59 protein-coding genes and 3 pseudogenes (1 of these 62 running past the window's edge) are annotated in these 55104 nt (G+C 58.1%); 35 read left to right on the top strand and 27 right to left on the bottom strand.

Annotated elements, in window-relative coordinates; translation table 11 throughout:
• The 9 genes from AB4N98_RS27625 to AB4N98_RS27585 form a co-directional block, all read left to right on the top strand.
• Positions 1-537, top strand: partial view of a LysR family transcriptional regulator gene (locus tag AB4N98_RS27625; protein ID WP_460149130.1) — the 3' portion only. The gene continues 354 nt to the left of window position 1, outside the view; 537 of the gene's 891 nt are visible here — the last part of the coding sequence; its start codon lies off the left edge, out of view; the stop codon is at positions 535-537.
• Positions 538-643: 106 nt separating this feature from the next.
• Positions 644-874: a hypothetical protein gene (locus tag AB4N98_RS27620; protein WP_065879122.1), complete on the top strand. Its 231-nt coding sequence runs from the start codon at positions 644-646 to the stop codon at positions 872-874.
• A 187-nt stretch (positions 875-1061) separates the two neighbouring features.
• A complete protein-coding gene (locus AB4N98_RS27615; RefSeq protein WP_017529059.1) occupies positions 1062-2594 on the top strand; it encodes a sensor domain-containing diguanylate cyclase in 1533 nt (510 codons plus the stop codon).
• A gap of 226 nt (positions 2595-2820) precedes the next feature.
• The gene (locus AB4N98_RS27610; RefSeq protein ID WP_135196291.1) at positions 2821-3492 is read left to right on the top strand and encodes a GntR family transcriptional regulator; all 672 of its coding nucleotides are present in this window, start codon (positions 2821-2823) and stop codon (positions 3490-3492) included.
• A gap of 63 nt (positions 3493-3555) precedes the next feature.
• Entirely contained in the window at positions 3556-4365 is an 810-nt protein-coding gene (locus AB4N98_RS27605) for an ABC transporter substrate-binding protein (RefSeq protein ID WP_017529061.1), read from the top strand.
• Positions 4366-4377: 12 nt separating this feature from the next.
• Complete coding sequence (locus AB4N98_RS27600; protein ID WP_017529062.1) at positions 4378-5154, top strand: amino acid ABC transporter permease; 777 nt, start codon at positions 4378-4380, stop codon at positions 5152-5154.
• A gap of 2 nt (positions 5155-5156) precedes the next feature.
• The gene (locus AB4N98_RS27595; RefSeq protein ID WP_017529063.1) at positions 5157-5936 is read left to right on the top strand and encodes an amino acid ABC transporter ATP-binding protein; all 780 of its coding nucleotides are present in this window, start codon (positions 5157-5159) and stop codon (positions 5934-5936) included.
• Positions 5937-5958: 22 nt separating this feature from the next.
• Positions 5959-7569 (top strand): gamma-glutamyltransferase family protein, encoded by a 1611-nt coding sequence (locus tag AB4N98_RS27590; RefSeq protein WP_135196290.1) that lies wholly within the window; start codon positions 5959-5961, stop codon positions 7567-7569.
• Positions 7570-7684: 115 nt separating this feature from the next.
• Positions 7685-8671, top strand: coding sequence for an SDR family oxidoreductase (locus AB4N98_RS27585; RefSeq protein ID WP_135196289.1), 987 nt, complete (start codon positions 7685-7687; stop codon positions 8669-8671).
• Here AB4N98_RS27585 and AB4N98_RS27580 read toward each other — a convergent pair.
• Together AB4N98_RS27580 and AB4N98_RS27575 are read right to left on the bottom strand one after the other, a co-directional pair.
• Positions 8621-8818, bottom strand: coding sequence for a hypothetical protein (locus AB4N98_RS27580; RefSeq protein WP_065879120.1), 198 nt, complete (start codon positions 8816-8818; stop codon positions 8621-8623). The two genes, AB4N98_RS27585 and AB4N98_RS27580, sit on opposite strands and share 51 nt — an antisense overlap.
• Positions 8819-8946: 128 nt before the next feature.
• Positions 8947-9699: an OBAP family protein gene (locus AB4N98_RS27575; protein WP_460149129.1), complete on the bottom strand. Its 753-nt coding sequence runs from the start codon at positions 9697-9699 to the stop codon at positions 8947-8949.
• A gap of 286 nt (positions 9700-9985) precedes the next feature.
• On the opposite strand from AB4N98_RS27575, the gene AB4N98_RS27570 reads away from it, so the two are divergent.
• Together AB4N98_RS27570 and AB4N98_RS27565 are read left to right on the top strand one after the other, a co-directional pair.
• Positions 9986-10870 carry a manganese catalase family protein gene (locus tag AB4N98_RS27570; RefSeq protein ID WP_135196288.1) on the top strand — a complete coding sequence of 295 codons (885 nt, stop codon included), beginning with the start codon at positions 9986-9988 and terminating at the stop codon, positions 10868-10870.
• Positions 10871-10934: 64 nt separating this feature from the next.
• A complete protein-coding gene (locus AB4N98_RS27565; protein WP_065879118.1) occupies positions 10935-11444 on the top strand; it encodes a ferritin-like domain-containing protein in 510 nt (169 codons plus the stop codon).
• A gap of 7 nt (positions 11445-11451) precedes the next feature.
• Here the strand turns inward: AB4N98_RS27565 and cyoE are convergent, their stop codons facing one another.
• The 5 genes from cyoE to cyoA are packed head-to-tail and all read right to left on the bottom strand — an operon-like array spanning position 11452 to position 16217.
• Positions 11452-12330, bottom strand: coding sequence for a heme o synthase (gene cyoE / locus AB4N98_RS27560; RefSeq protein WP_263290895.1), 879 nt, complete (start codon positions 12328-12330; stop codon positions 11452-11454).
• A gap of 35 nt (positions 12331-12365) precedes the next feature.
• A complete protein-coding gene (cyoD, locus tag AB4N98_RS27555) occupies positions 12366-12704 on the bottom strand; it encodes a cytochrome o ubiquinol oxidase subunit IV (protein WP_460149128.1) in 339 nt (112 codons plus the stop codon).
• 1 nt (position 12705) lies between these two features.
• Complete coding sequence (gene cyoC / locus AB4N98_RS27550) at positions 12706-13320, bottom strand: cytochrome o ubiquinol oxidase subunit III (RefSeq protein WP_068931820.1); 615 nt, start codon at positions 13318-13320, stop codon at positions 12706-12708.
• A 3-nt stretch (positions 13321-13323) separates the two neighbouring features.
• Positions 13324-15297, bottom strand: coding sequence for a cytochrome o ubiquinol oxidase subunit I (gene cyoB / locus AB4N98_RS27545; RefSeq protein ID WP_135196286.1), 1974 nt, complete (start codon positions 15295-15297; stop codon positions 13324-13326).
• Between the two features lie 2 nt (positions 15298-15299).
• On the bottom strand, positions 15300-16217 hold the full coding sequence (gene cyoA, locus AB4N98_RS27540; RefSeq protein WP_017529076.1) for a ubiquinol oxidase subunit II: 918 nt from the start codon (positions 16215-16217) through the stop codon (positions 15300-15302).
• A gap of 297 nt (positions 16218-16514) precedes the next feature.
• Here cyoA and AB4N98_RS27535 point away from each other — a divergent pair, with 297 nt between their 5' ends.
• Positions 16515-16829 (top strand): hypothetical protein, encoded by a 315-nt coding sequence (locus tag AB4N98_RS27535; protein WP_068931822.1) that lies wholly within the window; start codon positions 16515-16517, stop codon positions 16827-16829.
• A 188-nt stretch (positions 16830-17017) separates the two neighbouring features.
• Here AB4N98_RS27535 and AB4N98_RS27530 read toward each other — a convergent pair whose 3' ends face one another.
• From AB4N98_RS27530 to AB4N98_RS27520, 3 genes are all read right to left on the bottom strand, one after another.
• A complete protein-coding gene (locus tag AB4N98_RS27530; RefSeq protein ID WP_065879113.1) occupies positions 17018-17569 on the bottom strand; it encodes an ATP-dependent Clp protease proteolytic subunit in 552 nt (183 codons plus the stop codon).
• A 53-nt stretch (positions 17570-17622) separates the two neighbouring features.
• Entirely contained in the window at positions 17623-17841 is a 219-nt protein-coding gene (locus AB4N98_RS27525) for a con-10 family general stress protein (RefSeq protein WP_116078836.1), read from the bottom strand.
• 317 nt (positions 17842-18158) lie between these two features.
• Positions 18159-18338 (bottom strand): con-10 family general stress protein, encoded by a 180-nt coding sequence (locus AB4N98_RS27520; protein ID WP_017529080.1) that lies wholly within the window; start codon positions 18336-18338, stop codon positions 18159-18161.
• 495 nt (positions 18339-18833) lie between these two features.
• Between AB4N98_RS27520 and AB4N98_RS27515 the strand changes: the two genes are divergently transcribed.
• The gene (locus AB4N98_RS27515; protein WP_223271428.1) at positions 18834-19655 is read left to right on the top strand and encodes a ZIP family metal transporter; all 822 of its coding nucleotides are present in this window, start codon (positions 18834-18836) and stop codon (positions 19653-19655) included.
• Between the two features lie 346 nt (positions 19656-20001).
• Here the strand turns inward: AB4N98_RS27515 and AB4N98_RS27510 are convergent.
• A pseudogene (locus AB4N98_RS27510) lies at positions 20002-20500 on the bottom strand (pectate lyase); the annotation flags it as partial.
• A 245-nt stretch (positions 20501-20745) separates the two neighbouring features.
• Positions 20746-21348, bottom strand: coding sequence for a glutathione S-transferase (locus AB4N98_RS27505; protein WP_460149127.1), 603 nt, complete (start codon positions 21346-21348; stop codon positions 20746-20748).
• A gap of 204 nt (positions 21349-21552) precedes the next feature.
• Here AB4N98_RS27505 and AB4N98_RS27500 point away from each other — a divergent pair, with 204 nt between their 5' ends.
• Positions 21553-22452 (top strand): LysR substrate-binding domain-containing protein, encoded by a 900-nt coding sequence (locus AB4N98_RS27500; RefSeq protein ID WP_068931823.1) that lies wholly within the window; start codon positions 21553-21555, stop codon positions 22450-22452.
• A 255-nt stretch (positions 22453-22707) separates the two neighbouring features.
• Positions 22708-23262, top strand: coding sequence for a DcrB/PsbP domain-containing protein (locus AB4N98_RS27495; RefSeq protein WP_017529085.1), 555 nt, complete (start codon positions 22708-22710; stop codon positions 23260-23262).
• Between the two features lie 642 nt (positions 23263-23904).
• On the opposite strand, the gene AB4N98_RS27490 is transcribed toward AB4N98_RS27495, so the two are convergent.
• The 4 genes from AB4N98_RS27490 to AB4N98_RS27475 form a co-directional block, all read right to left on the bottom strand.
• Positions 23905-24261, bottom strand: a complete 357-nt coding sequence (locus AB4N98_RS27490; RefSeq protein ID WP_058426049.1) for a type II toxin-antitoxin system RelE/ParE family toxin — start codon at positions 24259-24261, stop codon at positions 23905-23907.
• Between the two features lie 2 nt (positions 24262-24263).
• A complete protein-coding gene (locus tag AB4N98_RS27485) occupies positions 24264-24554 on the bottom strand; it encodes a type II toxin-antitoxin system ParD family antitoxin (RefSeq protein ID WP_027605753.1) in 291 nt (96 codons plus the stop codon).
• 201 nt (positions 24555-24755) lie between these two features.
• On the bottom strand, positions 24756-24971 hold the full coding sequence (locus AB4N98_RS27480; protein WP_137220386.1) for a hypothetical protein: 216 nt from the start codon (positions 24969-24971) through the stop codon (positions 24756-24758).
• 199 nt (positions 24972-25170) lie between these two features.
• Positions 25171-25965, bottom strand: coding sequence for an AraC family transcriptional regulator (locus AB4N98_RS27475; RefSeq protein ID WP_460149126.1), 795 nt, complete (start codon positions 25963-25965; stop codon positions 25171-25173).
• An 88-nt stretch (positions 25966-26053) separates the two neighbouring features.
• Here AB4N98_RS27475 and AB4N98_RS27470 point away from each other — a divergent pair, with 88 nt between their 5' ends.
• On the top strand, positions 26054-27301 hold the full coding sequence (locus AB4N98_RS27470) for an MFS transporter (protein ID WP_122811446.1): 1248 nt from the start codon (positions 26054-26056) through the stop codon (positions 27299-27301).
• Here AB4N98_RS27470 and AB4N98_RS27465 read toward each other — a convergent pair.
• Positions 27214-28125, bottom strand: coding sequence for a LysR family transcriptional regulator (locus AB4N98_RS27465; RefSeq protein ID WP_015371104.1), 912 nt, complete (start codon positions 28123-28125; stop codon positions 27214-27216). The genes AB4N98_RS27470 and AB4N98_RS27465 overlap by 88 nt on opposite strands.
• 145 nt (positions 28126-28270) lie before the next feature.
• Here AB4N98_RS27465 and AB4N98_RS27460 point away from each other — a divergent pair, with 145 nt between their 5' ends.
• The 12 genes from AB4N98_RS27460 to AB4N98_RS27405 all read left to right on the top strand — a co-directional run bounded on the left by AB4N98_RS27460 (position 28271) and on the right by AB4N98_RS27405 (position 35955).
• The gene (locus AB4N98_RS27460) at positions 28271-29668 is read left to right on the top strand and encodes an amidohydrolase family protein (protein WP_053139078.1); all 1398 of its coding nucleotides are present in this window, start codon (positions 28271-28273) and stop codon (positions 29666-29668) included.
• Between the two features lie 11 nt (positions 29669-29679).
• The gene (locus AB4N98_RS27455) at positions 29680-30153 is read left to right on the top strand and encodes a DMT family transporter (protein WP_015371102.1); all 474 of its coding nucleotides are present in this window, start codon (positions 29680-29682) and stop codon (positions 30151-30153) included.
• Positions 30154-30192: 39 nt separating this feature from the next.
• Positions 30193-31053 carry an SMP-30/gluconolactonase/LRE family protein gene (locus tag AB4N98_RS27450; protein ID WP_065883888.1) on the top strand — a complete coding sequence of 287 codons (861 nt, stop codon included), beginning with the start codon at positions 30193-30195 and terminating at the stop codon, positions 31051-31053.
• A gap of 237 nt (positions 31054-31290) precedes the next feature.
• Positions 31291-31893, top strand: coding sequence for a hypothetical protein (locus AB4N98_RS27445; protein WP_015371108.1), 603 nt, complete (start codon positions 31291-31293; stop codon positions 31891-31893).
• Positions 31894-31922: 29 nt separating this feature from the next.
• On the top strand, positions 31923-32237 hold the full coding sequence (locus AB4N98_RS27440; protein WP_015371109.1) for a hypothetical protein: 315 nt from the start codon (positions 31923-31925) through the stop codon (positions 32235-32237).
• 99 nt (positions 32238-32336) lie between these two features.
• A complete protein-coding gene (locus tag AB4N98_RS27435; RefSeq protein ID WP_460149124.1) occupies positions 32337-32543 on the top strand; it encodes a hypothetical protein in 207 nt (68 codons plus the stop codon).
• A gap of 413 nt (positions 32544-32956) precedes the next feature.
• Positions 32957-33412, top strand: a complete 456-nt coding sequence (locus tag AB4N98_RS27430) for a hypothetical protein (protein ID WP_174556999.1) — start codon at positions 32957-32959, stop codon at positions 33410-33412.
• A gap of 144 nt (positions 33413-33556) precedes the next feature.
• The gene (locus AB4N98_RS27425; RefSeq protein ID WP_017530034.1) at positions 33557-33943 is read left to right on the top strand and encodes a hypothetical protein; all 387 of its coding nucleotides are present in this window, start codon (positions 33557-33559) and stop codon (positions 33941-33943) included.
• Positions 33944-34395: 452 nt separating this feature from the next.
• Positions 34396-34926, top strand: coding sequence for a hypothetical protein (locus AB4N98_RS27420; RefSeq protein ID WP_103451589.1), 531 nt, complete (start codon positions 34396-34398; stop codon positions 34924-34926).
• Between the two features lie 34 nt (positions 34927-34960).
• Positions 34961-35251, top strand: a complete 291-nt coding sequence (locus AB4N98_RS27415; protein WP_137220385.1) for a hypothetical protein — start codon at positions 34961-34963, stop codon at positions 35249-35251.
• Positions 35252-35296: 45 nt separating this feature from the next.
• The gene (locus AB4N98_RS27410; protein ID WP_103451591.1) at positions 35297-35509 is read left to right on the top strand and encodes a hypothetical protein; all 213 of its coding nucleotides are present in this window, start codon (positions 35297-35299) and stop codon (positions 35507-35509) included.
• A 233-nt stretch (positions 35510-35742) separates the two neighbouring features.
• The gene (locus tag AB4N98_RS27405; protein WP_460149121.1) at positions 35743-35955 is read left to right on the top strand and encodes a hypothetical protein; all 213 of its coding nucleotides are present in this window, start codon (positions 35743-35745) and stop codon (positions 35953-35955) included.
• Between the two features lie 109 nt (positions 35956-36064).
• Here AB4N98_RS27405 and AB4N98_RS27400 read toward each other — a convergent pair whose 3' ends face one another.
• Together AB4N98_RS27400 and AB4N98_RS27395 are read right to left on the bottom strand one after the other, a co-directional pair.
• The gene (locus AB4N98_RS27400; protein ID WP_460149120.1) at positions 36065-37180 is read right to left on the bottom strand and encodes an HD-GYP domain-containing protein; all 1116 of its coding nucleotides are present in this window, start codon (positions 37178-37180) and stop codon (positions 36065-36067) included.
• A complete protein-coding gene (locus tag AB4N98_RS27395; RefSeq protein WP_460149556.1) occupies positions 37173-41120 on the bottom strand; it encodes a response regulator in 3948 nt (1315 codons plus the stop codon). The genes AB4N98_RS27400 and AB4N98_RS27395 overlap by 8 nt, the downstream gene beginning before the upstream one ends.
• A 374-nt stretch (positions 41121-41494) precedes the next feature.
• Here AB4N98_RS27395 and AB4N98_RS27390 point away from each other — a divergent pair, with 374 nt between their 5' ends.
• Entirely contained in the window at positions 41495-43150 is a 1656-nt protein-coding gene (locus AB4N98_RS27390; protein ID WP_223271420.1) for a GGDEF domain-containing protein, read from the top strand.
• Between the two features lie 434 nt (positions 43151-43584).
• Here the strand turns inward: AB4N98_RS27390 and AB4N98_RS27385 are convergent, their stop codons facing one another.
• The 5 genes and pseudogenes from AB4N98_RS27385 to AB4N98_RS27365 all read right to left on the bottom strand — a co-directional run bounded on the left by AB4N98_RS27385 (position 43585) and on the right by AB4N98_RS27365 (position 46674).
• Positions 43585-44226, bottom strand: coding sequence for a hypothetical protein (locus tag AB4N98_RS27385; protein ID WP_065873175.1), 642 nt, complete (start codon positions 44224-44226; stop codon positions 43585-43587).
• A gap of 148 nt (positions 44227-44374) precedes the next feature.
• The gene (locus AB4N98_RS27380) at positions 44375-44722 is read right to left on the bottom strand and encodes a chorismate mutase (RefSeq protein WP_058426038.1); all 348 of its coding nucleotides are present in this window, start codon (positions 44720-44722) and stop codon (positions 44375-44377) included.
• An 88-nt stretch (positions 44723-44810) separates the two neighbouring features.
• Complete coding sequence (locus AB4N98_RS27375) at positions 44811-45893, bottom strand: alpha/beta hydrolase (protein ID WP_460149118.1); 1083 nt, start codon at positions 45891-45893, stop codon at positions 44811-44813.
• Between the two features lie 15 nt (positions 45894-45908).
• Positions 45909-45986, bottom strand: a pseudogene (locus AB4N98_RS27370) (hypothetical protein); the annotation flags it as partial.
• A 13-nt stretch (positions 45987-45999) separates the two neighbouring features.
• Positions 46000-46674 carry an NAD(P)-dependent oxidoreductase gene (locus tag AB4N98_RS27365; RefSeq protein WP_460149117.1) on the bottom strand — a complete coding sequence of 225 codons (675 nt, stop codon included), beginning with the start codon at positions 46672-46674 and terminating at the stop codon, positions 46000-46002.
• 119 nt (positions 46675-46793) lie between these two features.
• On the opposite strand from AB4N98_RS27365, the gene AB4N98_RS27360 reads away from it, so the two are divergent.
• Positions 46794-47654, top strand: a complete 861-nt coding sequence (locus AB4N98_RS27360) for a LysR family transcriptional regulator (protein WP_056859940.1) — start codon at positions 46794-46796, stop codon at positions 47652-47654.
• Between the two features lies 1 nt (position 47655).
• On the opposite strand, the gene AB4N98_RS27355 is transcribed toward AB4N98_RS27360, so the two are convergent.
• A complete protein-coding gene (locus AB4N98_RS27355; protein WP_223271418.1) occupies positions 47656-49068 on the bottom strand; it encodes an MFS transporter in 1413 nt (470 codons plus the stop codon).
• Positions 49069-49236: 168 nt separating this feature from the next.
• On the opposite strand from AB4N98_RS27355, the pseudogene AB4N98_RS27350 reads away from it, so the two are divergent.
• Positions 49237-50093 (top strand): annotated as a pseudogene (locus AB4N98_RS27350) (SDR family NAD(P)-dependent oxidoreductase).
• An 85-nt stretch (positions 50094-50178) separates the two neighbouring features.
• Entirely contained in the window at positions 50179-50679 is a 501-nt protein-coding gene (locus tag AB4N98_RS27345) for a nuclear transport factor 2 family protein (protein WP_056860327.1), read from the top strand.
• A gap of 60 nt (positions 50680-50739) precedes the next feature.
• Here the strand turns inward: AB4N98_RS27345 and AB4N98_RS27340 are convergent, their stop codons facing one another.
• Positions 50740-52134 (bottom strand): heavy metal sensor histidine kinase, encoded by a 1395-nt coding sequence (locus AB4N98_RS27340; protein WP_056859942.1) that lies wholly within the window; start codon positions 52132-52134, stop codon positions 50740-50742.
• Positions 52107-52802, bottom strand: a complete 696-nt coding sequence (locus AB4N98_RS27335; protein ID WP_056859943.1) for a heavy metal response regulator transcription factor — start codon at positions 52800-52802, stop codon at positions 52107-52109. Before AB4N98_RS27335 ends, AB4N98_RS27340 begins: the two co-directional genes overlap by 28 nt.
• A gap of 215 nt (positions 52803-53017) precedes the next feature.
• Here AB4N98_RS27335 and AB4N98_RS27330 point away from each other — a divergent pair, with 215 nt between their 5' ends.
• The 3 genes from AB4N98_RS27330 to AB4N98_RS27320 all read left to right on the top strand — a co-directional run bounded on the left by AB4N98_RS27330 (position 53018) and on the right by AB4N98_RS27320 (position 55087).
• A complete protein-coding gene (locus tag AB4N98_RS27330) occupies positions 53018-53629 on the top strand; it encodes a hypothetical protein (RefSeq protein ID WP_056859944.1) in 612 nt (203 codons plus the stop codon).
• Between the two features lie 134 nt (positions 53630-53763).
• Entirely contained in the window at positions 53764-54324 is a 561-nt protein-coding gene (locus AB4N98_RS27325) for a cytochrome b/b6 domain-containing protein (protein WP_460063991.1), read from the top strand.
• Positions 54317-55087: a molybdopterin-dependent oxidoreductase gene (locus AB4N98_RS27320; RefSeq protein ID WP_056859946.1), complete on the top strand. Its 771-nt coding sequence runs from the start codon at positions 54317-54319 to the stop codon at positions 55085-55087. The genes AB4N98_RS27325 and AB4N98_RS27320 overlap by 8 nt, the downstream gene beginning before the upstream one ends.
• The last annotated feature ends 17 nt before the right edge of the window (positions 55088-55104 follow it).

The raw sequence follows: 55104 nt of genomic DNA, 5'->3' as shown, positions 1-55104 counted from the left end.
TACCCGAAAATCCGCATCCGCCTGTTGGACTTGAGCGCCAACGAGGGGCTTGAAGCGGTGCTGCGCGGGGAGGCCGATTTCGGTATCAACATGATGAGTGGCCAACACCCGGATATCGAATTCGTACCCTTGGTGATAGAGCCGTTCGTGCTGGCCTGCCGGCGTGATCATGAGTTGGCCGGGCGCACGTCGGTCACCTGGTCTGAACTGAGCGATTACCGCCTGATCGGAGTCGGGCGCCTGAGCGGCAACCGCATGCTGCTGGATCACGCCCTGTCTGGCTCGAGCTGGCGCCCGCAGTGGTTTTACGAGGTGCAACACCTCTCGACGTCGCTGGGCCTGGTGGAAGCCGGGCTGGGCGTTTCGGCGATGCCAAGCCTGGCCATGCCTTCCCACGATCACCCGACCTTGGTCAGCGTGCCGCTCATCGAACCCGTGGTGAACCGTTCGTTGGGCCTGGTTTACCGGCGCGGGGCATCACTGTCGCCGGCGGCGGAAAAATTCGTTTCGATACTGCTTGAACAATGGCCGCAATAGTCACCGGTTAAAGGCATTGCGCCCATGCCATTCGTCCTTTTCGTTGCACTTGGTCTTCAGCGGTCGCTCCAAACGGGTTCCTATCCTGTGAACTGGAGATTTTTCCATGAAACATGAGCCATCCAACCAACAGTACCGGCCCGTTGAAGAAGCTGGCACACCCAACGAAGACGGCTGCGTGATCGGTACAGCCGGCCGTGACGAAGACCCTAACGCGACAACCGATTGGGACCACCCCGAGAGCGGTCCTCCCGCGGGCGAAGACAGCGCCAAGCCTGCCAACGGCACTCCCGGGATTGACCGCGTGCCCTCGTCCGATAACGACGCAGCTGACTGAACGTCAGGCGTCGCTTGGCCTGGAGCATGCGTTGAGTCCGATCAATAAGGGGGTGCGAGCACGCACTCTGTTGCTGCGGCCGCGTCGCACTGCTTGTATGCTCGCGCCTGGGAACACGTGGCCACCGTAAAGTGCCGATGTTCAAATGATGGCTGGAATGGAAACCGGACTTCCTTAAGGTACTGATGTGAAGCGTGATACCCGCCTTGTAATGCTCTTGCTGCTGATGATTGGCTGCTCGCTGACTTCGCTGACAGTCTGGAAAATCCTGTCGTCCCGTGAGCGGGCGCTGGCCGAGGTAGACGTTCATGGCTTGAACCTGACCCAGGCACTGAACACCTACACCGAAGGCGTCGTGCGGCAAAGCTCGCTGTTGTTGCTCGGGCTGGTCGAGCGCCTGGAAACCGAAGGCGATGGCCCGGCGCAGATCCAGCGAATCAGTGCGCTGATCAACCGCAAGCTGCCCTTGATGCCGCAGCTCAGTGGCATCACGCTCTATGACAATCAGGGGCGCTGGTTGATGTCGTCCAACCGGCCGATTCCGGTGGGGGCCAACAGCCGCGACCGTGCTTATTTCATTCACCATCGCGACGATCCCAGCCGTGAGCCGTTTATTGGCCCGCCGATCCAGAGCCGTTCCAATCGGGAGTGGGTGATCACCATCAGCCGTCGCTTCAATGACGCTCAGGGGCAGTTCGCCGGGGTGGTGGCCGTGACGCTGGGGGTGGAGAATTTCTTGCGCGTGTTTGGCAAAATTGACGTCGGCCGGGACGGCGCCATTGGTTTGTCCTACACCGATGGCACCTTGTTGGTGCGCTATCCCTTCCGCGAGCAGGACATGGGCCGCAACTTTTCCAAGTCGCCGATCTATGCCAAATACCTGGTCGAGCAATCCGTAGGCACCGCCTCGTACACCTCCAGCCTGGATGGCGTGGAGCGGCTGTATGCGTATCGCAAAAGCGAAACCTTGCCACTGATCACCACCGTGGCGTTGGGCAAGGACGAAGCGCTCGCCGCATGGCGCACCGAGGCGGCGCTATCGGCGGTGGTGGTGGCGGGGCTTTTGGGGTTGACCGGGCTGATCGGCTGGCTCCTGCTGCTGGACATACGCCGACGCACCCTCGCGGAAGCGGCGTTGCACATCGCTCAGCAACAATTGCTTGAGTCGAACCGGCAACTGGAACTGTTGGCGATGAAGGATGCGCTGACCGGCCTGGCGAACCGGCGCTGTTTCGATGAAACACTGGCGGTGGAAGCACGCCGGGCACAGCGCGACGGTTTACCGCTGGCCTTGCTGATGATCGATATCGATCACTTCAAGCGGTTCAACGATGCGCTCGGCCACGTTGCCGGCGATGCCTGTCTGCAAGCGGTCGCCACGCTATTGCAAGCGTGTGTGCGACGCCCGTCTGACCTGGTCGCACGTTACGGCGGCGAGGAAATGGCAATCATCATGCCCGCGACCGGCAGCCAGGGCGCAGAGGTGGTGGCGCAATTGATACTCGACCGTCTGCACCAGGAAAACATTCCCCATCCGGGCAGCCCGTTTGCGCGCGTGAGTGTGAGCATTGGCATTGCTACGGCGACCGGCGCGCAGTTGCAGCCGGTGCTCGGGTTTGTCGAAGCCGCCGATCAGTCGCTTTACCGCGCCAAAGCGGCGGGCCGCAATCGGTTTTTCCTGCAGGGCGACACCCCAAAAGGCGACCCACTCGCGAGCTAACTGCGCTAGCCCGTCCAGCGCTCACCCGCTACTTTGCGGCACAGAAACGGGCAGTCGCTGTGCCATTAGGTAGCACGTAGCGCGCCCTTCGGTTGCCATCTCTGCTGCGAATAAACGAACGAATCCATTCAAATCAGCCGCTTAACGCGGCGCTGGGTCGGCTGGCACAGATTCTGCTTTATTGTATCCGTGGATAATTGGATACAAAAATACAGAGATCCCGCCCATGCAATTTGCTCCCGCTTACATTGACCGTCGACAGCCCCTCACTGCCGAGGAGGAGGCCTACAACTTCCTGCTCGACGCCATCTGCGGCGGCCGCTACCGCAAAGGTGATCGGCTGATCGCCGAGGACATCGCCAGCGAGATCGGCATGAGCCGCATGCCGGTGCGCGAAGCGTTTCGGCGCCTGGATGCCCAGGGCCTGGTAACCCTGCGCCCCAACCGCGGCGCGATTGTCAGTGGCCTGGATATCGAAGAACTGCACGAGGTGTTCGAGATGCGTAGCGCTCTTGAAGGCTTGGCGGTGCGGGTTGCCGTCGGGCGCATCGGTGAGCGCCAACTGGCCGCGTTGGAGCGTCTGCTGGACGAAATGGATGACTACCGCGACGAGAGCGCCGCGTGGGTCCGCTGCCACCGCGCCTTCCACGAGTACCTGTGCAGCCTCAGCGGCCGCCCGCGCCTGATGAAGCAGATATCGGCGCTGTATTCGCTGGTGGAGGCGCCCATGCGCTTGTGGCTGCAGCACAGCGAAAAACCCCTCAGCGCGCGTCAGGAACATGCCGTGATCCTTGATGCGATTCGCGCCGGCGACGCCGCTCGCGCCGAAGCCGTGGTGCGCGAGCACATCGAAGGCACGGTGCCGGCGCTGATTCAATTTCTGCAATCCGAACACTAAGAAAGCTGTCGTGTTTTGACGTTGTGTCCTGCCCCGTTATTCAACGAACTGGAGTGTCTGGTCATGCATAAACAACGCCGCGCCTTGCTGGTGGCTATCTCTCTCGCTTTCTGCAGCCAATGGGTAACTGCCGCACCGCAGGTGCCGGAGCGCCTGCAAAAAGTCGACAAACTCACCTATTGCTCGGGGATGGATTCACCGCCCCTGGTGTCCTTCGACGAAGCCCAGAAACCGCGTGGGCTTACCATTGACCTGGGCTTGGAAATCGCCAAACGCCTGGGCGACAAACAGGTGCAGTGGCGGGTGATTCCGTTCTCCGGCCTGGTGCCCGCGCTGCTCGCCCAGCAGTGCGACATGATCGTCGACCAGCTGTTCGACAAGCCCGAGCGGCGCCAGGTAATCGACATCGTCAACTACATGTATTCCAGCCAGTCAGTGGTGGTGCCCAAGGGCAACCCCAAGGGCATCAAGACCCTGGATGACCTGTCCACGCACAAAGTGGCGGTGCTCAACGGCTCCACCATCAAGACCCTGCTCGACGCCCACAACGAAAGCCTCGCCAAGGCCGGCAAGCCACCGATGAAACTGGTGGTGTACAACACCGACACCGATGCCTTCCAGGCCTTGCGCATCAGCCAGGTCGATGCCTATGGCACCACCGTGGAAACCGCCGGCTATTACGCCGCGATGGCCCCGGACCTGTTCCAGGAAGGCGTGCCCGCGTTCAGCCGCATCCTCACAGGCCTTGGCATGCGCAAGGACGACCCGCAACTGAGCGCCGCCGTGCAGCAGATCATCAGCGACATGCGCAGCGACGGCAGCTACGTGCAGTTGCTAAACAAATGGCATGTCAGCAGCGACACACTCGACTGAGGCAACCGCACGATGAATTTCAATTGGGATGTGTTCTGGCAGTACCTGCTGCAGCCCAGTGGGGTGTACCTCACCGGGCTGTGGCTGACGTGCCTGATCAGCGTGCTGGCGATGCTGCTCGGCTGCGCGCTGGGCCTGGGGGCGGCGCTGTTGCGCCTGTCGAAGAACCCGCTGCTGCACCTGCCGGTGCGCTTTTACGTGTGGCTGATGCGCGGCACGCCGTTACTGGTGCAGATCGTGTTTTTGTACACCGCGCTGGCGGCCGGCGGGATCTTCCGCTTCGAGGACATCGAGCTGTTCGGGCTGATGATCCCCGGCAATATCCAGGCGGCGATCATTGCTCTGGGCCTGAATGAAGGCGCGTACATGGCCGAGATCATCCGCGCCGGCATCGGCGCGGTGGACAAGGGCCAATACGAAGCCGGACGTTCCCTGGGCATGGGCTTTGCCAAATTGATGCGGCGCATCGTGCTGCCCCAGGCGTTCCGGGTGATCGTGCCGCCGCTGGGCAACGAGTTCAACGTGATGCTCAAAAACACCACGCTGGTCAGCGTGATCGGCGTGCAGGAATTGCTGCTCAGCACGCAGATGATCACCTCGGCGACCTTTCGCGTGTTCGAGTTGTACCTGGTGGTGGCCCTGTATTTCCTCACGCTGACCACGCTGTGGGGCTTTTTCCAGCGCTGGCTCGAACACCGCTTCGGCCAGTCCGATCGACCGTCAGCGCCACCGCCGGCCGCCAGCCGCATGTTCGGTCGCAGCACCCTCAAATTGCTGAGAGGACGTTAAGCATGGCGCACCAAAGTGAAGAGCTGATCATTGAGGCCCTGGATGTTCAGAAGGCGTTCGGCGAGTTGCAGATCCTCAAGGGCATTTCCCTACAAGTGCGGCGCGGCGAAGTGGTGGTGCTGATCGGTGCCTCCGGCTCCGGCAAGACCACCTTTATCCGTTGCATCAACCTGCTTGAAGACATTCAGGGCGGGCGCATACGCGTCAATGGCCGCGCCATGGGGTATCGCGAACGCAGCGACGGCAGCCTGGTGCGCGAGTCGGAGCGCAACATCGCCCGCCAGCGCCGCGACATCGGCATGGTGTTCCAGCGCTTCAACCTGTTCCCGCACATGACGGCGCTGGAGAACATCATCGAAGCGCCGATCCAGGTGCTCGGCGTGCCGCGCGCGGCGGCGCTGGAGCAGGCGCGTGGCTTGTTGGCGCGGGTCGGCCTGGCGGACAAGGCCGGCCATTATCCGTCGATGCTCTCCGGTGGCCAGCAGCAACGGGTGGCGATTGCCCGTGCGCTGGCGATGAAACCCCAGGCGATGCTGTTTGACGAACCCACCAGCGCCCTCGACCCGGAAACCGTCGGCGAGGTCTTGCAGGTGATGAAAGAACTGGCCGAGGAGGGCATGACCATGGTGGTGGTCACCCATGAAATGGGCTTCGCCCGTGAAGTGGCCGACCGCGTGGTGGTGCTTGATCAGGGCGAGCTGATCGAACAGGGGCCGCCGGAACAGATTTTCAGCCACCCCAGCCATCCGCGTACCCGGGCGTTTCTCAGCCGCGTGTTATGACCCTTTTTCAAGAGCCTTAGCCATGTTGAAATTCTCTGCTCACGAATACCCTTATCCGTCGCAACGCCAAAGTGTGTTTGCCAGACGCGGCATGGTCGCCGCCTCCCAACCACTGGCCGCCCAGGCCGGTATCCAGATCATGCAGAACGGCGGCAATGCCATCGACGCCGCCATTGCCACGGCGGCGGCGCTTACGGTGGTTGAACCCACCGGCTGCGGCCTGGGCGGCGACGCGTTTGCCCTGGTCTGGTGCAAGGGCCAGTTGCACGGCCTGAACGGCAACGGCCATGCGCCGGCGGCCTTGAGTATCGAGGCGGTCAAGGCGGCGGGGCACCCACAGATGCCGCTGTACGGCTGGACTCCCGTCACCGTGCCGGGCTGCCCATCGGCCTGGGCTGAGCTGTCGCAACGCTTCGGCAAGTTGCCGTTTGCCGAGTTACTGCAGCCGGCCATCAGCCTGGCGCGCGAGGGTTTCCCGTTGTCACCGGTGGTTGCCCATCAATGGCAGCTGGCCTTGAACGAATTCAGCCCCCACCGCGATGACGTGCTGGCGGCCTGGTTCGACACGTTCCTCATCAACGGCCGTGCGCCCCAGGCGGGGGAGATTTTTCGCAACCCGGCCCAGGCCCGCACCTTGGAAGAACTGGCCGCCACCCGCTGCGAAAGCCTGTATCGCGGCGCCCTGGCCGAGCGCCTGGATGCGCACTCGCGCGCCAGCGGTGGTTACCTGCGCGCCAGCGACCTCAAGGATTACCGCGCGCAGTGGGTCGCGCCGATCCACATCAATTACCGGGGCGTCGACGTTTGGGAAATCCCGCCCAGCGGCCAGGGCCTGGTCGCACTGATGGCGTTGAAGATCCTTGAAGGCTTCAGCTTCGACCACCGCGACAGCCAGCAAACCTGGCATCGTCAGTTGGAAGCGATGAAGCTCGCCTACAGCGACGGCCTGCACTACATCACAGACCCTGCGCATATGCGCGTGGCGGTGGCCGACCTGCTCAGCGACGACTACAGCACGCGCCGGCGTGGCCAGATCGGCGAACAGGCCCAGCCTCCCAAGCCCGGCGACCCCCATGCCAGCGGCACGGTGTACCTGGCCACGGCGGATGCCGAAGGTAATATGGTCTCGTTTATCCAGAGCAACTACCACGGCTTCGGTTCCGGCGTGGTGCTGCCCGACAGCGGCATCGCCCTGCAGAATCGCGGGCAGGAATTCAGCCTTGACCCCACTCATGCCAATTGCCTGGCACCCGGCAAGAAAACCTTCCACACCATCATCCCCGGCTTTCTCAGCCAGGGTGGTCAGGCGCTGGGGCCGTTCGGCGTAATGGGCGGCTATATGCAACCCCAGGGCCACGTGCAAATGGTGATGAACCTGGTGGACTTCGGCCTCAACCCTCAGGCGGCATTGGACGCGCCGCGCTGGCAATGGCTGGGCGACATGAAGGTCGGCATCGAACATGGCGCTTCCCGCGACCTGGTCAATGCGCTGGCACGGCGCGGGCACAAGGTGCAGACCGACAGCGACCTGACCGACTACGGGCGTGGGCAGATCATCCTGCGCGATCCGCTCAGCGGCGTGCTGTGCGGCGGCACCGAGCCCAGGGCCGACTCACATATCGCGGTGTGGTAAGCGGCTGCACAGGCGCTGCGCCGACCATGGCCTCCAAAAATATCGAACTGTCGGCGTTTGCCTATCGTCCATTTTGTTGAGGGCAGGCGACGTCACAAACGTGTGGGAGGTGGCAATGGATCAGCAGAACAACGGCCTGGTGGTGATCTGCGGTGCGAGCGCGGGGGTAGGGCGGGCCACGGCGCATCGTTTCGCCGCCGCCGGTTACCGCATCGGCCTGCTGGCACGCGATGAGGCCGCTCTGGCGGCAACGCGCGAAGAGCTGGCGCAGTACGGCCAGGCGGTCACGGCGATAAGTGTCGATGTGGCCGATGCGCAGGCGCTTGAAGCGGCGGCCCTTGCGCTTGAGGCGCAACTGGGCCCGCTGCAGGTGTGGGTAAATTCCGCGATGGTCACGGCGTTCTCACCCATTGAAAAACTCACCGCGCAGGAAATCCGCCGCGTCACCGACGTCACTTACCTGGGCACCGTTAATGGCACGCTGGCCGCCTTGAAATTGCTGCGCCCGCGCAATAGCGGCGTGATCATCCAGGTGGGCTCGGCGCTGGCCTATCGCGCCATTCCTTTGCAATCGGCTTATTGCGGCGCCAAGTTCGCCGTTCGCGGGTTTACCGACGCGCTGCGTTGTGAGCTGCTGCACGAGCGCAGTCGCATTCGTGTGTGCATGGTGCAGTTGCCGGCGATCAACACGCCGCAGTTCGACTGGGCGCGCAACAAACTCGACAAACGCCCGCAACCGGTGCCACCCATCCACGACCCCGACGTGGCCGCTCGGGCGATCTTCAGTGTGGTGCGGCGCACGCCGCGCGAGTTGTGGCTGGGCATGGAAAGCATCAAGGCGATTGTCGGCAGTTGCCTGATCCCGGGGCTGCTCGATCATATGCTCGCGCGGCAGTGCTATCCGGGCCAAATGAGCCAGGAAGATGAGAGCGGCGACCACGGCGACAACTTGTGCCAACCGCTGAGCGCTGAACTGCACCGCACTCGCGGCCGTTTCGTCGGCCGCTCCCGCGACAGCGCGCTGGCGCTGACCTCCACTCAGGTGTCGGCGTTATCCGCGGTGTTGGCGCTGGTCGGTGCGATGGTTTTGCTGTGGTTCTGAACCGTGGCATCGAAACCAGCGATAGCCAAAGCCGTTCAGCGTCAGCGCGGTGTTTGCGAGGCTGTCGCTGTCATGCTCCAGCGTCCGGCTTTGCGGCTGGTTGTCGTGGATGAAACTGACGATGTAGCGGGTTTTTTTATCGAACATGATTGCCATCCTTTATGCGCGATAGCGGGGCCAAATGCCCCGCGTTTTTAATGATGACGCTGCACTCGACCGGTTGTTCCCTTGGATCGACTGACGTGCCGGGCAGGCTCGGATGGCCAGCGCCGCGTTCAATGCTGATGGGCCGTTGCGGTCGGGTCGATGATCTGGATGACAGTGCCCTGGCGCCATGCGTCGGCGCCGGGTGCGATCGGCGGCGCGACGATGTCGATGCGCGCCTGCTTTTTTTCGGCGCTGTCGATGCCCATGCGCTGGTCGCGCTCGGCGACCATGCCCGGGTCGGCCTGGCCGTCGGCGGTGAACCCCATCATGAGCTGAGGGACACCCAGCGGCAGACGCTTGTTGAGGTCGGTATGCCAGGTGTGCCAAGTCTTGCCATAGGTATGCACGAGTTTTTCCATCAGGGCGTGCTCGGCCGTTTCGGGGATGCCGGGTGCGACCAACTGGCCTGATTTCACTTCATGCACGTGGCTGTGCCACAACGCTTTTTCAGCGGCCGGCAGCGTGCCGAACAATGGTTCGCTGATGATGTATTCCACGCCCATCAACTTTGCATCCTTGCGATTGCCGTCGTAGATCACGCACTGGATCACTTCTTCGTTGAGCACCGAGCAGTAATGATGGGCCTCCATTTGCACGTCGGGGTGGCCATTATAAAAGTGGAAGCCGTCCAGGTAAGCGTTCAGCGCATCGATGGGCGGGCGCGATTGGAGCAGCGCCGCCCCGGCGTCGAGAGATTGCAGGGTTGGTGATTTCGCCTTACCAGGCGCCACGACATTGGAGGCCGAGTTATTGCCGGCACAGGCTGTGAGCAGAGTAACGGCGGTAGTCAGGCAGAGTACGTGGAGTGTGGTGTGGTTCATTTCGGATACCTTCCATGGTCGATTGATCGAGGTGTGCATGGGGGGCGCTTGCCAGGTTCAGGCAGTGCAAGCATTAGAAGGTGCGGCCAAACAGGCGTTCAATCGCGATAACGCTGACGGCACTCGGCACGCCAGGGCCGCCGTTTCGCTTGGCCTGTAGCACATAACCGCTGGTCGAAATGCATCGCTTTATTTTGAAATTTCCTCTGGGTGCTCGCTTCACATAAAAGTAGGCGCGCCTTCCAAGGGGCCGTCTCCTTTTCAATAAGCCTGAGGAGATTTGTTCATGTTTCTACATAACAAGCGACTTCAATACACCGTGCGCGTGGCCGAGCCTAACCCGGGGTTGGCGAACCTTTTGCTTGAGCAGTTTGGCGGCGCTCAGGGTGAATTGGCGGCAGCGTCGCGCTATTTCACCCAAGCGCTGGCCGAGGACGATCCGGGGCGCAAAGACCTGTTGATGGACATCGCCACCGAGGAGCTCAGCCATCTGGAGGTTGTGGGATCCATCATCGTGATGCTCAACAAGGGCGCCAAGGGGCGCATGGCCGAGGGCGTGGAGGAGGAGGGCGAGTTGTATCGCGCGCTTAACGGCGCGGGCAATGACTCGCATATCACCAGCCTGCTGTATGGCGCCGGTTCGCCGTTGACCAATAGCGCCGGCGTGCCATGGACAGCGGCTTACATCGACACGATCGGTGAGCCTACCGCCGACATGCGTTCCAACATTGCCGCTGAAGCCCGCGCCAAAATCGTGTATGAGCGCCTGATGAACGTCACGGACGACCCGGGCGTCAAGGAGGCGCTGGGCTTTCTGATGACGCGCGAGATTGCGCATCAACTGTCCTTTGAAAAGGCGTTGCATGCGATTCAGCCGAATTTCCCCCAAGGCAAGTTGCCGGGCATGCCTGAGTTCACCCAGGTGTACTTCAACATGTCGCAGGGCGAGGGGAATGTTCGCGGGCCCTGGAACCAGGGCGAAGAATGGACGTTCGTGGAAAACCCGCAACCCGCGATGGATGGCGGCGACGGCATGGCCACGGTGCAACTGGACGCCGACGAGGAAGCGCAGCTGAGTGCGATGAAGATCCGCACGCTCTCGGACCCCGCCAGCGACCCCACTACCGGGGCTGACCTGGGGGCGGGTATCCCGCCCAAGCCTGCCATTTGACTCAAGGCAACCGCACGCTTGCCGGCGTGCGGCGGTTCAGCATTTTTTGACGAGGATTAACGACATGGCAACTCCACAGGAAAACCTGCTCGACTGGCTACGCGATGCGCATGCGATGGAGCAACAGGCCGAAAAAATGCTCAAGGCACAATCCGAGCGCCTGGAGCACTACCCACGGCTCAAGGCCCGCATCGACCAGCATATAGAAGAGACTCTCGACCAGCAGAGGTTGATTGACGAATGCCTGACGCGCCTGGGCGGCAGCTCCTCGACGCTCAAAGACATCGGCGGCAAGTTGATGGCGTTCGGGCAGGCGGTCGGTGGCTCACTGATGAGCGATGAGGTCATCAAGGGCGCCATGGCCGGCTACGTATTTGAAAATATGGAGATCGCCAGCTACACGGTGCTCATCGCGGCCGCGCAGGAGGCCGGTGACGCCGAAACCAAAGCGGCCTGTGAAAAGATCCTGCCGCAGGAAGTCGCCATGGCTGACTGGTTGCGCGAACATTTGCCCGAGCTCACCCAAGCGTTTCTGCAGCGCTCTGCGGCCCCCGATGAAGAGGCCAAGCGCTGACGTTGCGTCAGGCGCCCGACCGCATGATGGCGGGCGCCTGCACCCCGCATGAAAGTGAGCCTTGGCGCCCGCTGTTCAACGCCAGCGAAAGATCCAGAGCCAGTATCAGCAGAATCGAAAAACCAAATAACGTGCGTGCCCAGCGTGTCGGATCAATCAGGCGCACAGGGCTGTTGGCGAGTGCCAGCCAGTAAGCGCTAAGGCCGCTTACCACGGTGAAATACAGCACGTTCATTTGGGCCACCACACCCAGCAACACAGCGTTGGCCAGGAAGGCCAGCATGTACGCCTGTATTTGCCTGTGGGTTTGGGACAGCGTCAGTAAGGGCAGGCGCGCCGCGCGAAAATCCTCGCGCCGCATCACGGTGATGGCGTGTGAATGAGGCATCTGCCAGCAGCCGAACACCGCGATCAGCAGCATCGCCGTGGCATCAAACCGGCCGGTGACCGCGGCATAACCTATAACGGGCGGCATCGCCCCACAGAGGCTGCCGATTAAGGTTGCCCAATGCGACCGTCGCTTCAACCAGTAGGTATAAGCCCCCAGGTAGATAACCACGCCGACCATCGCCAGGATGCAGGCCAACACATTGCTGGCAGCCCACAACAAACTGAAGCCGGCGATGCCCAGCGCAAGGGCATAGCTTACGGCGCTGGGCACCGTGATCGCTCGCAGGGCCAGCGCCCGGTGACAGGTGCGCACCATACGCCGGTCGATGTCGCGGTCAACGCAGTTGTTCAGCACGCAGCTGCAACCGATCACCAGCGCGGTGCCGAGCAGGGTCGCCAGCAAACGCAACGGTGCCACCCAATGACCGCTGGAGGCCAGGAAGTAACCGCCGAGCACTGACGCGAGGTTACCGAAAATGATGCCGGGCTTCGTCAATTGAACCCCGACATTGAGTAGCCCTATCCAGTGTTTCAGTGCGCCAGCATATTGTGATGAATATTGTCCATGATCCATAGCGAGAGCCCCACCAGCAGCAAAATGATGACCACTGAAAAAACCAATGCGATCAAGTTCCAGCGTTGTTCTGCCGCCGTGTCCAGGTGCAGGAAGTACTTGAGGTGGGCGATGACTTGTATCGCGCCCAGCGCCACCACCAGCCATGCGGTAACGGTGCGCGGCAGTGACGGGAACATCACCAGGGCGAACGGGGCCAGGGTCAGCAGCACCGAAACGAGGAACCCGACCAGGTACGAACGGCTGCTGCCATGGCTTGTACCGGCGCTGCTGTGAATCGAACTTTGTTTGTACATGTCACACCACCCCTAACAGATAGACCACGGTAAACACGCAGATCCACACCACGTCCAAAAAGTGCCAGAACAAACTCAGGCAACTGAGGCGCGTGGCATTGGTGTTGGTCAGGCCACGTTGATAGACCTGGGCCATCAGCACCGCCATCCAGATCAACCCCGTCAGCACGTGCGCGCCGTGGGTGCCCACGAGCGTGAAGAATGCGGTCAGGAACGCACTGCGGTCCGGCCCATGGCCTTCTTCGATCAGGTGGTGGAATTCGTTGAACTCCATGGCGATAAAGCCCGCACCCAGCACAAATGTGAGCCCCAACCACCGCAGGACCTGGGCTTGCTGGCCACGGTTCATGGCGAGCATCGCGTAGCCGTAGGTGATGCTGCTCAACAGCAGCAGCATGGTTTCACCCAGCACATAGGGCAGTTCGAAAATATCCACGCTCGAAGGGCCGCCGGCCACGCTGTCGCGCAACACGGCATAGCCTGCGAACAACGTGGCGAACAGGATGCAGTCGGTCATCAGGTAGATCCAGAACCCGAACAGGCTCAGGGAACCGGCGTCTTCGTGCCCTTGTTCGTGGGTATGCGCAACGTCTGTTTCGATGATGATGTTGGACATGGGTCAAGCCTCTGCCAGGTCTTTCAGGCGTGCCTTTTCGATGCGCGCGACCTCTTGCGCGGGCACGAAGTAATCGGTGTCTTCGTCGTAGCTGCGCACCACGAATGCAACCACCGATGCCACCAGGCCGAAGGCCGCCAACCACCAGATATGCCAGACCAGGGCAAAGCTGCAGACCAGTGCGAACAGGCTGATGACCAAGCCCGAAGCGGTGTTGCGCGGCATGTGGATGCTTCGGTAGTCGGTGTGGCTGAGGGTGCTGACGCCGCGTTCCTTCATGCCCCAGTACGCATCCAGGTCGCTGACCTTGGGTTGCTCGGCGAAGTTGTACAGCGGTGGCGGAGAGGCGGTGGCCCATTCCAGGGTGCGGCCGTCCCAAGGGTCGCCGGTGAGGTCGCGATAGCGATGACGGTAGCGGATGCTGACAAACAGTTGCAGGGCCTGGGACGCGACACCGCAGAGGATAATCGCCACGCCCACCAGTTCGAGCAGCAGCCAGGGCCGCCATTCCGGGTTGTTGAAGTGGTTGAGGCGGCGCGTCATGCCCATGAAGCCCAGCACGTACGAGGGCATGAAGGCGAAATAAAAGCCGATGAGCCAGCACCAGAATGCGATACGCCCCAGTTTGTCGTACAAGCGAAAACCAAAGGCCTTGGGGAACCAATAGGTCAGGCCGGCCATGTAGCCGAACACCGCGCCCCCAATGATCACGTTATGAAAGTGAGCGATCAGGAACAGGCTGTTGTGCAGCATGAAGTCGGCGCCGGGCACTGCCAGCAGCACGCCGGTCATGCCGCCGATGCTGAACGTCACGATAAAGCCCAGGGTCCACAGCATCGGCGTCTCGAAGCGCACCCGTCCACGGTACATGGTGAACAGCCAGGTGAAGATTTTTACCCCGGTTGGTACGGCGATGATCATCGTCATGATGCCGAAGAACGCGTTGACGTTACCGCCCGAGCCCATGGTGAAGAAATGGTGCAACCACACGATGAACGACAGCACGGTAATCGCGATCGTTGCCCACACCAGCGACACGTAGCCGAACAGCCGCTTGCTGCTGAAGGTGGCCGCGATCTCGGAAAACACCCCGAACGCCGGCAGGATCAGGATGTACACCTCCGGGTGCCCCCAGGCCCAGATCAGGTTGACGTACATCATCGGGTTGCCACCGGCTTCGTTGGTAAAAAAATGCATGCCCAGGTAACGGTCCAGGGACAGCATCAGCAGGGTGGCGGTCAGGATCGGGAACGACGCCAGGATCAGCACCGAGGTGCACAGTGCGTTCCAGGTGAACACGGGCATCTTGAACAGGGTCATGCCTTCGGTGCGCATCTTCAGGATGGTCACGAAGAAATTCACCCCCGTGAGTAACGTGCCGATGCCGGATATCTGCAGTGACCAGATGTAATAGTCCACGCCGACGCCTGGGCTGTAACCCAGCTCGGACAACGGCGGATAGGCAACCCAGCCGGTGCGCGCAAACTCGCCCACCCCCAGCGAAATGTTGACCAGTGCCGCGCCGACCACGAACAGCCAGAAACTCAGCGCGTTGAGAAACGGGTAGGCCACATCGCGCGCGCCGATCTGCAACGGCACCACGATATTCATCAAGCCGACCACGAAAGGCATGGCCATAAAGAAGATCATGATCACGCCGTGGGCGGTGAAGATCTGGTCGTAGTGTTCAGGCGGCAGGTAACCTGGCCCGCCGCTGGCGGCCATGGCTTGCTGGGTACGCATCATGATCGCGTCGGAGAAGCCGCGCAGCAGCATCACCAGCGCCACGATGATGTACATGCAGCCGATTTTCTTGTGGTCCACCGAGGTAAACCATTCGCGCCACAAATAACCCCATTTGCGTTTCCAGGTAATCGACCCCACCAACGCCACACCGATCAGCCCAACGAAGGCCAGCGTGTACATCACAATGGGCTCGCTTGTTGGGATCGCCTCCCACGAAAGTTTTCCGAACATTGTTAACGCTCCTGCACCAGGTAGTGATCCGCGCGCTCGCCGGTGCTGTTCAACCGGGTCTGGCGGCGCTGGGTTTTGTCGGCCTTGTTCATGCCTTCATATTTGTCGACGATGTCCAGGAACAGCCGCTCCTGTACCGCCGAGTAATAGGTCACCGGGTGCCGGGTGCTAGGCTTGGCCAATTGCGCATAGCTGGTGTGGTCCAGCTGCGTCGGCGCACCCTTGACCTTTGTCAGCCAGGCTTGAAAGTCGGTGTCGCTCAGTGACAGCGTGGAGAAGTGCATGTCGGAAAAACCGGGGCCGTTGTAATTGGCGGCAATGCCTCTGAACTCGCCGGTCTCGTTGGCGATCAGGTGCAACTTGGTCTGCATCCCGGCCATGGCGTAGATCTGCCCGCCCAGGGCCGGGATGAAAAAGGAGGTCATGGCGGCGTCGGACGTGATGGTAAAGCTCACCGGCGTATGCACCGGCAGGGCAAGCTCGTTCACGCTGGCGACACCCAGGTCGGGGTAAATAAACAGCCACTTCCAGTCAGTGGCCACCACTTGCACATTGAGCGGTTGTTTGTCGGAGTCGAGCGGGCGATAGGGGTCGAGGGCGTGGGTGGTTTCCCACGTCACCCATCCCAGGGCGATGATGATGAGCAACGGAACGCCCCACACCACGGCTTCGATTTTGTGCGAACTGGCCCAACGGGGCGAGTAACGGGCTTTTTTGTTGGTCGCGCGATAGCGATAGGCAAACACGAACGTGAGCACGATCACCGGCACGACCACCAGCAACATCAGGCCGGTGGCGAGGATAATCAGGTTGCGCTCGTCGGTTGCAATCTGGCCCTTTGGGTTGAACACCACCAGATTGCAGCCGGTTAATAAGAAGAGGCTGGCGATATAGGCCAGGCCATAACTCGCGCGTTTCATGCCGTGCTCCTGTGTTGATAAATATCCGCGATGAGTGCGTTGCGCTTGTATGCCCAAGTCATTCAAGCGAACCGCTGACGCTGTGCGTGTTAAAACCCCTTACCCGAACAATTTGAATTGGACGTGAAGGGTTGGTTTAACAATTTGTTACTTCGCCTGACGAACGGCTTAACAAGCGAAACGCGGGTGCTTTTGTATAAGCGCTTGTTCGAATCTCGTGCAAAAAAATACGGAATCCCGGATAAGGATTCAGGTCTCACGTAACGGCCGGCCAACTAACGATGCGGGAGATGACTTATGTTTATTCGAGGTAATGCCTACAACACTTGGATCGAAAAGCAATTGAAAGAAGAGTGTTTTACCCAAGAGGTGGAAAACGGTTGTCATATCGAAGTCAGGGCGCGAGAGCGTACGGACGCGGATATAGAAGTGTTGGTCTGCGTCTATACCGCTACGGGGCAGTGTGTTGCCGAGCGCAGCCAACAATTGCCGGGCGCTGAATGGACAGTGCGGGATGCGCTCAAACGCGGTATTGATCAGGCGGAACGAATCGCCGGCGGAGAGTCGGGGCGATTACCTTGCGCGGATGCTCACTTGCACGAAGATGATTGACCGGGTTCAAGCCCACAGAGGGCCTCTATCAGTCGGCAAAAAAAAGCCCGTACTGAGTACGGGCAAAACAGGAGTTCTGGAGGTTCTAAGTGAGCAGGCTGCGCGCTGAGAAACATACGGCACACTTATCGGTACTCGATAATGATGGACGTGTTCCGTTACTCATTGCCGTGCTCCCCTCTGAATAACTAGGAGTGTATGAAACTACTCACGAACTCTGCCTTGATAACAGGCAGCTCGATGGCATGGATCAATCCGGCGGTCATGGCATTCGGCGGGTCGAGAATGCGCGGCGCGGCGATCAGGTATTTTTCGGTTTCCAGTTTTTCGGCGGCATCCAGCGTGCGCTCGGCGACGATGCGTGCGTACAACTGTAAGTCGTAGTCAAGACTCATCGCATATTCGGACATGCGCGAATGGTCGATAGAACCTTGCAAATGCCAATGGAACGGGTGGAACAGAAACTTGCTGTGCTTGCAGGCGGTCCGGCGCTCACCGGCCAGGAAAATAATATTGCCCATCGATTCCACGGTGCCCAGGTTGTGGGTGTGTACCGGGATCGGCAGTGACAGCAGGAAGTTATACATCGTGAAACCGTAGCTGCATTCACCGCCCATGGTGGCAATGTTCAGGACCAGGCCAGAGGCGTCTTGCTGCACGGCCAGCGAGGCTTGTTGGATAAGCTGGCTGCAGGTCGACGCGGTGATCGGTCCGGTAAAGTTGATAATGTGTAAAGGCATGGTGTCCCTCATCCATAAAGACAGGGGAGCGCCGCTCCCCTGCATCCAGCACATCAACTGTTGCGGCCGCCACCATGGCTGTGTTCGCCACCTTTACGCCCCGCTTCAGAAGCTTTCTCACGGTCGTTGGCGAAGTTGCCGCCACTGTTCTGGCCGCCTTTGCTACCGATCTCTTGATAGAACTCTTTGTCATGAGAAGCGGACGTAGCTTCGCCGCCTTTTTTACCGGCTTCATTGACGCTCATTTGGCCTTGCTTGTCTTGAGTGCTCATGTTGATTTACCTCGTTGCTATGTGGGTTAGGTTACGTCGCTTTAATGCTACGAAAGCCACACTAAACAACTGTGTGTGCACTGCTTATAAGTGCCTTTCGCACAAGGGAGGTGTGTGTGAAACACCTATTGTTACTTCGGTTCTTTCTGGCATTCGCTGGTATTCATAACTCGCCGTCGTATGAGAACGTCCGCTTGTGTTTGTATCAGCGTGCCTTTCCATAACCGATCCGCGATAAAAATCGCTTTGTTGGCCATCCACTGTTGTTCGCATCGTTTATTCCCTTTGATAACTAGGAGGGCGACTGGGCCGCTTTGCTATGAGGACTTACGGCCGCCGCCATGGCTGTTCTGGCCACCTTTACGGCCCGCTTCCGACGCTTTCTCACGGTCGTTTGCAAAGTTACCGCCGGACGCTTGGCCACCTTTCTTTCCCGCCTCCGATGCTTTCTGAGGATCATTGGCGAAGTTGCCCGGGTTCTTATTACTCGTCGTCATGGTATTTCTCCATCGGTGAGTTGTCGTTTCGCTAGTTATCCACTTCGCTAATGGATATCTACTCCGATAACGCGGCCCGCGAAAACGTTTTGAGCAATGAGATGAATTGGCGACGAACGGTCGACTCGGTGAAAAAACTTATACAAGCGCCGCGCAACAGTGCCGCTTCGTCTAACTTTATTAACGTCTGCAATATTAGATTGATAGCATTTAAGTGCGCGTGTGAAGTGCCAACAGCCCGTTCGACGCGAAGCGTTATAAACAGTGGCGGAACAACGTAAAGGCGGGCAACGCTTTGGAACTTTGGAGCCGCCGGTAAAATCCCATGACAGCGACTCAGTGCGTGATTGAACCCTCAACGATACGCCCGCCACCGAGGAGATAACGATGCTTGATAGGTCTACGTCCGCGCAGTCAGCCTCGCGTGGCCATTTAAGTCGTGCGTTCGAGCTTGGATGGGCGGGCGCGTTGTTCTGGGCGGCGATCCTGAGTGTGATGCTACTGCTGCTGGTCTGCGGATACAGCGCCCTGTTCAAGGCCGATGTGTCCAATTTGCGTTTTGCCCTCCTGGGTGGCCTGAGCGGGTTCAGCGCGACGGCTTTAGGCGCAATCGCAGCGATAGCGCTACGCAGCATCAGCTCACGCACTCAAGACACCATGCTCGGCTTTGCAGCCGGGATGATGCTCGCCGCGAGTTCGTTTTCTTTGATTCTTCCCGGTATCGATGCCGCACAGGCAATGACGGGTAATCAGGTCTGGGCTGCCTGCGTAGTGGTGGCAGGGCTGGGGCTGGGCGTCGCGCTCATGGTTGGCCTGGAGCGCTTTGTTCCACACGAGCATTCGCAAAGCGGACGTAAAGGCCCGCATACCGAACGGTTCAATCGGGTGTGGTTGTTTGTACTCGCCATTACGTTGCACAACCTCCCGGAAGGTATGGCCATCGGTGTCAGCTTTGCCGATGGCGACCTTAAGGTCGGGGTGCCCTTGACCACGGCCATCGCGATCCAGGACATACCCGAAGGCTTGGCGGTGGCGCTTGCATTGCGCGTCACCGGGCTCTCGGCGTATCGCGCGATGTTGATTGCCATCGGCTCTGGATTGATGGAGCCAATAGGCGCTGTGGTGGGCTTGGGCATTTCAAGTGGATATGCCTTGGGCTATCCCGTCGCCCTGGGGCTGGCAGCGGGCGCAATGATATTTGTCGTGTCACATGAGGTTATTCCCGAAACCCATCGCAATGGCCACGAGACACCCGCGACCCTCGGCTTGATGCTCGGATTTGCCGTGATGATGTTTTTAGACACGGCTTTAGGGTGAGCGGGTTTCCAGGCCGAGTCGTCGAACACGTCGACCCGCTGCGCTAGATAGTCAAAGAAGGCGCTTGTGCCGAACAGCCGCGCGCTGTCAACTGCGGGGTGACTGATTTATGGTTGCCGATTGATCAGAACCGGCGAAGGCAGGGCTCGCCAGTGAGCAGAGCATGAGCAGCAGTAGACATCGCATCAGTGGCTACCCAAATCCAGGTGGCCCGTACCGGCATCGCGCCGCACTGCAATTCGCGCAAGGTCGGCTGGCTGCGGTGCAACAAGGTATTGACGATAGGTCTTGAACGCCTCCAGCACAGAAGCATCCCGAGGGCGGTAGTCATCGCCACTCAGGCGCTGCCGATGACCAACCCCATGCCCTGGATACCGGCATGAGCCCCTATGCCTATAAGGGTCTTGTTCGAACCGATCTTCAAACGCTGCAACCCCAGCCTTGTCATACGTCACCGTGGCCGGCGGTTTCGACTGGCAGAAATGGTTGGCACCGTCGATTGCCCATTGCCCGCCGCCCTGGGGGCAAGCGTTGGCCATGCACCCGGCCTCTGTGACCGTGGCGCTGCCGTCGGACACAACCGAACCGCGAAAATCAAACGTATGGTCCAGGGCGATGACGCGCGGGGTGTCATCGGTGCAGTTGCCCCGTGGGTCGAAGCTTGCACACAGCGCCTTTTGCAGTGCGGCCGGTGTGGCGGGGCGCACGGCCGCAACTTGGCCACCGCCGGTTACGTCTTTGGCAAAACCCTCGGCATGGCTTGCCGCCAGAGCCGGCGTTACCAGCACAGCGGCAGCTAACACGAGGGCTGAAAGACACTGGGGAATCGGGAACGTCAACGGCATATTCCTGAAGGTTGAATACCAGCGGCCAAGCCTTGCGAAACAGGCTTGCCATGATCTGAATAGGCGCGGGTATTTATCAAACGCTTTAAGCCCGATAACCATTGCCTTCAGCTGAGGTTCAGCCGGGCGCTGTCAGCTTGCCGGAGAACTGACTGAGCCTTGCAGGCGCACGGGTTTTGCATCCGCGTCACGGCCGGTGCCGATAGGCGTGAAGGTGTTGCTGATCGCGGTACGTTGCAGGGCGCTTATTCGATGGGGTATCGCTTGAAGGCTGGGTGTTCCTCAAGACGCCTGGCATGGAGTTGCAAGTGCGGGAAGGCCTCGGCGTCAACCATCGAGGCGATTTTGAACTGGCTGAAAGACCAGGCCACTGCCGCGCTGACGGCACCTTGCGTCAGGGCTTGATTCGGCGCATGGGCCAGGCGTTTTTCCAAGGCCGAGTAGGCTGCCAGCAACTGGCCGGTTACCCGGTCGAGCCAGGGCTCGTGGAGTTTTTCTGCGGGGCGCAGGTTATGTTCGTACACGACCTGTACGGTTTTCTCACAAGCGGCCAGGGCGAGCCCCGTCAATTGCAGGTCCTGGGCTCGCGCGCTGGCTGGCTGTGGCAACAGCTTTCTATCAGCCGGAGCCAGCGCTTCGAAGTAATCGAGAATCAGGCTTGAGTCCATCAACACGGTTGAATCATCCAGCACCAGGCTGGGCGCCTTTACCACCGGGTTGATCCTGGCGAATTGTTCGTAGGTGCTGAATACCGAAAGTGGCTGATGCTCAAAATCGACGCCGTAAAGATCCAGGGAAATTGCTACGCGGCGCACGTAGGGCGAGTCCAGCATGCCGACCAGTTTCATGAAGCCTCCATTTACGTCAGGGTAATTTTCAATGGGGATACTTGAGGTACTTGTACAGGTTGAGCAGTAGCTCGCAGTTCGCGAGGTGAGGGTGGCGCGGAAAGACCCTGTGGCTGGCAGGATTGTTAATTTGAGATTACTTTAGCCTGTGTTCGGGCCGCAAAATATCGATAAATATTACCGAGAAAGGTTAGGTTGGCTTACATGAGTGCATTTCCTCCCTTGACCTGCCTGCGCAGTTTCGAAGCCACTTCCCGGTTGGGAAGCGTCACCCTCGCCGCCAAGGAATTGCACGTCACGCATTCAGCTGTCAGCCAGCAGATCAAGGTACTGGAGGAGATTGTCGGGTTGACGCTATTTGTGCGCGAAGGGCGGGGCTTGCGTGTCAGCGAGGATGGGCGACTGTATGCGCTGCAGATTCGTAAAGCCCTGGGCGACATCGCCGAGGCCACTCGATTGATCCAGGCCCAGCCCAAGATGGGGGAGTTGGTGGTGGCGGTTCTGCCGTCGTTCGGCCGGTCGTGGTTGATACCGCGCCTACCGGGTTTTCAGCAGCTTTACCCGCATATCAGCATTCGCCTGCAAGCCAGCCTGACAATTTCCAACCTGCATCAGGAGTCGGTGGATATCGGCATCCGCATGGGCAAGGGTGATTGGGAGGGCGTCGAGCAAAAACTGTTGTTTCACGATGAAGTCGTGGTAGTTGCCGCTCCCCATTTCAATGGCGGACGCCTGCCGCAGACGCCGCAAGAAATCATCGACAGCCCGATCATCTACAACACTGAATCGTGGTTGCCCTGGTGCGAAGCGGCCGGCGTCAAGATGGGCGACGCGCGCAAGGGGTTATGCAGCAATGATTCCAACCTGGTATTGGAAGCCGTTCGCCTGGGGCAAGGCATCGCGCTGGAGCGACGCAGCCTGGTACATGACGCTATCGAGCGGGGCGAGCTGGTCCAGCTGTGTGACGTCAGTGCGCCGTACGCCTACCCCTATTGGCTGGTGTGGCCACCCAGGGAAAGCTCGCAAGACAAACAACGCGAATTCTCCCATTGGTTGTCCGGCGAAGTGGAACGTTACTTCGCGCAACTGAAACAAAACGCCTGACAGAGGTACTGCCCGAATGGATCTGTTTGAGCGCGACATAGGGGTACTGCCTTTTATCGAACTGACATATACCCCAACACGCCCCCTAAAACCGGGTGCTCTTCGCGAAAAGTATCAACCCCCATGCTGACCGCAAATATGAGCGACACGCTGCGGCGGTGAACCACATCCTGGGCAAGTGAGCAGGCAACTAAGCTAGGCTGTTCGCAGGATAGGCCGTCGGTATTCGCCGGCCTGAAAACAAAGGCGCTATTAATGTCGAAACATGTGCTGTTGGGCTGGACCCGTTCCTTGTGCGTGCTTGCTGCCTTGAGCGGCGCGGCCTCCATGGCCGTTGCTGCGCTGCCTGACAAAACCGCTATGGCGGCAGCGGACATGCAATCGGTGTCCCTGGCAGGCGGCAAGCTGAAGTTCGTGCTCAAAGGCGTCGAGGCCCGCACCTTGAACAGCGAGAACGGCGGCACGATGTACTTCGATCCGAAAAGCGAGCAGGCCATCATCGTTACCGAAGGTCCGGCGCCGACTGCGGGCACCACCCCGGACGCTGCGTTTCGCCTTGCCGTGGATACCTTGAAAGAAAAGCAGCAGGCCGCGTCACCCAACTTTCGCACGACTAGCGAGAAGACCATTCAGGTGAACGGCTTGAAGATGTACCGCCTGGACGGCACCGACGATTTCAACGGCCTGAAACTACTGGTGGCCTCGTTGATGACGATGAACGATCAGACGATCACCGTTATCGAAGTGATGTCCAGCGTAAACGACCCGGCCGGCCATACCGCTGCGTTGAAGAACATTCTGGGCAAGTAAACCGCAGGTTTCCGGAGGGCAGGCTGTCGGCTCCCGACGGTCTGTCCATCACAAGGAGCCCGCATGAGCTCGTGCGCAAAGCTTGCCTAACGCGGTGTCGTACTCCCCGACCCACCCGCGCCGTACGGGGGCTATGTACCCAGTTACAAACTATCGGGGTCCCCAAAGAACATCTGACTAGGCTCTAGGACAGTAGTTTCAGCTTGAAAAAAGCGAATTATGCCCCCATTTATGCCCCCAATTGCACAGGGTGTGCGAGCGATCGCGAATGGCGATTTCTGACATGGATCTGGGTGGCCGTCACGGGTATTCAGTGCGCCTCCGTATACTGGATGAGCAACCCGTATCTGGCAAATCCTTGGTCGCTCGGAAGAGGATTTGGGTAATGAGTCGACATCCTTAAGTGGAGTTGTCGGGTCTGTCTCTCTGCACCTATCCTGAAATTGACCCGCGAGATGCTCGTGCTCTGCGTGATGTTGCCAGGGCTCTGGTCGTGGGTCTCGATAGCCCGGTGGACACCGAACCTCCCGCCTCAATTGGCCGCCAAGTCGGCTGACAACGAGGGCGCTCAGGTTGAGATATAGAGGGGACGCCTTACCTTCGCTATTCCTGGCCAGTTAAGCCGTTGGGCCAGGTCGCTGATCAGTCGTTAGGTAAGTGCAACTGCACTTCCATGGCGTCATGAAGGAGTCGGACGACCTCGATCACGTCGTCATTTGCCAAACGATAAAATACGACGTGGCGTGGGCTTTTGACCGTTCCATGGGGATGTCTGGCCTGCTGGCGTGAATAGGTGAGATGATAGCTGCGAAGGCCCGGTGCAAGCTCATCGCGGTCATGGCTGCCAATGCAATAAGGCGTGTCGGCAAGCGCTTGCAGCGCCGCGAGGATCAGCGCCTGGTAGCGCTGGCGTGCTTGATCGCCGAACTGCGCTTGGGAGAGCCTGAGGATGTCGACAATGTCGGCACGCGCCGCGTTGGAAATCCGATACTGCGGCATGCTCAGTGTTTCTCTCGCGCGGGGAGGGTGGCCTCCAGGCTCAAGCCCTCGAGGTAGTGCTCCAGATCTCCTTCGTTCACCTGAGTAAAGCGCCCGTGCTCAAGGTCCATGATGCCGATCGAGGTCGCCTGACGCAGGGCCTCAATTTTGGCGGTATCTTCGGCGACGCGTTGCTCCAATAGCCTTAAGCCTTCTCGCATTACTTCGCTGGCATTTTGATAACGGCCGGACTGGACCAGGTCCTGGATAACCTGTTCTTGGTGAGGGGTGAGCACAACGTTTCGCGTCGCCATCATTAGCTCCAACTCTGGGCAAACATATTGTTTCGAACGTTGGCATATTATGCCATTTTACATAAAAGCAGGGAGTTTAGGATTTGTACCTGACGAACTGTAAAGTGTGGGGTCATCCTTTGCGCCGAACAGATGGCCCGGACTGTAAGCGCACAAAGTCCAAGCAAGGCTGTCGCATGCGGGACGTCGTGGACAGCTTAATTAGTGTGGGCCTCGGGCCTTCAGTTTTGCCAAACCTTGTTTGATGTGTCCGGCGTTCTCTCCAATCGTTTGTAGCGCGCCGCGGATATTGTCGCCTGTGTCCGTCGTACCCTTGCGCTCAATCCACAACGTCAACTCCATCACCGCCGCCTCTAAGACGAGCTGGTTTTGGTACAGACGCTCAAGGACATCAGGCAGTGAATATTCAGTGGGCATTGTTTCGACTCCAATGAAGGAGCCGAAAGCGTAGCAGCGGGGGAGGCGGATGTCCTGAGCCACCCGTGAGTTAAGTGCATGAAACGGTTTAGAGTGAGGGCCAGCATTCGCCAAAAACTGCCGTTGCGACAGGCAGCAGACGGCCAATAGCAGACAGATCGTTCTACAGCCTCGGCGCTTTGTATCAGCCAGCAGAGCACTAGCGCAGAGAGGAAAAATACTGAGTAGGCGGTTTACCCAGTGCTTTCTTGAACATAGTGATGAATGCATTAACAGAGTCATATCCCAGGATGCCCGCCACACGTTGCACGGATACCCCCTCCGCCAAATGACTCAGTGCGATCATCAAATGCAATTGTTGACGCCAGCGTCCGAAGCTCAGCCCGGTCGTGCTTTCTACAAGCCTGGCCAGCGTTCGTTCACTGGTTGCAAGCCGAGTGGCCCACTCGCGCAACGTGGTTCGGTCGCCTGGATCTGAGAAGAGCGTATCCGCGATTTGTTTGATCTTGGGGTGGTCTGATATCGGCAAATGCAGCTCTTTCAGCGGGGCATCGGAAAGCTGCTCAAGCAGCACTGCAACCAGCCGAGCTGTCTTGCCCTCGGAATGGTAAGCAGGTTCCTGTTCAGCGAGATGCAGGACCATCTCCCGAACAAGGGGCGTAATGGCAACCGTGCAGCATTCTTCAGGCATGGCTGCCGCACCGGGCTCAACGAACAGAAAGCAGGTCCGGGCGTTTTCGGTCACTCGGCAACTGTGCGGCGTGCCGCCCGGGATCCATACGGCGTGCTGGGGAGGGACAAGCCAGAGTGCATTTTGCACCTCACAGCTCACTGCGCCATGCAAAGACAGGATGAGCTGGCCTTTGCGATGATCATGCGGACGGGCACCCGAATCATTGAGGTCAGGCGCAACCTTGAGGGCAATCGCTGCCTGGGCGAAAAGGTCTGAATCGAAATCTTCCGGCGAGAAAACGACATTTTTTGAGCTTGGCATAATTTAGATATCAGGTGTCTTGATATCTATATTAGCCGGTTCTGAAGTTCTCTACAGTTGTCTTCTTTTAAGAGGACAGATAAAGAATATGTCAGATACAAAAAACAAGTGGCATGCCATCGCGCTCGTCGCAGGCATTCTGCTTATCGCCGTGAACCTGCGCGTTCCCTTTACCAGCATCGCGCCCGTTTTGCCGCTGATCCAGAATGATTTTGGCTTGAGCGCCTCAGCTCTAGGCCTGCTTACTTCACTGCCATTACTTGCCTTTGCAGCCTTCTCCCCGCTCAGCGCATCGGTCGCCCGCAGGTTCGGCATCGAGCGCACGCTTTTCGGTGCACTGTTGGTCATTTCAGCGGGCATCCTGCTCCGCTCCGCAGGCAGCGCATGGGTGTTGTACGCCGGTACGATATTGATAGGCACTGGGATCGCCCTGGGCAACGTGCTGCTGCCCGGCCTGATCAAACGCGACTTCTCGACAAAAATGGCGTCCATGACCGGCGCTTATTCCATCACCATGGGTGCAGCGGGCGCTGTCGGTTCAGCCGTAATAGTTCCGCTGACCCAATCATGGGGATGGCCGATTGCCCTGAGTTTGTTGGTCGCAGCCCCGTTGTTGGCGCTGGTGGTGTGGCTGCCGCAGTTGAAAAAACACGAACACGTAAATCTGTCAGGTCCGAAACAAGCGCCAACCGTGGCCGTCTGGCGTTCGCCGCTGGCATGGCAGGTCACACTGTTCATGGGGCTGAACGCGATGCCTTTTTATGTCGCCGTCGGCTGGCTGCCGACCATTCTGATGGACCATGGCATATCCCCGGAGCAAGCAGGCACGGTACACGGCACGCTTCAACTGACGACGGCCATTCCCGGCTTGATTCTGGCGGCCACGCTTCGTCGTCTCAAAGACCAGAAACTGGCAGCCGCTACCGTCAGCCTGTTAACCGCCTCATCCCTGATCGGGCTCATTTACGCGCCAGACTACGCCATGTTGTGGGCCGCGGTCCTGGGCTTCGGCTATGGTGCCAGCATGATGCTCGGCCTGACCTTCATCGGCTTGCGCACAAAAAATGCCGGTGACACGGCGGCACTTTCAGGAATGGCGCAGTGCGTCGGCTACCTGATGGCAGCCGCAGGCCCCTTGCTGCTGGGCCAACTGCACGACTGGACCGGTGGCTGGACAGGACCGCTGCTGATCACAGCCGCAATCTCCGTAGCCGGAGCATTCACCGGCATGCTGGCCGGGCGCAACGTTCAACTTGAATCTGCTGAATCATCGTCGCGAACAAGCCCAGCAATCCAGTCAGCGAATGCGCTCACAGCTGGCGATAAAAAGCGCTGATGCGGGTATAGCAGGTGAACAGGAACCGATGCGGGCTGCCAGTCAGCAAGCACTTCGACCAGTCGCCCTTCTCGCAGATGCTCGCTGACCACGTTCTCAGCGAGCTGCACCAGCCCGAAGCCTTCAAGGCACATTTTGATGTAAAGCCCAGTCTCGTTGACGGCCGCTGTGCCGTTCACCGGGACTGAGATTTTTTCGGTACCACGGGCAAAGCGCATTTCACCTGCTTGCCTTGCGCGGCCCGAGAAGTAATGGATGGCCCGGTGGTGAGACAAATCTTGCGGATTTTGCGGAGTGCCGTTCTCTTCGAGATAGGCGGCAGACGCACAGGTTACCCAGCGAAACCGACCGAGTGGGCGCGCAACGAGCGTTGAGTCATCGAGCTCGCCTGTACGAATAACGCAATCGACACCCTCTTGAACCAGATCAACCTGCCGATCGTTGACGCCTATCATCAGGTAGATATCCGGGTAGCGCCTGTAGAAGTCTTGCAGGTTTGGCATGACGATGAAGTGTGCAATGCCACCCGGCATATCGACACGCAAACGCCCCTGTGGCCGTTTTACGGAATCCGTCAGGCTGGTCTCTGTGTGTTCGATCAGCTCCAATATTTCCCGGCATTGCGCCAGATATTGTGCGCCCTCAGAGGTCAGGCTGACCCGACGCGTTGTTCTGTTCAGCAGGCGTACCTGCAAGTACTTCTCAAGATTTTTAACGCTGCTGGTAACTGTGGAGGCCGGCAGAGAGAGCGTCTGCGCCGCCTGGATAAAGCTTCCTGCTTCAGCCACACGTACGAAAACCTGCATCGCTTGAATACGGTCCATGACTGTTAGCAGCCTCAAAGCAGTGATCGGGTAAAGTCGTTATTATTCGTAGATATTGAATAATAAAAACAGTTTAACCATCTTTTTCCCGCAGTATCGCATTGCGTACATTGCTTCCAACGAAATTTGAAGAGGTGTACAGAAAATGGCTGAATATAACCGCAGCATTGTGCAGGCCCCGACCGCTCAGGCCGCCCGCACCCTTATCCGCGGCGCCACTGTGCTGAGCATGGACGGTGATATCGGCAATCTGGCGCGCGGCGATATCCTTATCGAAGGCAGCACCATCACGGCCATAGGTGAAAACATCGAGGCCGGCGACGCTATGGTTATCGAGGCATCCGGCATGATTGCCATGCCCGGCATGGTCGATACGCATCGTCACTCCTGGGAGGGCCAACTGCGTCGAATCAATCCGAATGCCGAAACCCTGGAAGACTACTGCAACGCAACGCACTTCTCGTTCGCCAAATACTATCGCCCGGCTGACATGTATATTGGCAATCTACTGACTGCATTGGGGTGCATCGATGCGGGCATCACGACCGTGGTCGATAACTCGCACAACAGCCGCACCGGCGCGCACTCCGACGCCGCGGTCGAGGCGCTGCTCGATGCTGGTATCCGGTCTGTACACGCCTCCGGTGCGCCAGTTTCTGGTGAGTGGGACAAAGCCCACTGGCCCGGCAACCTGGAGCGTCTCCAGGGGAAATACGTCAAGAACGGTGACAACCCGCTGCTCTCGCTGGCGGTAATGGCGCAGCTGGAGCCTGAGCTATGGGCTGAGGCCCGGCGCTTGGGGCTGCCTATCATTACCGAATTCTTCGGCGGGGACATGGCAGCTGAGTTGGAGGGTTTGCATCGCGAGGGTCTGCTGCGCCCCGATAACATCTTCAACCACTGCACAGCGCTGCCGGACGCCGGCTGGAAAATCATTCGCGAGGCTGGCGTGCGGGTCAACGTATGCCCGCGTTCAGATGCCCACTACGGCATTGAAGATGGAATGTTCGCCATGCAGTCGGCCCAGCGTCACGGCATCAGCCCGGGGCTGAGTGTCGATAACGAAACCTCCTATAGCGGTGACATGTTCATGGAGATGCGGGTGGCGTTCTACCTGCAACGCGTCATGGGCATGCACCAGCAGCGCTGCTGCGGCGCAGAGCATCATCCGGTGACCCTGCCGGCTCATGGCCTGCTCAAAGCCGCCACTCTTGACGGCGCCACCTGTGCAGGATTGCAGGACAAAGTCGGCACCCTGACCCCCGGCAAACAGGCCGACCTGATCCTTATCAATGCGCAGGACATCAACCTTTACCCGTCGGGTAACGCATTCGGCACCGTGGTACACGCGGCCGAACGCAGCAATGTCGACACGGTCATGATTGGCGGGCGCATCGTCAAGCGCGGCGGCAAGGTGCTGGGCGTGGACAGCGAAAGGCTGCGTGCAGCAATCGACGAATCCCGTGAGCATCTGTTTGCTGCCGCAGGCTACCAGCCGGATATTTTTGCCGAGACATTCATGCCGCTTGAGTCAGCCAAGTAAGGAGGCGCGAAATGAACGCAGCTTACTACCTGCTGGCCATCGCCGCGGGGCTTGGCATTACCCTGCAGACCACGCTGAATGGTCAACTCGCTAAAGGTGTGGGTGGAGATTCCGTAGCGGCGGCGCTGTTCTCATTTACTGCCGGAGCGGTGTGCCTGGGCGTCTTTTCATTGATGCGTGGCGGGATAGTGGCCTCACTGGCGGCTATACCTGCCCAGCCCTGGTGGAGCCTGCTGGGCGGTCTGCTGGGTGCCGGTGCCTTGCTTAGTTATGTGGTGCTTGCGCCAAAAATCGGCCTGTCAGCCCTGCTGGGCCTCGCTATCGCAGGTCAGATTATCTCCTCACTGGTTATCGATCATTTCGGATTGATGGGGGCATCGGAAAGGCCGGTGTCTCTCATCAAGTTGGCCGGGTCGATGGTGATGCTCGCAGGACTGGCCATCGCCCTGTTCGGTGACAGGTGGTCAGCGCTTTTCTCCAACTGACTGCCTTGTTTGCCCCATCCTGTTTCGTAGGACGCAACCATGTTTAAAACCCTAAGCGGCACCACCAGTCTTCTTGGCGAGTGCCCTGTCTGGTGTGAAAGAACGGAACGCCTGTTCTGGACCGATATCCCTGGTTGCGAACTGCTTGCTCTGGACCCCGTGAGCGGTGAAGTACAGCACTGGCGAGTGCCCGAGCCGCTGGGGTCGTTCGCCCTTACGACCAATACAGACGTATTGCTAATGGGATTGGCCTCCTGCCTAGGTTATTACAACCTGAGTACTCTTCGCTTCACCAAAATTACCATCACGCCTGGAGTACCCGGAACCCGGGTCAATGATGGCCGCTGCGACCGTATGGGCAACTTTGTGTTTAGCACTATGGATGCCGGTGAGGCGGTGCAAACTATAGGGCGATTTCACCGGTTCAATGCCGCGACGCTCAAGACTGAAACGCTGGACCTTCCCGAAGTGGCGATCCCGAACAGCATCTGTTTTAGCCCGGACGGTTCCACCATGTATTACGCGGACTCCCTGCAAGGATGCATTTTCTGCTGCGATTACCCGTCGCTAGAAAACCAGCGTGTATTCACTACAGTCAACGGTCAGGGTGCTCCAGACGGTTCTTGTATTGATGCGCAGGGCTTTCTCTGGAATGCGGAATGGGGCGGTAGCAGAGTCGTGCGTTACGCGACTGACGGCAAAGTTGACAGCGTGATCGACTCCCCGTGTATTCAGACCACTTGTCCGGTGTTAGCGGGACTTGGTTATGAAACGCTTTACTGCACCAGCGCACGGATAGGGCTGGATAAGCCGGCAGATTTCGATGGCACGCTGATAAAAGCCGAAGCCGTTTTAGCTGCCGGATCCCCTGAAGAGCGATTTACAGGACGACTGCACTGAATAGTAGGTTCTAGCCTGTCGCGCCGTTCTGAATGCCAACTTGGTAGACGCGTATGAATGACCGCTTCTGGCCGATTTATGCCTGTTGCGAAGGGCCGCTTTTGGCCGATTTCTGCCTGTCGCGACCGGTTGAAACCGATATCGTCGCGACGATTCAGCCACAAAATTTTCAGCTTTTACGCAATGCGCCTCCTCTTTTGCTGTCTGTAACCCTGACTCCGCAAAAGGAAAGGCTTCATGTCGATACGCCCTCTGCTCTGCCTGCTTGCATTGCCGTTGTTCGCAGGCTGCCAGTTTTTGCCCCATACCAACTACTTTACCGCGCCCGAAAACGAGCCCAACCCTGCCTGGGTACGTATCGTCGACTACACGCAGCACGCCGAAATTTACCAATACGAAAACGGCAAACGTTCGGGCGGCGCCGTTCGCACCGGCCCCCTGCCGTTCACCCACACACAGGACGTGGGCATGCCAAAGGCAGGGCAAGACCTTACATGGGACTATTACGAAACGCAGATCCGACCCGGTATCGAAACGCAAGTGGATCTATTCTGGGAGGGGACACGCACTCGTTCCTGCTATGTCTCGACTAAGTTCACGCCCCAAGCCGGACGCTATTACCAGTTCAGGCTGACATCCGGCTCATCAGGCAACTGTAGGTTATACGCATCACTGATCGAGCGCGACAAGGAAGGAAGCGGTTGGCATCTCACGCCAAACCCGCAGGTGACCTATAACGGCGATGGACCGACGGCCAAAACCCATTACGAGAACAGCCGCTTTGAGAACCCCAATTATCGTCCACCCGCGGATCTCTATCCGGGGATAGACGTTTACTAAACAGGTAAACGACTACAAGGAATCGTTGATTGGCTAGCGCAAAATACTTCCGAATGATCGGTGAGCGAGCCTCAGAGGATCTGTTTGCATGGTCGGCATTTGTCGTGCAAACAGAATTCCTATGGCAAGACACGGCGTCAGTCCAGGACGCCGTCGCTTGGCAGCGTGTTTGGTTCGAGCTGGAAATACTCAACGGGCTTGCATTGGCGCAATGGGAGGATGAGGGAAAGCCTGATAACTGGTCGTGCCGCTGGAACGCCGACTATCGACAAGAAGCGGCGGTCCTGGCGAATGAGTTGTTGGAGCTGCTGTGCGATGCAGTCTGTTCAAAACATGCCGAATAGAAACTCGGCTGCTCAATGAACCTTTGTCTTTGGGGACTTGTCATTACGAAAATGGGCATGACCCGGTATATCCGGCTAGACCTGTCGCAAGGTGAGTATATGGAAGACATAGATGATTTTAGATTTAGATGCCACGAGCTACTAGTTGAGCTTGATGCCGCCAATACCAAAATGATGATGATGGTGGTCTCGAAGAGAGTTTCAGCGCCTGATTGGGATGAGGAAGTCAAAAAGCATCATGAAGCATACAAGGCCTGGAACTCTTTTCTTCATCCCGTTACCGTCCCTCCAGACGATCAGCATTAGTTCTTATTAAGTGGCCAGAAGGTTCCCGAACAATGGGGCTGGGCACGACCAAGTGTTGTAAATGCTTCTATCGTATCGAGCCGGAATCAGTCTGGGGTATCGCCATTGCCAGCTTTGAGTCGAAAGCGGCTTTTAGTAAATGGCGGCTAATGGCCCAGAGTGTGTAAAAACGCTTCACCAAAATTTAAGTGTCCGCGTCTACGTCAAATCTGAAATTTATCGGTACGTCAGCAGATGTGGATTTTGCGTAGAAACGCGATTTTCGGTTCGGTTTTGAGTACCTGTCGCGCTCAAAAACGTTTTTCCACAGCCTCGGCCAAAAGCAGCCATTCATAATCCCTTAAGGTATAGGGATGCTAACCTCGCTAGGCCAAACTGAGGCAAGGCACCTGAGAGATTCCGGGGATCAAAAAATGGAAGAAACACTCTCCTCTACATTTATGCGCACCAAAGGGAAGCCCATAAGTTTCAATGGAAAAACTATCGTTGCGATAATGGAGATCAAGATCACAGAACCCAGAACCGTCTTTTCAGTTCGTCGATTGGGCGCTACGAACGGTCGAGTGCAAGGATTGGCATTAAAGATGATGGGCGGGCAAATCGTCGTCGAAGGCTCTGGCAACGGCTGTCCCGAAATAGTTTTGTGGTCTGATACCAGTCCCGATGCTTTGGAGATAGAAGTGTTTTCTAAAGGTGGAAACGTTCTAAAAATCTGGAACGTCTGGAAGAGCGCTTTTGGCATGAATGCATGGGTTGGCAATGCTGGAATTCACGTCCACGGGACCGATGGCACGATGACGTTGGAATGTAGCGACGGGGTGGGTGATGTCGACTTCTCCGATTATGTGGTTGTTGTGGAAAAACGATAATGCACGGAGTTATGTCGGCTTTGGGTCGACTCCCGCCCATAGTGAACGGCGGAGGTCGTTCAAACCCCTAGCCAAATACACTGTCGCGAAGATCGCACTCAAAAATTTTGGTGCAAGTGTGCAGCCAAGGAAAAGGGAGGATTCATGAGTCTTGATCTGTGCTTGGAAGCTGATAGTACGCTCACAATTTCGACGCTGAGCAAGGCAGTTGCGAATGCCGGTGCTTGGGAAATAGAGGTCGCAGGAAATGGGCTATACGCTGAATTTACCTCGGGACTTAAATTGAGTACCAATGACGTACTCGATGCCCCTACGATTTATGCTGAGAATACAATGGGTATCGACTTCCCTGTCGCTGTGCGTTGCACCATCAGAATTAAAGGGCCCGAACCAGAGGGGGAGTCGGCTATGGAAGATCTGAATAAAATCGCTCGGTCCATATCTCAGTCGTGTTCGGCTTTCTTTCTTATTAGCTTTCAGTTCGAAAAAACCTTGTACTGGCGGGATGCGACAGGGCTGCATCGTCCTTGAGGTAGGTGCCTGCGCGTCCTCTTTCAGACATTTCCGAATGGTGTTTTTTCGGACGAAAACGCCCCTGAATTGAGGAGCTGCTTTTGGCCGATCTCTGACTGTCGCCACCGTCAGCTTTGGGTCGGTTTCAGCCGGTCGCGACAGGCAGAAATCGGCCAATAGCAGTCATTGCTTAGGCGCTGAATCGGAGGCTGTGGACACGTGAGGTGATGAGGATTCGAATCTCTCCTTCACCGCCAAATTGAAAAAACGCAAGCCCCTGATTTTCCTAGAGAAAGTCGGGGGTTTGTGCTTTTTGGCGTCCAAAAAATAGCCTCATGGGACCGCCATGGGACTGGCGCGCTGTTTTGGTGCGAAAAAATGTGGCTCACTGATGACGCTTACCAGGGCATATTCGCGCTTTGGACCGATCAGAATTTCCTATAACCCAACTCTCAACGGAGCGGAGAAGAATGGATCAGCAGCAATGGAATGAGCGGGCAAGCGATGTAGTGAATGCGCACGCCAAAGAGATTCAGGAGTTAAAGGAATTTCAGCTTCATCTCGAAAGAGATAAAGATGCTGACCTGTTGATGCAACTGAATGAAAAGCAGATGGCGGGCGCAACCAATTACACAAATCTCCTATTGGTCGCTGGGTATGCGGGCCTGTTTGGTTTTTGGTCCACTTTGTCCACGAAACTCCCACCCATGCTTTACGCGCTTTGCGGGCTCCTCGGCTTACTGTCCTTGATGCTCTTCATATCATGGGAAATCATCAAAATGATCTGGGGAAGTATCCATATGGCCAGAACAAACGCGATGATTGAGAGCATGAGAGGGCCTAAACTTCTACAACTGTTTCTTGCATCTACGAAAAAATTTCAAATTCGTTCCCAGCGGGTATGGTGGATTTTCTTAATCCCATCTTTGATTAGTGGGCTTAGTGCTGGCTTTCTTTTAGTGGGTTTTTTCTGCTATCAGCTATGGCAAGCATTCCAATGACGCGCATGACAAACAGAAAGGACCCTTAGAAATGATGATGACCCGCACATATCACCCCTTGGCCCAAGTGCCCGGCGCGCTGCCGGTTACGGTCACGGTAGCCATCAACTTTGTGCAATTCGACGTGCGCAATCCAGATATCAGCCTACGTGCCCCGTTTGAGCGAGTGCGTATCGAGTCCGCTACCTTTGGTGGGGTTGCGGTGTGCAAGGTGAGCGGCGAGGCTGGCGATAATCAGTTCTGGCAGGTGACGCTAAACACCGAGGACGGTGCCGAGCTTGCCGGAATGATTGCCGAGGCGCGCACGGCCGCGCAGAGCCTGTAGAAAGCAACCCCCACCATGAGTACGACTGATACCCGGAGTACGAGCATGTCAGTAGAAGCAAACCCAGGCGTTACTTACCTGATCGAACAGGCGAATAAAACTAGCGTGGACGCAAAGCTCCAGCCCATTTATGCGGCCCTGGCGGAAGCCGGAGGCGTAGCTGCCCAGCAGTACCTGATCAGCGTGGCAAACAAGACCAGTGTGCAGGCGAAGTTAGAGCCGCTGTATGCCTTGATCGGTCGGGCCAGCCGTACCTGATTACCAATAACGCCGCTTATGTTCAAAAGGCCCCTACACTTGAAGCCAGTGTGGGGGCTTTTTTGTGGGCCGGTGAAAACCAGCCCCCCCTGCGCTGGTAGACCAACCCCCACAGCGGTGGTTTTACGCAGTGACCGCTAATTCGATCAGGAAGCGCCTTCCTGGTGTTATCCCTCACCTCAACAATAATGGGTGAAAGAATGAGCGTCGTATTCTCGCGCAATGGTGTCAGCATGCCCGATTTGGTCCGCACCAAACTCGCCAATGACCTGGCACGCCTCGGCCGCGCAGCAGATGTGCCTGCCTTGGCACTGGCCGAAGAGCGCGCAGAAGGTTTTGTGGAGGGGGTGGAAGCCGCACGTGCGCTAACCCCCGCTACGATTGAGCGGTTGTTTATCGCTGTTGAAGATGCCGCCGCACGCCGCCGGCGGGATCTGGCGCCATGAATGGTGAAGCGATCCAGTCAGACACCTTGAGCGCCTTGGTCGGCCAGCACGCGATCCGCGAAACGGTGGTTGTCCCTTACATGGCATTGATTTCACGGCGACGCGTTCATTAGCCATCCTGACCGCGATCAGCAAAACGCACCGCGATAGCCTGGAATTGCTCATGGTTGGCCAGGAAAACCTCGCAAATATCTGGATCGAAATGCGTAGCACATCCCTGGCGGATTATCTCCAGCGCCTGATCGTGTGACATGCCTTTCTTGTATACGCGTCGGCTAATCAGCGCGTCATAGACATCCGCTAATGCCATGAGCCTGGCGCTGATGGGGATGTCATCGGCACTCAGCCCATCGGGATAACCGGTACCATCCCACTTCTCGTGGTGGCTGTAGGCGATCTCCTTGGCCAGGCGCAGAAATCCCACCGAGGTGCCCAACTGCTCTTCGGCATGCAGGATTGCATCGCGTCCCAGTATCGTATGGGTCTTCATCGTCTCGAACTCTTCCGGCGTGAGGCGCCCCGGCTTGAGCAGTATGTCATCGGGGATGCCGATCTTGCCGATGTCATGCAACGGAGCTGACTTAAACAGCAGGCGGATACTCTCGTCATTAAGAAACTGCTGGAACCTCGGATGTTCGCGAAGCATCTCGGCCAGTAGTCTGACGTAGTGCTGAGTTCGTCGAATGTGGTTACCCGTCTCATTGTCGCGGGTTTCGGCCAGCGAGGTCATGGCCTGAATGGTCACATCCTGGATGGCGATGACCTCGGCGGTGCGGCGCTGGACTTCCTGCTCAAGGTAAGCCTTCTGATCACGCAAAAAGTCGGCGGCCGCCTTGATCTTCAATTGGGTTTCCACCCGTGCCAGCACGATGGGTGGGTTGATCGGCTTGGTGATGTAGTCCACGGCGCCCATCTGCAAACCCAGGATCTCGTCTTCCATTGTCGCCATGGCGGTGATGAAGATGATCGGAATATGAGCGGTGCGCGGATCGCGCTTGAGCTGCTCTGCCACCTCATACCCCGACAGATCAGGCATCATGATGTCGAGCAGAATCAGATCCGGGCGAGGCTCCTGCACCGCTGCCTTCAGCGCGCGCTCACCGCTGATGGCCACCCGCGTGCGGTAGATGTCCTTCAGCAGGCCATTGATCAGCGTAATGTTCTCCGACGTATCATCGACAATGAGGATGATCGGGCGAAGTGAGTAGTTTAGCGTTTCACTCATGATGCTCCCTCCAGTACGGGGTATCGCGGGCCGTCGATGCACGTTTGAGGGTTAGCCGTGCGGCCTCGAAGTCAAAGTTGTTCACCTCATTCATCAACTGCTCGAAACTGTCCTGGCCGAGTGCTCCGCGCAACGAATCCGCATACTGTTCCATATAATCCGGCGCTGCTCCGTCATTGGCCTCCAGCAGGTGGATGAGCGCTATGGCATGCTGTGCCCAGTCGACGCTCGATACCACCGCCGGTGCTGCCTGGCCGCTACCCAGCGCTTGACGGATTGCATGCACGGCCAGCGAGAGCGCCTCGATCAATTCATTCACCAATGCGTCCGACTCAGCGTGTGCCCTGATCGCGGTTTCCAGCTTACCGGCCATGGCTTGCAGGCCGCTGAAACCGAGGTTGCCTGCAACGCCTTTCACGGTGTGGGCCATTCGCTCGGCCGTCGCCCGATCACCCGCACGTAGCGCGTTCCCCAGCGCTTGCCCTTCCATAGCCCTGCGGTCGGCAAATTGACCCAGCAGCTTGATGTATAGCTGGCGATTGCCCGCCACTCGCCTCAGTCCGTCGGCGCTATCTAGCCCTGGAATGTCCGGTAGGCGCTCCTCGCCCGATGCGGCGCTGGACGGCTCCACTGCCGCCGACCGAGGTACGACCCAGCGCAGAACCGTGGCGATGAGTGCTTGCGGATCCACGGGCTTGGTCACATGGTCGACCATGCCCGCCTCGATACAGCGCTCCCGGTCCTCGACCCTGGCATGTGCGGTCATAGCAATCACCGGGATCTGTGCGCAGTGAGGCTCGACGCGAATACGCCGGGTCGTCTCGAGACCATCCATCTGCGGCATCTGTACGTCCATCAGCACCGCGTCGTATTGCGCTGCAGCCAACATCGACAGCGCCTCGCAGCCGTTGCCGGCAACTTCCACCAGGGCACCGGCAGCCTCGAGAAGCTCCCTGGCAATCTGTTGGTTGATTTCGTTGTCCTCCGCGACGAGCAGGCGCACTCCGGCGAGCACCTTCGCCTGCGCAATGGGTACGGTTAGCGCCACCACGCCCGTTTGCGGCGCGAATAAGTTGACCAGTACCTCTACCAGCGAGGACTGGTTGACCGGCTTGACCAGGAACGCGCGAATGCCGGCCGCTTGCGCAGCGGCGTGCATTTCGTCATGCCCAAATGCACTGACCATGACGGCGTACAATGTAGGCTGCAGGCCAAGCGCCCGGCGCGTCGTCTCGATGCCATCCATCTCTGGCATCTGCCAATCCACCAATAGCACCCGGAACGGGTCGTCGGCCGCCGCACCGCGAAGGCTCTCCAGAGCAGCCTCGCCTGACGCCACCGCGACCGGTGAAAGTCCCGCTACGCGAAGCATATCGGAAAGGATCTGGCGCGCGTCGGCATTGTCATCGACGACCAGGACGCGCGCTCCGGCGAGCTCCGCGGGGACAATCTGGCGCTGCGTACGCATGTGCTGGTCAAGACCAAGCCAGACGCTGAAAGAGAAAGTGCTGCCGTTGCCCGGTTCTGAGTCAACCGCGATCGTTCCGCCCATCAGCTCGACGATGCGCTTCGAGATGGCAAGGCCCAGGCCGGTACCGCCGAATTGTCGCGTTGTGGAGCTATCGGCTTGGGCAAAGGCCTCAAAGAGTCGCCCGGTTTGCTCGGGAGTCATGCCGATACCGGTATCGCGGACACGAACCTGCAGTTGAACTTTGTCGCCGGTGCGGCCCAGGTTGCGAACCACGACCGTCACCTGCCCCTGTTCGGTAAATTTCACTGCGTTGCCTACCAGGTTCAGGATGACCTGGCCCAGACGCAGCGGATCTCCAAGCAGCGTATCGGGAACGTCCGACGCCCGGTCGAACAGCAGCTCAATGCCCCTGTCGTAGGCCTTTTGCGCAATCAGCGAGGACACGTTGTCGAGCACTGCGTCTATCTCAAATGGCACTGCCTCGACGCTAAGCTTGCCGGCCTCGATCTTGGAGAAGTCGAGGATGTCGTTGATGATGCCAAGCAGCGAAGTGCCCGCGTTGTGGATCTTCGAGACATAATCGCGCTGCCGCTGGTCCAGAGAAGTCTTCAGCGCAAGGTAAGACATGCCGATGATCGCATTCATGGGCGTGCGGATTTCGTGACTCATGTTTGCAAGGAAGTCGCTTTTTGCCCGCGTCGCCTCTTCAGCAATCTCCTTCGCCCGCTGCTGCGCGTGCTCTGCTGCCTTGCGCTCGGTGATGTCCTGCAGCCAGCCGAGCAGCCCTTGCTCCCCCTGGATCTGGATTGGCAGGTAGGTGACAAGCATGGTGCGTTCGCGCCCCTGCCGGTCACGCATCGGCACTTCCTGGTCCTTTGCGATGCCGTCGTCCGTGAGGCGTTCGACGATGGCTTCGCGATCATGCCCATTCGCGTAAATCTGCGAAGCAGCGTCACCGACGCCTACGCCGAACGTTTCACAGAAGCGGGGGTTGGCGAAGCGGATCACGCCCTGGGTAGAAAAGGCTATGTTGATTGGACTCGTATCGAGGATTGCCTGCAGCCGCGCGCGTTCTTCGCTAAGCGCCACTGCTGCCGCATGATGATCCGTGACATCGCGCACCCAACTGGCGACCAGGGTCTCACCGTGGATTGTCACGAATGATGCACCGACCAGAACCCAGAGAATTGATCTATTTTTGTGCAGCAGGCGGGTCTCGAAGTTTTCGACCTTGCCGTTTCGTGTCAGCAGTTCGAGGAAGCGTTCGCGCTCCTCAGGGTCGAAATACAGGCTCGTGGCGTTGCGCCCGAGCAGGTCCTCGCTGACATAACCGGTCGCCTGTGAAAAGCGTTGGCTTACTTCCCTGACAGCTCCGTTCCGATCTGCCAGCACCAGGCTGGCGGGGCTGGTATCCATGAGCGCGCGGGTGAAAGCCTCGCGCTCGGCTAGCTCTGCGGCAACGCGCTTGCGCTCGTCTACTTCCCGGTTGAGGCGTCGGTTCCAGGCCAGCATGGCGCCGAGCAACAGCAGGACCGCGACCAAGCTCGGTATCGCCCAGCTCATTACGGTTTTAATATCGAGGCCGTCCTCGTTGAGGGACTCCTCGAACAGCCGGTATTCCATGAGCGATACGCGATAGTACCGCCGCCAGCTCGCATCGAGCGGCGAATCAATGCGATTGCTGGACTGGAAGAACTGCTCCAGCGCTCGTGCGAGATCCGGCGCGTTGCGCGCAACACCCCACCCAACGCTGGTCGCTTCGCTGACCGGAAACGCAATGGAGAGACGTTCGGGATCTTCACGAGCCCAGCGCAGCGCGCTTTCACTACCCAACACCGTGAAGTCCACCTTCGCATCGGCTACCAGTTTCACCGCCTGCTCGGTTGGCGCATAGACGATTCTGACCGGCTGACTGGATAGAGGACCGCGGTTGGCTTCATCGATCCACTGCTCGTAGCCCGTACCCTTCTGCACTGCCGCCGTCAGACCGAGCAGATCAGACACCTCGTTGCCAAGGGACTGGTTGGAGCGATGGGCGATGACCAGGTTGCGTACCCGGTAATAGGGCACGAGCAACATCTTCGTTTCGCGCCAAGGGACGATCTGCAAGTCATTTGGATAAAGATCACAGCGGCCTTCGGCGAGTAGCTTCGGGTCGTAGCTTGCCTCGCGTACGGTCTCGCCCCGATCGTCGTGAAACTGCGCATCGAAACTCGGCAGTTCCGTTACCTGTGGGCGTAAACCGAGTGACCGCGCGAACGCCTCCGCGTTAGTCCGGTAGAAAGAAGCGCTTGAGCCAGCCACGCATATGCGCAGGACGCCGCTTTCCCGAATCTGGGACAGCGTACGTGCTTCCACGCATGGCATGCCCAACACCAACAAGCTTACCAGTGCAAGCAACGCTCCCAAGCGCGGCTCTGTTTTCAAAATGCTCCTGCTGGTAGGTAATTGCTCACTATCCAACTCCACATATCCTTGTGAACGCCCTTGCACGAGCTTGTCCGCCGTTCTGCACTGGTATTATAGGTTTTTGGAGTGTAGGCATACGGTGCAGCAAGCGCCAGCAACAAAAACAGGGCCAGCTAGCAACTTCCCACTGCTACTCACCGTCCGGAGAGTGAGTTTCCGGACGCTTACTTAATACTCGCACACCTAAGTTTCTCCAATGTCCGGAAATGGCCGGGAGCTGTCTGTTCCAGGGAAGCAAACGCCAGCCACGCCGCAAGCGAGTATAGCGGCCGCTTGCGGCGTGGCGCGCGATTGCTGGCCCTGTATGAGTGATGTCACAATGTCGCGCCACGCCTTGCACGCTCAACCACGAGCGCGATCCATGGACTCTCACGATGCCCAGCCGCTGTTGCTGTTCTAACGCGCTCGACCGGCCGGAGAGACTTCTGTTGGTTCGGCTGCGTCGACTACTGTGTTTCGTGTTGCTCTCGGCTCAGGCTGCGTGGGCGAGTCCGGTCACTAAACAGAATAGTGCTGAGCAGGTTATTGATGTACAGCTACGTTGGCGGCATCAGTTTCAGTTCGCGGGCTACTATGCCGCCATCGCTCAGGGCTATTACCGTGAAGAAGGACTGGACGTGCGCTTGCACGAAGGTGGCCCCAATGTCACACCGGTCGAAGAAGTGCTCTCTGGGCGTGCCCAATACGGCGAAGCTAATAGCGAATTGCTCTACGCACGCCTGCATGGAAAGCCCTTGGTAGCGCTGGCGGTGATTTTTCAGCACTCACCTTCCGTGCTCGTGGCTCGCACAGACCAGGGTGTTCGCACTGCGCACGACCTGATCGGCAAGCCGTTGATGCTGATGGATGCGCAGACAGATGCCGATTTTCTGGCGATGTTCCGTAGCGAGGGTATACCCCTCGAAAAACTACAACTGCTACCCAGCAGTTTTCAAATTGGGGATCTGGCCAGCGGTAAAGTGACGGCGTTCAACTCGTACCTGACCAACGAGCCCTTCTACCTGCAACAGCGGGGCGTGGAATACAACATCATCTCGCCCGTCACCTACGGGATCGACTTCTACAGCGACATCCTGTTCACCAGCCAGGCCGAGATTGACGAGCATCCACAGCGCGTCGAGGCCTTCCGCCGCGCTACCCTGCGCGGCTGGCGCTACGCGATGGATAACCCCGAGCAAATCATAGACCTGCTGCTCAATCAGTATTCGGTGGACAAAAGTCGCGCGCACTTGCAGTTCGAAGCTCAGGCCATGCGTCCGCTGGTGGTATCTGACCTGATCGAGATCGGTCATATGAACCCAGGGCGTTGGCAACGTATGGCTGAAACTTTCCTCGAACTGGGTATGGTCGACACTATCGCCGGGCTGGAAAACTTCATTTACGATCCCAACCCGCCGCAACTCGTTGAGCGACTGCGCAAGACCATTGTTCTGATCAGCATCGGCGCTGTGCTTGTCCTGATGTTCGCTCTGGTTCTGTTGAATTCCCAGCGCCATCTACGCAACGAGATCAAGTTGCGCAAACTCGCCGAAGAGGAAGTACACAAGCTGGCTTTCTATGACAGCCTGACTGGCTTACCCAATCGCAATAGTTTTATTCCCTTCGCTAGTCAGAGGCTGCTCGATGCAAAGAATCGTGGAGAGCATCTGGCCCTGTGCTATATCGACTTGAACCACTTCAAGCAGATCAATGATCGTTATGGCCACCAGGCGGGCGATGCCATGCTGATCCACGCAGCCTCGGCGATCAAATCCAATATTTGCGAGTTCGAAATAGCTGCCCGCATGGGCGGTGATGAATTTATCTTGCTGCTCGACGGCGCGCATCGCAGAAGCGATATCCAGCGCATCACAGGTGAAATCTGCGAAGCCGTCGCCTTGCCCATTCCATGGGAAAACAGCCAGATCAAGGTTAGCGCTAGCCTAGGGGTGGCGTGGTATCCGGAAGATGGTGAAGGCCTCGACGATTTGATTTTCAAGGCTGACACCGACATGTTCCAAAGCAAAGCCAGTATCGCTGCGCACGCTTGAAGCTGCTGCGTGGTGCCCCTGCGAAAAGACTTGGTGGTTAGAAACCAGTGCGCCATTGCGGTGTGCGTGTGTCGTCCTTCGCATGAGGCTTCAATTCAGCGCAGTTGACTGGCCCGGATTGTGAAAGCTGAATGGCCACTTCTGGCCGAGAGCTGTCAGTCATAGCTGCTCCATGTTGACAGAGCTTCCGAAAAACATTTTGACTAGGCTCTAGGAAGGCGTTTTCAGGTCGATAATGCTGTTATTTGCCCCCCCTTTTGCCCCCAATCGCATTGAGTGTGCGAGTGATCTTGAATGGTGACCTGCGACTGACTCCAGTATGGCAGTACCTGGTATTCGGTGCACGCAAGCTAAAGCGGCGCTCCCGAGCAACGCAATCAGCGTGAGCGAGGATCTTTATTTGATCCGAAACACACTGGTTTTATGCTTGCCTCTCATTCAGCCCTGATTGTTTCGTGAAATATTTCTGCATAAAGCCGAGCGACGGTCGGTGTGAGGTTGTGTACTGAAGGAATCAGAAAATTTGAGTTGGGGGCGAGTCGTTTTGCGTAGATGACTTCGTAAACCCTGCGAACGATTCCTGGCTCTGTTTCCTCTTGGTCGAAGCCAGGCATTATTCCTACGGCTTTGTAACCCGCATGCTCCAGTGCTTGTTGCATATACGGAGCGCTGGTTGTCGCCATACCATAGATCAAGCCCGCTCCCATGAACCTTCCCATTTTTTCTCCGAGGTCTTGGGCAGCTACGGCCAGTTTGGTTTGTCTATGATGTTTGGCTACCGCGCCCACTCGCCCGAAGATGACATCAGCGCCGTCAATTTTTTCCCACGTTGCTATCGCGACGATTTCATGATTTCGGCGGACCACTATAGCGAACATCGCCCGCTCCAGATCGTCTTCGAGCACCACGTTGTCTTCATAAAATTGCTGGTTCAGAAAAGGGCTCCCTAACCCCACCGTAATGGAGGGAAACCACGTCTGGAAAAAAATTATCGCTACATCGATCTCCTCGCGTTTCAGGTAATCCCATGTGTAGCCAGAGGGTAAAACAGTGAAACTGCGAATCTGATCGATCATTGGCCATTTCATGCGGTTCTGCTCGTCTTGATAGTCTAATTGCCTTTCAGGAATCGGTCGGAGAAAGGGGCTTATTCAGTCGCTTCTCTATCGAGTTGTCTGCGATCTATCAGCAATTCCCGGGCGTCTAGTGAGGGGAGGCGGCGGGTTAGACGGCGGTGTTTTCAGGTTTGAGGACAGCGCCCTCGCAGAGTCCTGGGTTATGCCTGGCCGCAAATTGTCTGTGGCGGTCGACCACTTCACCGATGACAAACTGCATCAGCTTCTGGACGAAGGCCGTATCGAGGTTGGCCTCCTGGGCGAGGGCTGTCAGACGTTCGTATTGATGCTGCTCTCTCTTCTTGTCCACCGCTGGCAATTGATGTCGGGCTTTAAGCAAGCCGACCTCATCAGTACAGCGGAACCGTTCAGCAAGCATGTGGATGAGCGCGGCGTCGATATTGTCGATGGTTTGTCTGAATGCCGAGAGTTGACGCGTGATGTCGGAATTGTCCATGGATAACCTCGTGGCAGTTGTTCTAAGGGGCTTGTCTGTACCCTTCCTTGGTCCTTCCATGATTGGACGGAGAACCTGAGCAGGCGCTTTACGCGGGATCGGGCATGTTCAACGATTCCTCCAGCCACTGCATGACTACCTTGAAAGCCGAGTCTGAATTGCGTTCATAGATCAATCCGTGGCCGTTGCCGTGAATACCCAGTGCCGGTAGATCCAGGTGGTGAATGTTGGCACCGGCATTTCGCAGGAAAGGGACAATGCTGGATGCGTAAGAAGCAAACGCTGATGTCTCACCTGTCATCAGCGCTACCGGAACGCCCTGCAATCCGGGAATTTTCAGGGTTGATGGTTCTGCTGTGCGGACTTGCTCCGCCGTCTCGCGAGGCGGATCAAAGGTCAAAGGGGCGGCGGTCAGTCCCCATTCGAGGCTGCCTATACCCGGCGTATGGCCAAATACCGGCCCCATAGGCTCCACTGCCACAATCCCTGCGATCAGGTCGGGTCGACGATCGGCGACCAACCAGCCACTGGGCCCGGAAGCGGAATGCGTAACGATGATGGCCTTACCGATTCTGTCGAGCAGTTCGGCCAGTCGGTCCGCGTCCAGGGTCTGCGAGGCCGCAAGGTCAGCCGGCATGGGGCCGTAAGCTGCAATGAAGGCGTCAAACGCTGCTTCGTCATCCGACTCAAACGGCCACTGCGTTTCTCCACCTCCCTCTGGAAAGTAAACTTCGCGGGCGCGTTCATAGGAGAACGCTGGCCCCATCGGTCCCATGATGTCGGGGTGATACGGCGATCGCCCGTGGCCGGGTCTGTCGACGCGAAAGACTACGAAGCCCGCTTCGAGGAACCGCTGCGCCCATCCCGGGCGACCATCGGGTGTATCCAGCCATTCGGTGCCCTGCAGCGTGCCGCCGTGCACCAGCACCACGGGATAGGCTTGAGTGATGTGCTCAGGGGATTCCCAGGCTACGTACATCGGACCCTTCTGGAAATTTTTACCGTTCTGGGTAACACGGGCGCCGGTCACCCAGAAGTTGCCACGCCGCGTACGTTTTATCGGTGCGCTTCGCCAGGGTTGCTGGGCATGATCGGCTGATTGGGTAAGTGTCTGCGTAGCGAAGACCGACCAGTCCTTGTGCCCGTCTCCCCGGGCAACTGCCGACGTCATTTTCGATCGCACTGCATCCGCAGCAGGCAGTTCCAGGTCCTTGAGACGGCCCGCATCAATAGCCAGATTTATATCCTTGAGGCCAAGAGACAGTTTGAAACCCGGTTCAAAGCTGTTGTTGGCGATGTTCTGCCCATACCAGTTGATAACTGGGGCAGGCGAACAGGGTCTGGGTCATGAGGTTGACGAAAATCGAAGGGGTCAGTCCGTGGCGTTGAACGAGTCCGCTTGCTTCGCCCAGCGACTGGATGGCTTGAGTGATCATCATGTTGCCGGCGATTTTCGCGATACACGCGTGTTCAGGCTGATCGCCCAGATACCAGGTTTTTTTCCCGAGCAGGTCAAACAGCGGTTGAACCGTCGAGACAGCTAGCTGCGATCCGGCCGCCAGGATGTTCAACTCGCCGCTCGCGGCCACGGCGGGCACGCCGAAAACCGGTGCCGCGACCAATGCCATGCCGATTGCATCATGCATGCCCTGCAACTCGACCATGAGTGAAGGCGACAAAGTCGACATCACGACATGCACGCAGGCCTTGTCTGCATTTTCCAGAGCAGCGCTGGACAGCAGCACTTCCCTGACGGCGGCATCATCGGCCAGCAGGCTGATGACGACCTCTTGCTGAAAGGCCGAGGACGGGGATTCGAGAACGCTTACTCCTTCGAGATCCATAATCGCAGCGTGACTACGGTTCCATGCCGATACGTGATGGCCGGCCCGGATGAGCAACGGAATGATCGCTCTGGTCATGCTTCCCACACCGATAAAGCCAATCTTCATTTGCAGTCCCTCGGTTGGTGTTTCGACGAAGGTGTATGCAGAGAAGTATGTCGAGCCTGGGATTGCTACGGCACTGCCATTACTGCACTCTCACTGTTCATTTTTGTACGGGGTAGAGTATGGACTGGAGTGATGTGCGGATCTTTCTCGCGATTGCCCGCAGTGGGTCATTGGGCGCTGCTGCCAAGCTGTTGGGTGTTAGCCATCCGACCGTGGGGCGGCGCTTGCAGGTGCTTGAGCAGTCCAGTGGCCAGCCCATTTTCCTGCGTACCACCCAAGGTTTGGTACTGACCGACAGCGGAGAGAAGCTGCTCAGCCTAGCGCAGGAAATGGAGCAGAGTGCGTTGGCCATCGAAAGGCGCCTGGCGGGCGACAGCGCCCAGCCAGAAGGTGTGTTGCGCATTTCTTGCGCTGACTGGTTTGCCTGTTATGTGCTGGCCCCCGTCCTCAGTGAACTGGGGCGACGTTACCCTCTGATTGTGCCTGAGGTTATCGCCGGGCATCGATTGTTTGACCTGGCTCGTCGCGACGCCGATATCGCGTTTCGAATCGTCCCTTTCACCGAACCCGATATTGTTCACCGCAAGCTGATCTCCCTGAGCTATGGGTTATACACGGCCGTCGGATCTGCTGATCCCGAGCCACAGGGCGAGGGGGTTGGTTTGATTACCATGAGTGTTGCCCAGTCTCATTATCCCGATGTGCAGTGGCTGCAGCAGCGTTACCCTCTGGCGCGTACCTTGTTCACCAGTAGCAGCCGCACAGTCCAGGCGCAAATGTGCACGCAGGGGCAGGGCGTTGCCGTATTGCCCCGCGCCTTGGGTGACCAATTAACGGCGCTGCGGTTGATTGATCCGCACGAGCCGCCACCGGGTCGCGACATATGGATGGGCTACCACCAGGACATGCGCCAGATGGACAGCCTTCGTGCTCTTGCCGATCTTGCTTCCATCATGATCGGCAATCAGGCATGCGGTTGACTCACTCTGCTGGGTGCATGGCCGCCGTTTGCGGATCAGTAGCAGGTTGGCGCGTCAGGGTAAGGCTCAATCCCGCGCCTACCGCCAGGCATGCTGCGATGCAGAGTATGGAGACGGTGAAAGCGTGGGTGATGGCAGCCGCGTCCGTATCCGTGCCTAGAAGGGTGTAGAAAATGCCGCCTATTATTGCCACGCTCAGTGACGTGCTGATTTGCAGGGTGGAGCTGGTAATGCCTGCAATCATGCCGGAGTATGCGGGTGCCACACGTCCTGTGATCATGCGCATCAATGTCGGAAGGGCTAATCCTTGTCCGAAACCGATCAGAAACAGAATGACGGCAAGGGGCAGCGCAGCGGGGCTGGCGGACATCGGCGTGTGCGCCACGAGCCAGGCCAAGAGCACAAATCCCAACACTTCAAGCCCCATTCCGACGGGATTGACGTATGCCCCCAGAAAACGCCTGAACTGAGGGGTGGAAAGCGGTCCCAGCAAAAATCCCGCGCCGAAAGGAAGGAAGACGAGGCCTGCATTGAGTGGGCTCGTGTGCAGCGCTCCCTGTAGATAAATGGAAAGCAGCAGGAAAAACACGCCGATCGCGTAAAAGGTGAGGGCGACGAGCAGTGCCCGGGCAAGACCGGGCGCGCGCAGTGCGGCAGGATTCAGCAACGGAGCACCTTGCGCTTGATGCAGGCGGGCTTCGTAGCGCCAGAACAGCCAGGCCAGCAGCGGCACCGCTGCAAGCGACAGCCAGGCCCACAAAGGCCAACCCGATTCACGCCCCTCGATCAGAGGAATGATCAGAGCCGCAAGCGTCACCATCGACAATAGCGTTCCGCCCAGATCCAGCTTGCTTGTCTGTGGTGCGTGGGTTTCCTTGACCACTGGAATGGCGACAAGGATGACCAGTAACGCAATCGGTAAATTCACCAGAAATATCGCCCGCCAGCCCAGGTTCATCAGGTTGAGCGATATCAATATTCCGCCAAGTGCCTGGCCGACTACCGAAGCCAGACCAAAGACCGCGCCATACAGGCTCAGTGCCAAGGGCTTTTCGGAGTCGGGGAATATCGCCTGCACTGATGCGAGTGCCTGAGGTGCCATGATGGCTGCCGTCACGCCTTGCAGCGAACGTCCGGCGATCAACACCCAGGGTGACTCGGCTACACCGCAGATCAGTGAGGCAACGGCAAAGCCAACCAGACCAACGAAGAACATTCTCATGCGGCCATAGATGTCACCCAGCCGTCCACCGGTAATCAGTGTCACGGCATAAAGCGCCGCATACGAGGAGATGATCAACTGTTCGGCGGAGGAGGCCGTGCCTAGCGATTGCTGAATTGAAGGCAGCGCTACGTTGACGATGAAAAAATCCAGCGGCGGTAAAAATGCACCGACCAACAAGATGGTGAACATCAACCAACGCCGCGGTTCCGGGGGGGCGACTTTTGTCTTAGGCATAAGGTCTCCTTCCTGGAACCCTTCGGTTCCAGAATATTCTCGATTGCAGGTCATGCTCTGAATCAGCTGACTCCAATCTAAACGATCAAACCTTCCCTTACGCCTCACATAAATGAACGGCCAATGTTCATTTATGGCAGTGCCGCTCAGCCCCTGACTCCTCTCAAAATGGCCGCACTGTGGTTCCAGTCGAGCCACACAATCGAGACTGAGGAGTCAGATATGTCAGGCAAATTCGCTAATCAGGTTGCAGTCGTCACCGGGGCATCCACAGGGATCGGGTTTGCAATTGCGCAAGGTTTGATTGCCGAGGGAGCCAAGCGTGTTTACATCACGGGTCGTTCTGCAGCCACGCTGGAGGCGGCGGTGGCGAAGCTAGGCGACAGAGTCGTAGCGGTCATTTCCGATGTCGCCAGCCAGGCTGATCTCGATAAACTCAAAGCTACAATTGAGGCGCGCGACGATCAGCTGGACTCAGTGTTTGCCAACGCGGGTATTTGCGAAAAGAACCCGCTGGGCGAGACCACCGAGGCGGCTTATTTCAACATGTTCGACATTAACGTGAAGGGGGTTTTTTTACCGTTCAAACGTTGATGCCATTGTTGAAAAACGGTGCGTCGATCGTGTTGACGGCCTCTATCTGTTCCAGCAATGGGATGGAAGGACTGAGCCTCTACAACGCATCCAAGGCCGCAGTACGGTCCTTCGCCAGGACTTGGGCCAACGAACTCAAAGGTCGCAAGATTCGAGCGAATGTCCTGAGCCCTGGCTTCACCCGCACGCCTCTGATGGATAACGGCTTGAAGATGAGCGAGAGCGACATTGCCGCGCTGCGCCAACACGTCGAGCAGATCACTCCGCTGGGGTATATGGCCCAACCTGAAGAAATCGCCTCGTCGGCGCTGTTCCTTGCATCTGCCGATGCGAAATATGTCAACGGTGTGGAGCTGATGGTCGACGGCGGCCTGTCGCAGATCTGAACACGTGCTCAACCGTAGCGCAGCCCTCGCGGAGGGCTGCCTTCGTCGCTTATGCGAAGCCTCAGCAGGAAACCCCATCATGAACATGGAACAACTGACCGCCCGACTGGACGCCCTGGAAAGTCGCGCCGCCATCGAGTCGCTGATAAACGCCTACGCCAATGCCTTCGACCGCATCGACGCCTCGCTCCTGAGCGGTATCTGGCACGAAGAATCAACACTGGATCTACCGGGTTTTGGCCAAGCCGGAAACCGTGACGAAATCCTCGCGATGGCGCAAAACAGCTGGCGCCAGATGCCACATATGCATCACTGGATGGCCAACCCGCTGATCGATATTAAGGGTGACAGCGCGGTGGGTACGGTGGCTGCGGATTGCCTGTTTCACGACATTGAAAAAGGCCCGGTGCAAGTCAGCGGGCTGTACCACGACAGGTTTGAACGTCGGGACGGAAGATGGGCGTTCTTGTCACGTCGTTTTGAACTGCACTTTCTTACACCTTTGAAGGACTGGGTACCCGTTGCTGGCGAAGAAAAGTATGCGCCGGTCGAGCACCAGAGCCTGGGCAAGCCCTCAGACAGTTGACCTGCGCGCATGAGTTTCAGTTGGGGGCAGCGAACGACAAGCACTGTCCGCCGACGTCGTTCAAGCTCCAGGGAATGACAGCGAAAAACAGATAACCCCGGGCTTTGGCTGTTCGACACGCACGTGACCTTCATGCAGTTGCATGATTGCCACGACGATGGCGAGGCCAAGGCCGTAGGAGTCAGAGTTCTGGTGGCGAGACGCATCGCCGCGGTAAAAGCGGTCGAAGAGTTTGCCCACGGTTTCATCACTCAGCACAGGCCCTTGGTTCTTCACTTCAATGCGGGCTCCGCCGGGGGTTTCCATCACCCGGATCTGAATCTCGGTGCCCTCGTAGGCATAGCGAACGGCGTTTGCCACCAGGTTGCTCAAGGCTCTGCGCAGCAGCAAAGGGTCAGCGAGCACGTTTCCATCGCCTGTTATCTGTACGGTCATTCGCCGCTCTTCAGCCAAGCCTTCAAAATAGTCGGCAATGCGCTGCGATTCGTCATGCAGCGATAGTTGCTGGCGCTCCACCAGTGCGTGCGCTTCATCGGCGCGCGCAAGGAACAGAATGCTTTCGACGATGCGCGAGATCCGTTCGAGCTCTTCAAGGTTCGAAGCGATCAGTGCCTGATAGTCATCCTCGCTGCGGCGCTGGCGAAGGGCGACCTGGCAATGCCCCATCAGCGACCCCACCGGCGTGCGGATTTCATGGGCAAGGTCAGCGGAAAATTGCGTCAATCGTTGATAACCCCGGGCAAGACGATCGAGCATCGCGTTATAGGCGTCACTCAGCTGTTGCAGTTCAACCGGCGTATCGGAGCTGTCCATACGGCTGTGCAGACGCTCGGGTGTTATCGCTGCCGCATGCGCGGCCATCTTGCGTAACGGACGCAGCCCTCGACGCAGTACCAGGTAACCCAGCAACGCGGTGGCCAGAAACGCAAGGGCAACGGCCAGGTAGATACGTTCGCGATACGCCGCGAGCATAGCCATTTCCTTGCCCATGAGGTGCGCGGCGGTCAGGCGCACTTCACGTCCCCCCGACGTCGTGACGACGGAGGCGGCGCGCAGCATTGTTCCCGAGTCGGTCACGCCGCTACGCAGGTCACTGACGCTCAGCTTTGTATCCTGGCCGATCACGGGCAGTTCAGGCAACGTGACGTTCAGTGGATTTACCTGGATTACCGGTTGCTGTCCGGGCTCTTCAATGATGAAGATGTCGTCTTCGCTGTCGAGCATGTTCTTGAAAATCTGCGGGCTGTCGCGCAGCTTTTCGATGGCGAGCTCGTAGTGCAGCAGCTTGCGAAAATGTTCCAGGCGGCCCATGACCGCATGATCGCTGTACACCAATACCGAGGCTTTCATCGTCTGATACAGATAAACGCCTGCACCGGCCACGGCCAGCATCGCTACCATGGAAAACGCCACGGTCGATCGCAGGGTCAGAGAGGGTTGGCGTCGGGACCGCATGGCCTCACCTCGCAGACATAGCCGATACCGCGAATGGTATGGATCAGCTTGATAGGGTAGGGCTGATCGACCTTGCTGCGCAGGCGCTTGACCGCTACGTCCACCACGTTGGTATCGCTGTCAAAATTCATGTCCCAGACTTCCGAAGCGATCTGTGTCCTGGACAGCACATCGCCTGCCCGGCGCAGAAATAGATGCAGCAGGGCGAACTCCTTGTTGGTCAGCACGATCACCTGCTGCTGGCGTGTAACGCGGCGCCGGACCAGATCCAGCTCGAGGTCGGCGAGGTGGAAATGGTCGGCTTCGCGCACGACACCACGACGCAAGATGGTGCGGATGCGTAACAGCAGTTCAGTAAACGAAAAAGGTTTGACCAAGTAGTCATCGGCGCCCAGTTCCAAGCCGCGAATGCGGTCCTGCAACTGGTCGCGCGCGGTCAGGAACAGCACGGGGACGTCTTGTCTGGCGCGCAAAAGCTCGATGATCTGAAACCCGTCAATCCCGGGCAACATCACGTCCAGCACGATCAGATCGTAGGTCGTATGCAAGGCCATGTGCAGGCCGTCGGCGCCGTGCTGGGTCCAGTCGACGTTGTAACCGGACTCGCCGAGCCCCTTTTTGAGGTACTCACCTGTTTTGGTGTCATCTTCGATTAGCAGGATATGCATCGTGAGGCGCGCTCGGGTCTCTTCATGACAGGATTCAGCCCGCGACATCGGTATCTCGGCTGTGCAGTGTAACGGGATGAGCGGGCGCAGTCGGTTACATTTCTGTCATTCATGGGCAGGGCTGACGAATGACAAAAATGTCATTCGGCGGTCATCGTGACGTCCCGGTCTGCGGTCGAGGATGGCGGCACATCACCCCATGAGGAATCGTCACCATGCAACTAAAAAACGCCTTGTCTACCACATTCGGTTTGTTGATGCTCAGTGCTGCCGTCATTGCTACCGCGGCTGACATGCCGGTGATCAAACCGCTGCGTGGCACGGTGGAAAGCGTCAGCAACAATACGCTGACATTCACTGTCCGCTCCGGCGCCCAGCAGACTATCGGACTGACTGACAAGACCGGTATCAACCGGGTATCGAAGGCCAATATCGAATCGATCAAATCCGACAGCTTCATTGGCTCGGCGGCCATCCCGCAGGCCAACGGAACATTGAAGGCGCTGGAGGTGACGGTTTTTGACGCCAGCCTGAAGGGCAGCGGCGAAGGTCATTATGGCTGGCAGAACGCGGATGGCAGCACAGGCACCATGACCAACGGTACAGTGGGGAAACTGTCCAAAGCTGACGGCCGCACATTGACCGTCAACTACAAGGGTGGCGAGAAACAAATCGTCGTACCGGACGATGTGCCAATTGCCTACGTCGAGCCAGGCAAAGCCGATGAACTGGTCAAAGGTACGAAAATTGTCGTGTTCCCCGCCGCAGATGGAACCACCGCGCGCGGCATTGCAGTTGGCAAGGATGGCTTCCAGCCACCGATGTAATCACCTGAAAAGGCAGGGGCGCTGCCGCTTGGCAACGCTCCGCTACATGGCTGGTTTCGAGGGGGAAACACGTGAGACAGAAAAAGCTTCATCCCTGGCCGGTTCGCCTCACCCACTGGCTCAACGCCGCCTGCATGGTCTGCATGTTCATGAGCGGTTGGGCCATTTACAACGCCTCGCCACTGTTCGGCTTCAGGTTTCCAGTGTCGGTAACCGTGGGCGGGTGGTTGGGTGGGGCGCTGGCCTGGCACTTTGCATTCATGTGGCTGCTGCTGATCAACGGCGCAATCTATGTGCTGTATGGCGTCGTCAGTCGCCATTTCAAACGTGAGTTGCTGCCCATTGGGCTTGTCGCATTGAAGCGTGATTTTACGGACGCTTTGCGCTTCCGGCTCGTGCATGAAAAGGGTGTCTATAACGCTGTGCAGCGCCTGATGTACTGGATGGTGCTGGCAGGAGGCGCACTCGTCGTCATTTCGGGTGTGGCGATCTGGAAACCCATTCAACTTCAAGAGCTGGTCGCGCTACTGGGCGGCTATGACGTCGCTCGCTACGTACATTTTGCGGCGATGGCGGTAATTGCTGCATTCGTCGTGATTCATCTTGGGTTGGTAATGCTGGTACCCAAAACCCTGCTGCCAATGATTTCAGGTGGGGTGCGGTCGCTTGATATCAGGAGAAATGGCCATGACTGAATCCAGAAAAGGAACTGTTCAGCGCGTCAGGCTTGAACCTGCGCAACAGCTTGAGTTGGAGAATATCCAGCGCCGGCATTTCCTTCGTGCCGGCTTGACCGTGGGTGCGATGTCGATGCTGACCGGCTGCAACCTGCAGGACGGCGATCAGGTTGACAAGGTCCTTTGGGCCATGTCGCGCTGGAACGATAGGGTCCAGGCATGGCTGTTCAGCGGACAGAAACTGGCGCCGACCTTCACCCGCGCGCAGATCACTACGCCATTTCCGTTCAACGCATTCTATGGCCAGGACGATATCCCTGAAGTGGACCTCGCCAGTTACTCGCTCGCCGTCTCCGGCCGGGTCAGGGACAAGGCTCCATGGACACTCGAAAGCTTGCGCAAACTGCCGCAACGTAGCGATATCACCCGTTTGATCTGTGTTGAAGGTTGGAGCGCCATAGGACAATGGGGAGGTGTACCGCTCAAAACCTTTCTGGAACACATCGGTGCCGATACCACAGCGAAATTCGTCGGTTTCAAATGTGCTGATCGCTATTACTCCAGTCTGGACATGCCGACGGCCTTGCACCCACAGACACTGCTGGCGCTGGATTACGCTGATGTCGCGTTGCCGCCCGAGTACGGCTATCCGCTGCGGGTTCGAGTACCCACCAAATTGGGCTTCAAAAACCCCAAGCATGTTGTCGAGATTTTCGTGAGCAACGACAACCCGGGCGGGTATTGGGAAGACCAGGGATACAACTGGTTCAGCGGGATCTGATGGCGCAAAAACTGAAC

It is taken from the genome of Pseudomonas sp. S3_E10 (assembly GCF_054667615.1).
This window is presented reverse-complemented; position numbering and strand designations above follow the sequence as displayed.

Excerpts from the sequence above, each read along its gene's own strand:
- AB4N98_RS27620 (WP_065879122.1), top strand. The coding sequence starts at position 644 with ATGAAACATGAGCCATCCAACCAACAGTACCGGCCCGTTGAAGAAGCT.
- AB4N98_RS27610 (WP_135196291.1), top strand. The coding sequence starts at position 2,821 with ATGCAATTTGCTCCCGCTTACATTGACCGTCGACAGCCCCTCACTGCC.
- AB4N98_RS27605 (WP_017529061.1), top strand. The coding sequence starts at position 3,556 with ATGCATAAACAACGCCGCGCCTTGCTGGTGGCTATCTCTCTCGCTTTC.
- AB4N98_RS27600 (WP_017529062.1), top strand. The coding sequence starts at position 4,378 with ATGAATTTCAATTGGGATGTGTTCTGGCAGTACCTGCTGCAGCCCAGT.
- AB4N98_RS27595 (WP_017529063.1), top strand. The coding sequence starts at position 5,157 with ATGGCGCACCAAAGTGAAGAGCTGATCATTGAGGCCCTGGATGTTCAG.
- AB4N98_RS27590 (WP_135196290.1), top strand. The coding sequence starts at position 5,959 with ATGTTGAAATTCTCTGCTCACGAATACCCTTATCCGTCGCAACGCCAA.
- AB4N98_RS27585 (WP_135196289.1), top strand. The coding sequence starts at position 7,685 with ATGGATCAGCAGAACAACGGCCTGGTGGTGATCTGCGGTGCGAGCGCG.
- AB4N98_RS27580 (WP_065879120.1), bottom strand. The coding sequence starts at position 8,818 with ATGTTCGATAAAAAAACCCGCTACATCGTCAGTTTCATCCACGACAAC.
- AB4N98_RS27575 (WP_460149129.1), bottom strand. The coding sequence starts at position 9,699 with ATGAACCACACCACACTCCACGTACTCTGCCTGACTACCGCCGTTACT.
- AB4N98_RS27570 (WP_135196288.1), top strand. The coding sequence starts at position 9,986 with ATGTTTCTACATAACAAGCGACTTCAATACACCGTGCGCGTGGCCGAG.
- AB4N98_RS27565 (WP_065879118.1), top strand. The coding sequence starts at position 10,935 with ATGGCAACTCCACAGGAAAACCTGCTCGACTGGCTACGCGATGCGCAT.
- cyoD (WP_460149128.1), bottom strand. The coding sequence starts at position 12,704 with ATGTACAAACAAAGTTCGATTCACAGCAGCGCCGGTACAAGCCATGGC.
- cyoC (WP_068931820.1), bottom strand. The coding sequence starts at position 13,320 with ATGTCCAACATCATCATCGAAACAGACGTTGCGCATACCCACGAACAA.
- cyoB (WP_135196286.1), bottom strand. The coding sequence starts at position 15,297 with ATGTTCGGAAAACTTTCGTGGGAGGCGATCCCAACAAGCGAGCCCATT.
- cyoA (WP_017529076.1), bottom strand. The coding sequence starts at position 16,217 with ATGAAACGCGCGAGTTATGGCCTGGCCTATATCGCCAGCCTCTTCTTA.
- AB4N98_RS27535 (WP_068931822.1), top strand. The coding sequence starts at position 16,515 with ATGTTTATTCGAGGTAATGCCTACAACACTTGGATCGAAAAGCAATTG.
- AB4N98_RS27530 (WP_065879113.1), bottom strand. The coding sequence starts at position 17,569 with ATGCCTTTACACATTATCAACTTTACCGGACCGATCACCGCGTCGACC.
- AB4N98_RS27525 (WP_116078836.1), bottom strand. The coding sequence starts at position 17,841 with ATGAGCACTCAAGACAAGCAAGGCCAAATGAGCGTCAATGAAGCCGGT.
- AB4N98_RS27520 (WP_017529080.1), bottom strand. The coding sequence starts at position 18,338 with ATGACGACGAGTAATAAGAACCCGGGCAACTTCGCCAATGATCCTCAG.
- AB4N98_RS27515 (WP_223271428.1), top strand. The coding sequence starts at position 18,834 with ATGCTACTGCTGCTGGTCTGCGGATACAGCGCCCTGTTCAAGGCCGAT.
- AB4N98_RS27505 (WP_460149127.1), bottom strand. The coding sequence starts at position 21,348 with ATGAAACTGGTCGGCATGCTGGACTCGCCCTACGTGCGCCGCGTAGCA.
- AB4N98_RS27500 (WP_068931823.1), top strand. The coding sequence starts at position 21,553 with ATGAGTGCATTTCCTCCCTTGACCTGCCTGCGCAGTTTCGAAGCCACT.
- AB4N98_RS27495 (WP_017529085.1), top strand. The coding sequence starts at position 22,708 with ATGTCGAAACATGTGCTGTTGGGCTGGACCCGTTCCTTGTGCGTGCTT.
- AB4N98_RS27490 (WP_058426049.1), bottom strand. The coding sequence starts at position 24,261 with ATGCCGCAGTATCGGATTTCCAACGCGGCGCGTGCCGACATTGTCGAC.
- AB4N98_RS27485 (WP_027605753.1), bottom strand. The coding sequence starts at position 24,554 with ATGGCGACGCGAAACGTTGTGCTCACCCCTCACCAAGAACAGGTTATC.
- AB4N98_RS27480 (WP_137220386.1), bottom strand. The coding sequence starts at position 24,971 with ATGCCCACTGAATATTCACTGCCTGATGTCCTTGAGCGTCTGTACCAA.
- AB4N98_RS27475 (WP_460149126.1), bottom strand. The coding sequence starts at position 25,965 with ATGCCAAGCTCAAAAAATGTCGTTTTCTCGCCGGAAGATTTCGATTCA.
- AB4N98_RS27470 (WP_122811446.1), top strand. The coding sequence starts at position 26,054 with ATGTCAGATACAAAAAACAAGTGGCATGCCATCGCGCTCGTCGCAGGC.
- AB4N98_RS27465 (WP_015371104.1), bottom strand. The coding sequence starts at position 28,125 with ATGGACCGTATTCAAGCGATGCAGGTTTTCGTACGTGTGGCTGAAGCA.
- AB4N98_RS27460 (WP_053139078.1), top strand. The coding sequence starts at position 28,271 with ATGGCTGAATATAACCGCAGCATTGTGCAGGCCCCGACCGCTCAGGCC.
- AB4N98_RS27455 (WP_015371102.1), top strand. The coding sequence starts at position 29,680 with ATGAACGCAGCTTACTACCTGCTGGCCATCGCCGCGGGGCTTGGCATT.
- AB4N98_RS27450 (WP_065883888.1), top strand. The coding sequence starts at position 30,193 with ATGTTTAAAACCCTAAGCGGCACCACCAGTCTTCTTGGCGAGTGCCCT.
- AB4N98_RS27445 (WP_015371108.1), top strand. The coding sequence starts at position 31,291 with ATGTCGATACGCCCTCTGCTCTGCCTGCTTGCATTGCCGTTGTTCGCA.
- AB4N98_RS27435 (WP_460149124.1), top strand. The coding sequence starts at position 32,337 with ATGGAAGACATAGATGATTTTAGATTTAGATGCCACGAGCTACTAGTT.
- AB4N98_RS27430 (WP_174556999.1), top strand. The coding sequence starts at position 32,957 with ATGGAAGAAACACTCTCCTCTACATTTATGCGCACCAAAGGGAAGCCC.
- AB4N98_RS27425 (WP_017530034.1), top strand. The coding sequence starts at position 33,557 with ATGAGTCTTGATCTGTGCTTGGAAGCTGATAGTACGCTCACAATTTCG.
- AB4N98_RS27420 (WP_103451589.1), top strand. The coding sequence starts at position 34,396 with ATGGATCAGCAGCAATGGAATGAGCGGGCAAGCGATGTAGTGAATGCG.
- AB4N98_RS27415 (WP_137220385.1), top strand. The coding sequence starts at position 34,961 with ATGATGACCCGCACATATCACCCCTTGGCCCAAGTGCCCGGCGCGCTG.
- AB4N98_RS27410 (WP_103451591.1), top strand. The coding sequence starts at position 35,297 with ATGTCAGTAGAAGCAAACCCAGGCGTTACTTACCTGATCGAACAGGCG.
- AB4N98_RS27405 (WP_460149121.1), top strand. The coding sequence starts at position 35,743 with ATGCCCGATTTGGTCCGCACCAAACTCGCCAATGACCTGGCACGCCTC.
- AB4N98_RS27400 (WP_460149120.1), bottom strand. The coding sequence starts at position 37,180 with ATGAGTGAAACGCTAAACTACTCACTTCGCCCGATCATCCTCATTGTC.
- AB4N98_RS27390 (WP_223271420.1), top strand. The coding sequence starts at position 41,495 with ATGCCCAGCCGCTGTTGCTGTTCTAACGCGCTCGACCGGCCGGAGAGA.
- AB4N98_RS27385 (WP_065873175.1), bottom strand. The coding sequence starts at position 44,226 with ATGATCGATCAGATTCGCAGTTTCACTGTTTTACCCTCTGGCTACACA.
- AB4N98_RS27380 (WP_058426038.1), bottom strand. The coding sequence starts at position 44,722 with ATGGACAATTCCGACATCACGCGTCAACTCTCGGCATTCAGACAAACC.
- AB4N98_RS27375 (WP_460149118.1), bottom strand. The coding sequence starts at position 45,893 with ATGACGTCGGCAGTTGCCCGGGGAGACGGGCACAAGGACTGGTCGGTC.
- AB4N98_RS27365 (WP_460149117.1), bottom strand. The coding sequence starts at position 46,674 with ATGAAGATTGGCTTTATCGGTGTGGGAAGCATGACCAGAGCGATCATT.
- AB4N98_RS27360 (WP_056859940.1), top strand. The coding sequence starts at position 46,794 with ATGGACTGGAGTGATGTGCGGATCTTTCTCGCGATTGCCCGCAGTGGG.
- AB4N98_RS27355 (WP_223271418.1), bottom strand. The coding sequence starts at position 49,068 with ATGTTCACCATCTTGTTGGTCGGTGCATTTTTACCGCCGCTGGATTTT.
- AB4N98_RS27345 (WP_056860327.1), top strand. The coding sequence starts at position 50,179 with ATGGAACAACTGACCGCCCGACTGGACGCCCTGGAAAGTCGCGCCGCC.
- AB4N98_RS27340 (WP_056859942.1), bottom strand. The coding sequence starts at position 52,134 with ATGCGGTCCCGACGCCAACCCTCTCTGACCCTGCGATCGACCGTGGCG.
- AB4N98_RS27335 (WP_056859943.1), bottom strand. The coding sequence starts at position 52,802 with ATGCATATCCTGCTAATCGAAGATGACACCAAAACAGGTGAGTACCTC.
- AB4N98_RS27330 (WP_056859944.1), top strand. The coding sequence starts at position 53,018 with ATGCAACTAAAAAACGCCTTGTCTACCACATTCGGTTTGTTGATGCTC.
- AB4N98_RS27325 (WP_460063991.1), top strand. The coding sequence starts at position 53,764 with ATGGTCTGCATGTTCATGAGCGGTTGGGCCATTTACAACGCCTCGCCA.
- AB4N98_RS27320 (WP_056859946.1), top strand. The coding sequence starts at position 54,317 with ATGACTGAATCCAGAAAAGGAACTGTTCAGCGCGTCAGGCTTGAACCT.